Genomic DNA, 55,208 nt, shown 5'->3' with positions numbered 1-55,208 from the left:
GAACGCTCCGGCACATCGGCAAAGCCATCCAGTTCCAGCACCCAGCGGCGCAGGTCGGTGAATCGCACCGACATGGGATCCACATCGGGATACTTGTCGTACAGGGCTGCCGCGATGTCGTAGGTATCGGTCCACTTCATGGGGTTATTCTCCGCTGAGGTCTGCCGGGCCGCTCAGTGGCCTTCCTTGGCGTGGTTGATGGTGTACTTCGGGATCTCGATGGTCAGGTCTTCCTCATCGACGATGGCCTGGCACGACAGCCGCGAATTCGGCTCCAGCCCCCAGGCCTTGTCGAGCAGGTCTTCTTCCTTCTCTTCAGCCTCGTTGAGCGAGTTGAAACCCTCGCGCACGATCACGTGGCAGGTGGTGCAGGCGCACGATTTCTCGCACGCATGCTCGATCGCGATGCCGTGCGAGAGCAGCGCATCGCAGACGCTGACACCCGTCTCGGCTTCAATCACCGTCCCATCCGGGCAGTATTCGACGTGGGGCAAAACTATGATCTGTGGCATCTCGTGTCCTGGTATCTGTAATGCGGTGCAGGCGTGGTGATCAGCCCAGCTCCTGCACCTTGCGCCCCGCCAGCGCGCTCTTGATCGAGCGGTCCATGCGGCGGGCAGCGAATTCGTCGGTGCCGTGCGACAGCTTTTCCACCGCGGCGTGGATGGCGTGGTGGTCGTCGCCGGTGGCGATCTCGCGCACCGTGGCCATCAGCGCTTCCACCGCAGTGCGCTCCTCGGCGGACAACAGGTCGCCATCGGTTTCCAGCGCGCGCTGCGTGGCCTCGACCAGCCGGTCGGCTTCCACGCGCTCTTCGGCCAGCGCGCGGCTCTTCATGTCGTGCTCGGCCTCGCGGAAGCTGTCCTGCAGCATGCGCGCGATATCGTCGTCGGCCAAGCCGTACGACGGCTTGACCGTGACCGAGGCTTCCACGCCCGAATGGGTCTCGCGCGCGGTCACGGACAGCAGGCCGTCGGCGTCGACCTGGTAGGTCACGCGGATGCGCGCCGCGCCCGCCACCATCGGCGGGATGCCGCGCAGCTCGAAGCGCGCCAGCGAGCGGCAGTCGCTGGCCAGCTCGCGCTCGCCCTGCAGCACGTGGATCGCCATCGCGGTCTGGCCGTCCTTGAAGGTGGTGAATTCCTGCGCGCGCGCCACCGGGATGGTGCTGTTGCGCGGGATGATCTTCTCGACCAGGCCGCCCATGGTCTCGACGCCCAGCGACAGCGGGATCACGTCGAGCAGCAGCCAGTCTTCGCCAGGGGCATGGTTGCCGGCCAGCAGGTTGGCCTGCATCGCGGCGCCCAGCGCCACCACGCGGTCCGGGTCCAGGTTGGTCAGCGGGGTCTGGCCGAAGTAGTCGCCCACGGCCTTGCGGATCGATGGCATGCGCGTGGCGCCGCCCACCAGCACCACGCCCTTGACGTCATCGGGGGTCACACCGGCGTCGCGCAGCGCCTTGCGCACCGGCGCCAGCGTTTTCTGCACCAGGTGTGCGGTGATCTGTTCAAAGGTTTCGTCGGTCAGAGCCAGGTGAACGATCTCGCCGGAATCGAGCACGGCATCGATCACGGTACTGTCCGCTTCCGACAGCGCTTCCTTGGCCGCGCGCGCGCGCACCATCAGCAGGCGCATGTCCTGCGCCGACAGCGGCTGCAGGCCGGCCTGCTCGACGATCCAGCACAGCACGCGCTGGTCGAAATCGTCGCCGCCGAGCGCCGAGTCGCCGCCCGTGGCCATCACTTCGAACACGCCCTGCGTCAGCTTGAGCACCGAGATATCGAAGGTACCGCCGCCCAGGTCGTAGACCGCGTAAATGCCTTCCGACGCATTGTCCAGCCCGTAGGCAATAGCCGCCGCGGTCGGTTCGTTCAGCAGGCGCAGCACTTCCAGGCCGGCCAGGCGCGCGGCGTCCTTGGTCGCCTGGCGCTGGGCCTCGTCGAAGTACGCCGGCACGGTGATGACCGCGCCGACCAGGTCGTCGCCGAGCGTGTCCTCGGCGCGCTGGCGCAGCGTGGCGAGGATCTCGGCCGAGATCTCGACCGGGCTCTTCACGCCGGCCGCGGTCTTGATCTGCAACATGCCGGGCGCGTCGACGAAGTCGTATGGGCTGTGCTCGATATTGGCGATGTCGCGCAGGCCGCGGCCCATGAAGCGCTTGACCGAGACGATGGTGTTCTTGGGGTCGCGCACCGCTTCATCCTGGGCCCGGTAGCCGATATGCGTGGTGCGGTCCGGCAGGTAGCGCACGACCGACGGCAGCAGCGCGCGGCCGCGTTCGTCGCCCAGCACTTCGGGAATGCTGCTGCGTACCGCGGCCACCAGCGAGTTGGTGGTGCCGAGGTCGATGCCGACGGCCAGGCGGCGTTGGTGGGGCGCCGGCGACATGCCGGGTTCGGAAATCTGGAGCAGTGCCATGGTAATTCTTCGCTGTCTTGTGCGGCAGGGGAAGCCGCCATGCGGGCGGATCTCGCGCCGGGCGCCATTTTGTCACGGGCCCGGCAAACGTGCCGGTCAGTCTTCCAGCCGGTCGATGGCCTCGCTGGTATCGTGTTCGATCTTCTCGATAAACATCAGTTGCCGCACCGCGCCGCCGGCCGCCTCGTTGTCGCCGGAATCCAGCAGCGCGCCCAGTGTTTCGTGGCGCTCGCGCTTTTCCTGGCGCAACTCGCGCAGCAGCGCATCGAGCCGGTCCACTGCGCGCTCTTCCACCGCTTCCTGCAGCGCTTCGCGCCATTCCATCTGCTGCATCAGGAAGGCCGGCGTCATGACCGTGTTGTTCTCGGCCTGCACATCGACGCCGCGCAGCTTCAGCAGGTAGGTCGCGCGCCGCAACGGCTGCCGCAGCGTACGGTAGGCTTCATTGGCATGCGCGGCCCACTGCATGGCCACGCGACGCTCGGCGTCGCCCGCCTTGGCAAAGCGGTCCGGATGTGCCTGCGACTGCACGGTGCGGTATGCCGCATCCAGCGCGGCCTCGTCGACACCGTACTGCGCCGGCAGGCCGAACAGCGCAAAAAAATCGTCTTTCAACTGCTTCCCCAAGAAAAAGGAGCGGCCGCGCCGCCCCTTTGTCCATTGCCGCCACGGTGCCGCTCAGGCGGGCTTGCGTGCCCACTCGGCCGGCGGTTCGTTGCGGTCGCACTTCAGGCAGTTCACCCGCATGCCGATCATGCCGGCGCGGCCCTGCTCGCTTTGCGTCCATGGCCGCGACTGCCACGGCGGGTCGTGCCGCATATGCTGGCCGTGCCCGCATTCGAGTTCGGCCACCCAGTGGCCTTCCTCGTCCCGGCGGAACCCGACGATGCTGCGCTCCACCGGGGCTTGCTTGCGCTGGCTTGCTCAGACCGTGAAAGACTCGCCGCAGCCGCACTCGTCCTTGACGTTGGGGTTGTTGAAGCGGAAACCTTCGTTCAACCCTTCACGTGCGTAGTCGAGTTCGGTGCCGTCGATATACGGCAGGCTCTTGGCGTCGACGATGACCTTGATGCCGTGCGATTCGAACACCGCGTCTTCCGGCAGCAGCTCGTCCACGTATTCCAGCTTGTAGGCCAGGCCCGAGCAGCCGGTGGTCTTCACGCCCAGGCGCAGGCCCACGCCCTTGCCGCGGCGTTCCAGGTAGCGGGCCACATGCTTGGCCGCCTTCTCGGTCATGGTGATCATCGTTGCGTCTTCCTTCGTCGATGCCGTGGTCAGTGCGACAGAATCAGGCAGCCTTCTGCTCGGCGCCGTGCTTCTTCTTGTAGTCTTCGACGGCGGCCTTGATCGCGTCTTCGGCCAGGATCGAGCAGTGGATCTTCACCGGCGGCAGCGCCAGTTCTTCGGCGATCTGGGTGTTCTTGATCTCCAGCGCCTGATCCACGGTCTTGCCCTTGACCCACTCGGTCACGAGCGAGGACGAGGCAATGGCCGAGCCGCAGCCGTAGGTCTTGAACTTGGCGTCTTCGATCACGCCAGCCTCGTTGACCTTGATCTGCAGCTTCATCACGTCGCCGCAGGCCGGCGCGCCGACCATGCCGGTGCCGACCGCATCGTCGTTCTTGTCGAACGAACCGACGTTGCGGGGGTTTTCATAGTGGTCGAGAACCTTGGTGCTGTATGACATTTTGCTTACCTCTTGCGTATCTTTGCGGGGGTATTGCTTTTTGTACTGATGATCTGTGGCGGGCGCGTCAGTGCGCGGCCCACTGGATCGAATTCAGGTCGACGCCGTCCTTGAACATCTCCCACAGCGGCGACAGGTCGCGCAGCTTGCCGATCTTGCTCTTGAGCAGTTCGATGGTGTAGTCGATTTCCTGCTCGGTGGTGAAGCGGCCCACCGTGAAGCGGATCGAGCTGTGGGCCAGTTCATCGTTGCGGCCCAGCGCGCGCAGCACATACGACGGCTCCAGCGAGGCCGAGGTGCAGGCCGAACCCGACGACACCGCCACGTCCTTGATCGCCATGATCAGCGATTCGCCCTCGACGAAGTTGAAGCTGACATTCAGGTTGTGCGGCACGCGTTGTTCCAGGTCGCCGTTCAGGTAGACCTCTTCCATGTCCGACAGGCCGTTCCACAGGCGGTCGCGCAGCATGCGGATGCGTTCGTTTTCGGTCGCCATCTCTTCGCGGGCGATGCGGAAGGCTTCGCCCATGCCGACGATCTGGTGTGTGGCCAGCGTGCCCGAGCGCATGCCGCGCTCATGGCCGCCGCCGTGCATCTGCGCCTCGATGCGCACGCGCGGCTTGCGGCGCACGTACAACGCGCCGATGCCCTTGGGGCCGTAGGTCTTGTGGGCCGAGAATGACATCAGGTCGCACTTCAGCTTGTTCAGGTCGATCGCCACCTTGCCGGTCGCCTGCGCGGCGTCGCAGTGGAAGATGATGCCCTTCTCGCGGCAGATCTCGCCGATCTGCTCGACGTCCTGGATCACGCCGATCTCGTTGTTGACCAGCATCACCGAGACCAGGATCGTGTCCGGGCGCAGTGCCTGCTTGAACACTTCCATGTCGAGCAGGCCGTTTTCCTTCACGTCCAGGTAGGTCACTTCAAAGCCCTGGCGCTCCAACTCGCGCGTGGTGTCGAGCACGGCCTTGTGCTCGGTCTTCAGGGTGATGAGATGCTTGCCCTTGCCCGAATAGAAGTTCGCGGCACCCTTGATCGCCAGGTTGTTCGATTCGGTCGCGCCCGACGTCCACACGATCTCGCGCGGGTCGGCGCCGACCAGTGCGGCCACCTGCTCACGCGCTTCTTCCACCGCGCGCTCTGCTTCCCAGCCGTACGCATGGCTGCGCGAGGCGGGGTTGCCGAACTGCTCGCGCAGGTACGGAATCATCTTGTCCGCCACGCGCGGGTCCACCGGCGTGGTGGCCGAGTAATCCATGTAGATGGGGAAATGTGGGGTGCTCATCGTTATGACTGCCTTGTTAGGGACCGCTGATCGCTGTTTTGCTGTCGTTGCCTGGGCACGCTCAGGACTGCGCCAGGCTGAAAACTGAATTCACCATTCTGGCCCGGACCGGCTTTTCCTGCTTGTCGGCCTTGCCGCGCGCAGCGGTCGCGACCGGCTGCGCGGCGTCTTCGCGCATGTCGTGCAGCACGGCAGGCTGGCGCTCGCGCTGCTGGTCCACCAGGTTCTTGAGGGAAACGGAGTCGAGGTACTCGACCATCTTCTGGTTCAGCGTGGCCCACAGTTCGTGGGTCATGCAGCGCCCGGAGCCGTCATCTCCGTTACAATTGCCCTTGCCGCCGCATTGGGTGGCATCCAGGGGCTCGTCCACGGCGATGATGATGTCCGCCACGGTGACGTCTTCGGCCTTGCGCGCCAGACTGTAGCCGCCGCCCGGGCCGCGCACGCTTTCAACGATCTCGTGCCGGCGCAGCTTGCCAAACAGCTGCTCCAGATAGGACAACGAGATCTTTTGCCGCTGGCTGATGCCGGCGAGCGTGACCGGTCCCTGGTCCTGGCGCATGGCCAGGTCGATCATCGCAGTGACCGCGAAGCGGCCTTTGGTGGTCAGTCTCATGGTGCAGGGCTCTGGGGGTGATGCCAATACTTGATCGTTTCCGTCAAGTATAAAGGTACCCGACTAATTCAGTCAACTACCCTGCCGCACCGCACCACGTCCCCATCACGCTTCGCGCCCGCCTGCGGCCGTCTCCGGGCCTGCCACGCGCGGCGGCATCACCAGCGACAGCGGGTGCGTCAGGATGCGCCGCCGCACGGCCGCGCTCAGTTCGGCGCGGTCCACGCGCCGCAGGTTGCGTGACCGCAGCGCCATATTGAACGCCAGCGCGAAGCTCACCGCCACGTTCAGCATCCCCATCAGCGCAATGCCCGCCACCGCCAGCCACAGCGACGGCATGCGCAGCGCATCCATCCCCAGCACGCCGATGGCCGCGCCGACCGAGCCGGTCGACAGCGTCACATGACGCACTTCCATATGCGGCCCGAAGAAGCTCAGGATTTCCGGCCCCAACCCCAGCAGCAAGCCCAGCGACACATTGGCGACAATGCCCGACAGGTTACGCTTCCAGAAATCCGCCAGCCGGGTGGCGCCGCGTGCACCCAGCACGTAGCGCAGGCGCCGGTTGTAGGCCATCACGTCATGCACGCGGTGCAGCGCGAACCAGTTGTCGGCCCAGCCCGCAATCAGGCTGGACAGCCACAGCAGCACGCCGGTGAAGGCGGCGTAGAGCGGTGTCGGGCCCAGGATCGAGAACGATTCGATGGTGGCAATCGCCTTGGCCGGCGTGATCAGGTTGGCGCCCAGCAGCTTGTGCGCCAGCCACTGGATCCCCAGCGCCACCGGGAACACCACCGCCAGGTTGCCGACAATCGCCGCCGCGTTGGAACGGATCATGGCGATGGTGTCGTCGACGAATATCTCGCGCCCTTCCGGCCGCCCTGCCCCGTCCAGCCGGTGCGCCAGCGCGGGGCCGGTCATGGCCGGCTGCTTGGTCGCCAGCGTGAAGTGCGCAAAGTGGATGGCCAGGAAGCTGCCGGCGTAGTTGAGCGAGGCCAGCAACCCCTCACTGAACTTGTCCAGGTGCAGGCCGTAGATCAGGAACTTCAGGTACACCGTGGCGACCGAGACCAGGCCGCCGCCGGCTGCGGCGCGCACCAGTTCGGCGTATTCCTTGCGGTCGCGCGTGATGTAGTGCTCGCCGGTCTCGGCCGAGCGCTCCACCACCTTGCGCGCCAGCTGCGCGAACGAGGTGCCGGCCAGGTGCGAGATGCTGCGCCGGGCCTGGGTCGATCGGATCAGTTCCGCCACCAGGTGCGCATGCATGCCGGGCCGGTGGGGCTCGACCCAGGCCGCCAGCAGCAGCTCGATGCGGCTGAGCTGCACCTTCATGCGCTCGATCTGGAACACCACCTCGATCGATACGCCGTTTTCTTCCAGGTCTTCATACACATGGCGGATCGCGGCATGGCAGCCGTCCAGCAGCGCGCGGAAATAGTTCAGGCGATGGCCGAAGCTGTTGTCGTCATGGCGCAGGCCCTCTTCACGCAAGGCCTGGACGGCCTCGTCCAGGCGGAAGAACGGCGTCTCGTCCACGCGCCCGGCCAGGCGCGAACGGATCGCCTGGCTCAGGCCGGTGGCGCGCACCTGGCTGACCAGCACCGCGATGCTGGTGGCCAGCGTCTGGCCCAGCGCATCGCGATAGTGCGCCATACCCGCCGCTTCGCCCTTGGCGCTGCCGGCCTGCAGCACGCGCGCCAGCCGGGCCAGCAGCTCATCGTCGACGGCCTCGACCCACTCCGCGTCTTTATCACCGACGAACACCAGCGCAAACAGCCCCGCCATGTCGCTGCGGTTGGGCGGCGGCGGCAGGAAGCGGTTCTGCAGCCGGCCCACCATCTCGCTGACGAAGCCCGGGTGCAGGGCCACGCCGGTATCGCAGAACAGTCCGGTCGGGTCGTTCTCGCGCACCAGGCTGCGCACGGTCAGGGCAAAACGTTCGGCCCAGTCGGGATGCCGCTCCAGCACCTGCAGCAGGTAGCGCAGCCGCACATGCTCGGGGTGGCTGCGGTCCGTGCCGGGTTCCTGGCTGCCGGCATCGGCGCCCAGCCCGCCATCGCGGCGGATCCAGAAGCCCAGCTCGATCAGCCAGCCGTTGCGCTCGGCCAGCGGGGCCTCAGGATCGGCCGCGGCCAGGATGGCGTCGAGCTGCAGGCTGGCATTGCGCGATTCGCGCCATTTGCGGAACAGTTTGCGAAGCATGGATTCTCGTGGGATCGGGCCGCCGGCCGCGGCGCTCGTGGCGTCGCGGCGCGGGCCGCAGAAAAGGCGACGGGGCGGGTGCCCGGATCAGCCGGCGTTGCCTTGCAGGCGCTGGCGCAGCTCGGCCACCAGGCCCTCGCAGGCATCTTCGATGTAGTCGAGCACGCGCTCGAAGCCATCGCCTTCGCCGTAGTACGGGTCCGGCACCTCGTCGGCGTCGTGGCGGGTGGCGAAGCTCATCAGCAGGCGCAGCTTTTCGCCGGCATCGGGGCGCAGCCGCGCCAGGCCGGCCAGGTTCTCGCGGTCCATCGCCAGGATCAGGTCGAAGCGATCGAAGTCCGGCAGCCCGACCTTGCGCGCGCGCAGCGCGGACAGGTCATAGCCGCGCTGCAGCGCGTGGCGCTGGGTGCGGGGATCGGGCGCGCGGCCGAGGTGGTATTCATGCGTGCCCGCCGAATCCAGCTCCACCAGCGCGTCCAGCCCGGCCTCCGCCAGCTTGGCGCGCAGCACGCCCTCCGCCGTCGGGGAACGGCAGATGTTTCCCATGCAACACATCAGGATGGCGTATGTCTTCATCGGATCACAACTTGGCGGGAGTGGAATGGCAGGCGCACCGGCCCTCGGCAGGGCCGCCGGCCGGACAGCCCGCAATTCTACCCGCAGCCCTTCAGGCCAGTTGCTTGGCCAGCCGCTCGCCGTGCGCAAACCCGGCCACTTCCGCGGCTTCGCGCGATTTATAGTGCTCGGTGATGCGCGAGGTCTCGGTCAGCGTGCCAGCGGCGCGGATATTGGTGCCGGGGCGGCAGACGCGCACGGTGTAGGACCATTCGCTCTGTGAGCGCTGCCTGACCTGGACCTGCACTTCGTGGGTTTCATAGACCTTCTTCTTCCATTCACCGATTTCGGTCATTGTGGTTCTCCACGGAAAATGGGGGTGCCTGGCTAGTTGACCTCGCCGGCGTCGATCGCCCGCATGGCGCCGGCCTCCGCCAGCGCGATGGCCCCTTCGGGCGTGGGCGCATCGCCCGCAATCGCCTCGAAGCTGGGGCCGGAAGGCTCGCCGAAGGCATCGGCGATGCGCATCTGCGCCGCAAACCCGCCGGCGGCATTCGGGACCGCGCTGACCACGACCGCGTAGCCGCCGTATTCAAACTGGCGTTCCATCGTAGCTCCTTGTCGTTCGCCATCAAGGCAGCTTGGCCGCCACCACCTCCAGCTTCTGGATCGGCGGCGTCCCCATGAACAGCTCCGGCGCCCTGGCCATCAGCGCCGCGGCAACCTTGCCGCCGAGGTGCGCCTCGCGCGCTGACTCATCGGGGAAGGCATCAAAGATGCCGAACATCGACGGGCCCAGCCGCAGCGCGAACCAGGCCGTGGTGCCGGCCTCCTGCTCCACCAGCGCGAGCCCGTCGCGCAGGAACTGCTCAACCTCCTGCTCCTTGCCCGGCCTGGCCTCCAGCGGTACCCACAGTCCAAGTTTTACCATGATGCGCCTCCCGGATCAGGTGTGACGCATTTCACTATAGGCCAGCCGGAGCCGGCACCACGCGTATCAGGCGGGCGGCAGCGCGCCATCTCCGCTGGCGCCGAACACCTGTGCCTTGAGCTTGGCCAGCTGGTCGCGCACCTGCGCCGCCTGCTCGAATTCCAGGTTGCGGGCATGGTCAAGCATAAGCTTCTCCAGGCGCTTGATTTCCTTGGAGACCTGCTTCTCGCTCATGTCCTCGTAGCGGGCCTGCTCCTGCGCCGCCAGCAGCTCGGCCTTGGCATCGCTGACGCTGTAGACGCCGTCGATGATGTCCTTGATGCGCTTGACCACACCGCGCGGCGTGATGCCGTTGGCCTCGTTGAAGGCGATCTGCTTGGCGCGGCGGCGCTCGGTCTCGCCAATGGCCTTCTTCATCGACTCGGTCATGCGGTCCGCGTACAGGATGGCGGTACCGTTGACGTTGCGCGCGGCGCGGCCGATGGTCTGGATCAGCGAGCGCTCGGCGCGCAGGAAGCCTTCCTTGTCCGCATCGAGGATTGCCACCAGCGACACCTCGGGAATATCCAGGCCCTCGCGCAGCAGGTTGATGCCCACCAGCACGTCGAAGGTGCCCAGGCGCAGGTCGCGGATGATCTCCACGCGCTCGACGGTGTCGATGTCCGAGTGCAGGTAGCGCACCTTGACCCCGTTCTCGGACAGGAACTCAGTCAGCTGCTCGGCCATGCGCTTGGTCAGCGTGGTCACCAGCACGCGTTCGCCGGCCTCGACGCGGGCGTGGATCTCGGACACCAGGTCGTCCACCTGCGTGGTCGCCGGGCGCACCAGGATGATGGGATCGACCAGCCCGGTCGGACGCACCACCTGCTCCACCACCTGCCCGGCATTCTCCTGCTCGAACTGCGCCGGCGTGGCCGAGACAAACATCACCTGGCGCATCTTGCGCTCGAATTCGTCGAACTTCAGCGGCCGGTTGTCCAGCGCCGACGGGAGCCGGAAGCCGTACTCCACCAGCGTGGTCTTGCGCGCGCGGTCGCCGTTGTACATGCCGTTGAGCTGGCCGATCAGCACGTGCGACTCGTCCAGGAACATCAGCGCATCCGGCGGCAGGTAGTCGACCAGCGTCGGCGGCGGATCGCCGGGGCGTGCACCGGACAGGTGCCGCGAATAGTTCTCGATGCCCTTGCAGAAGCCCAGCTCGGACAGCATTTCCAGGTCGAAGCGGGTGCGCTGCTCCAGCCGCTGCGCCTCCACCAGCCGGTTTTCCTTGTGGAAGAACTCGAGGCGCGCGCGCAGCTCCGACTTGATCGCCTCGATCGCGCGCAGCACGGTCTCGCGTGGGGTCACATAGTGGCTCGACGGGTAGACCGTGAAGCGCGGGAGCTTCTGGCGCACGCGGCCCGTGAGCGGGTCGAAGAAATGCAGCGACTCGACTTCGTCATCGAACATCTCCAGCCGCACCGCCATCTCGGCATGCTCGGCCGGGAAGATATCGATGGTGTCGCCACGCACGCGGAAGGTGCCGCGCTGGAAGTCGGTCTCGTTGCGGGTGTACTGCATCGCGATCAGGCGCGCGATCACGTCGCGCTGGCTGATCTTGTCGCCGGCCCGCAAGGTGAGAATCATCTGGTGGTATTCGGTCGGGTTGCCGATACCATAGATCGCCGAGACGGTTGCCACGATGATGGTGTCGCGGCGCTCCAGCAGGCTCTTGGTCGCAGACAGCCGCATCTGCTCGATATGCTCGTTGATCGACGAGTCCTTCTCGATAAACAGGTCGCGCTGCGGGACGTAGGCCTCGGGCTGGTAGTAGTCGTAGTAGCTGACGAAGTACTCGACGGCGTTGCGCGGGAAGAATTCACGGAATTCCGCATAGAGCTGCGCCGCCAGCGTCTTGTTCGGGGCAAACACGATGGCCGGCCGCCCCATGCGGGCAATCACGTTGGCCATGGTGAAGGTCTTGCCCGAGCCCGTGACGCCCAGCAGCGTCTGGAACGACAGGCCGTCGTCCACGCCCTCCACCAGCTGCCGGATGGCCTCCGGCTGGTCGCCGGCGGGCGGGAACGGCTGGTACAGCTGGAACGGGGAGCCGGGAAATGTGACGAATTTGTCTTCGTCCAGGGCCGGCGCGGCTTCGGCAAGGTTCGACATAAGGGGCGTGGTGGCTGGAGAGGTAGCGGTACGAGTAAGGAAAGAAATAACGAAAGAAGGCGCGGCGAGATTAGGGAAAAACCTCAGGAAAACGGGCGGATACGCTAGAATCTTGGGGTTGACAGCCCCCGCTTCAAGCCACTTCCCGCCGGAAGGGAACGGGGCCTGCCAGCCGCCAGCGCAGTCCGAAGCATTCTACGCCTTCCCGTTTTCATTCATTGCCGACCACGAGATTCCAAATGAGTTTGTTTTCTGCCGTCGAGATGGCCCCGCGCGACCCGATCCTGGGCCTCAACGAAGCCTTCAATGCCGATACCCGCCCGACCAAGGTCAACCTGGGCGTTGGCGTGTACTTCACCGACGAAGGGAAAATCCCCCTGCTGCGCGCCGTCCAGGAGGCAGAAAAGGCCCGTCTGACCACCGCCACCCCGCGTGGCTACCTGCCGATCGAAGGTATCGCCGCCTATGACCAGGCCGTGCAGACGCTGCTGTTCGGCAAGGAATCGCCGCTGATCACCGAAGGCCGCGTAGTGACGGCACAGGCACTCGGCGGCACCGGCGCGCTGAAGATCGGCGCCGACTTCCTGAAGCGCCTGTACCCGGACGCCAAGGTCGCCATCAGCGACCCGAGCTGGGAAAACCACCGCGCACTGTTCGAATCCGCCGGCTTCCCGGTGGTCAACTATGCCTACTACGACGCCCCCAGCCACGGCCTGAACTTTGCCGGCATGGTGGAATCGCTCAAGTCGTTCCCGGCCAACACCATCGTCGTGCTGCACGCCTGCTGCCACAACCCGACCGGCGTGGACCTGTCGCCCGAGCAGTGGAAGCAGGTGGTGGAACTGGTCAAGGAACGCAACCTGATCCCGTTCCTGGACATGGCCTACCAGGGCTTTGCCGACGGCATCGACCCGGACGGCGCCGCCGTGCGCCTGTTCGCGGACTCCGGCCTGCCCTTCTTCGTGTCGAGCTCGTTCTCGAAGAGCTTCTCGCTGTACGGCGAGCGCGTGGGCGCGCTGTCGATCGTCACCACCAGCAAGGAAGAAGCGCAGCGCGTGATGTCGCAGGTCAAGCGCGTGATCCGCACCAACTATTCCAATCCGCCGACGCACGGCGGCACCGTGGTCGCCAGCGTGCTGAACAGCCCGGAACTGCGCGCCATGTGGGAAGAAGAACTGGCCGAGATGCGCGACCGCATCAAGCTGATGCGCCATGCGCTGGTGGACAAGCTGGCCGCCAAGGGCGTGCCGGGCGACTTCTCCTTCGTCAAGGCGCAGCGCGGCATGTTCTCGTACTCGGGCCTGACCTCGGCCCAGGTGGATCGCCTGCGCAATGAGCACGGCATCTACGCCGTCGGCACCGGCCGCATCTGCGTGGCCGCGCTGAACAGCCGCAACATCGACGCCGTCGTCGATGCAATCGCAGCTGTGATGTAAAAGCCCTTTGAAATCGCCACACCGCAACAAGTGGCGACTGGCGCAAGCGTCACAAAGCAATGCACAAAAAGCGGCTTCGGCCGCTTTTTGCATTTGTTTGCAATTTTTCAGCCAAATGTCATCCAGAAATCAGCCTTTTACCTTATTGTTTTCCGCAGCAATGGATGTACTTTAAGGTATATGCTGCAGAGCAAGATCGTTAGCACGGTCGTTCGGTTAAGGGCATAATCGGCGCCACGATCCACGGTGTATTGTCAGTACATTAGTACCTGGTAGTACGTACCTCATAGCTAGACCCCAGGCAGAAAAGGCATGCTCTACCAATTGCATGAGTTCCAGCGTTCGATCCTGCACCCGCTGACCGCGTGGGCCCAGGCGACGGCCAAGACCTTCACCAACCCCCTCAGCCCGCTCTCGCTGGTTCCCGGCGCACCCCGCCTGGCTGCCGGCTATGAACTGCTGTACCGGCTCGGCAAGGAATACGAAAAACCGGCATTCGACATCAAGTCGGTGCGCTCCAACGGGCGCGACATCCCCATCGTCGAGCAGACCGTGCTCGAGAAGCCCTTCTGCAAGCTGGTGCGCTTCAAGCGCTATGCCGACGACCCGGATACCATCAAGCTGCTCAAGGATGAGCCGGTGGTGCTGGTGGCCGCGCCGCTGTCGGGCCACCATGCCACGCTGCTGCGCGACACGGTGCGCACGCTGCTGCAGGACCACAAGGTCTATGTGACCGACTGGATCGACGCACGCATGGTGCCGGTGGAGGATGGCACGTTCCGCCTGTCCGACTACATCTACTACATCCAGGAATTCATCCGCCACATCGGCGCCGAGAACCTGCATGTGATCTCGGTGTGCCAGCCCACGGTACCGGTGCTGGCCGCGATCTCGCTGATGGCCTCGGCCGGCGAGAAGACGCCGCGCACCATGACGATGATGGGCGGCCCGATCGACGCCCGCAAGAGCCCCACCGCGGTCAACTCGCTGGCGACCAACAAGTCGTTCGAGTGGTTCGAGAACAACGTCATCTACACCGTGCCGGCCAACTACCCCGGCCACGGGCGCCGCGTCTACCCGGGCTTTTTGCAGCATGCCGGTTTCGTGGCGATGAACCCGGACCGGCACCTTTCCTCGCACTATGACTTCTACCTGAGCCTGGTCGAGGGCGATGCGGACGACGCCGACGCCCACGTGCGCTTCTACGACGAATACAACGCGGTGCTCGACATGGCCGCCGAGTATTACCTCGACACCATCCGCGAGGTGTTCCAGGAGTTCCGCCTGGCCAACGGCACCTGGGCCATCGACGGCAATCCGGTGCGGCCGCAGGACATCAAGAGCACCGCGCTGATGACCGTCGAGGGCGAGTTGGACGACATCTCCGGCGCGGGCCAGACCGCTGCGGCGCACGACCTGTGCGCCGGCATCCCGAAAGCCCGCAAGCAGCATCTGAATGCGGAACACTGCGGCCACTACGGCATCTTCTCGGGCCGGCGCTGGCGCGAGGAGATCTACCCGCAGCTGCGCGACTTTATCCGCAAGTACCACCAGGCCTCGGCCACCAAGTAAAAAAACGCCCGCGATCGCGGGCGTTTCTTCTTGCGGGGCCGGGCCGGGAGGTTCAGTGCTTCTTCAGGTAGCTGAGCAGCATTTCCGAGTGCAGCTCGGCAAAGCGCTCATGCTCCTGCTGCGAGGCCACGTCGCGGCCGATCACGGCACTGATGGTGTAGCGGTTGGACAGCACGTAGTAGCCCAGCGCGGAAATCGTCAGGTAGAACTGCGGCACGTCGATATTGTCGCGGAACACGCCTTGTTCCTGCCCGCGCCGGATCACGTCGGCCAGCACATCCACCACCGGGTTGATCAGCTGCTGCAGCTGCGCCGACTTCTTCAGGTGCCGGGCCTCGTGCAGGTTCTCGCTGTTGACCAGGCGGATGAACTCCGGATGCTCGTAATACCAGTCCCAGACGAAGCGCGCCAGCGTGCGCACGCCCTGGACCGGGTCTTCGTCAACGAGGTGCAACTGCTCCTCGTCAGCGCGGAAATTGGCGTATTGCTTCTCGAGCACCGCCAGGAAGAGGCCTTCCTTGCTGCCGTAGTAGTAGTACAGCATGCGTTCGTTAGTCTCCGCACGCCGGGCAATCTGGTCGACGCGGGCGCCGGCCAGACCCCCCTTGGCGAATTCCTCGGTGGCCGCAGCGAGGATGCGTCGGCGCGTCCCTTCCGGGTCGCGTTTGGTCTTGGGCTCAGTTGACATGGGGTGGCTGGTCGATCGTTGCGCGGATTATGGCATAGGCCGGAATGCGGCAATCCGGCGGTGCGCGCATCATCGCCGTTTCTGCCCGCCGGCGAAATCGGGGATAATCCTTGCGGCGCGATGGCTCGCAGGGGTTCACAGAGATCCCGGTGCCGCAGGGTCGCTGGCCTATTGTCCGCCGCAGGGTTCGGCTGTTATGTCGCCAAACCCTCACAGTGCCCCGCAAATTTCGTGTCTTGACCGTTCTGATCCGGCCTTGGTCCCTGTTTTGTCCCCTGATTTCCTGCCCGTAGTCGTGAATCCCGCCGTCAAGTCCCTCGCCGACCGCATCGAAGCGCTGCTGCCCCAGACCCAGTGCACCAAATGCGGCTTCAACGGCTGCCGCCCCTACGCTGAAGCCATGGCCAACGGCGAAGCCGCCTGCAACCGCTGCCCGCCCGGCGGCGCGGAAGGCATCGTGCGCCTGGCCGCGGTGCTGGGCACCGAACCGCTGCCGCTGGACCCGGAACGCGGCAGCGAACAGCCGCGCGCGGTGGCCCGCATCGACGAGAGCCTTTGCATCGGCTGCACGCTTTGCATCCAGGCCTGCCCGGTCGATGCGATTGCCGGCGCCGCCAAGCAGATGCATACGGTGATCCCTGACTGGTGCACCGGCTGCGACCTGTGCGTGGCGCCCTGCCCGGTCGACTGCATCGACATGGTCCCGGTCACCGGCGAACGCACCGGCTGGGCCGCGTGGTCGCAGGCGCAGGCCGATGCCGCGCACGCGCGCTACCTGGCGCGCAATGCGCGGCTGGTGCGCGAGCGCGAGGAAAACGACGCGCGCCTGGCCGCCAAGGCCGCCGCCAAGCTGGCCGCGGTGCAGGCCGAAGCGCCGGAGAACGATGCCGAGCGCGCCGCGCAGGAACGCAAGCGCGCCATCATCCAGGCCGCGATCGAACGCGCCCGGCAGAAGCAGCAGGCCGCGCAACCGCGCAACACGGAAAATGTCTCGGCTGCGGTGCAGGCCCAGATCGACGCCGCCGAAGCACGGCGCGCGCGCGCAGGGCTTACCAGGCCTGGATCCGACCAGAACGCCAATACCGACCCAGAAGAAAAATGAACGCCGCCAAGTGCCGTGCCATCTTTGAGACGCTGCGCGAAACCAACCCTGCCCCGGCCACCGAACTGGAATACAGCTCGCCGTTCGAGCTGCTGATCGCCGTGCTGCTGTCGGCGCAGGCGACCGACGTCGGCGTCAACAAGGCCACGCGGCGGCTGTTCCCGGTGGCGCATACCCCGCGGCAGATGCTGGACCTGGGCGAAGCCGGCCTCAGCGAGTACATCAAAACCATCGGGCTGTACAAGACCAAGGCGAAGCACGTGATCGAAACCTGCCGCATCCTGGTCGAGCGCCACGGCGGCAAGGTCCCGCCCGAGCGCGAAGCGCTGGAGGCACTGCCGGGCGTGGGCCGCAAGACCGCCAACGTGGTGCTCAACACCGCGTTCGGCGAGCCCACCATCGCGGTGGACACGCACATCTTCCGGGTAGCGAACCGCACCGGGCTGGCGCCGGGCAAGACTGTGCAGATCGTCGAGCAAAAGCTACTCAAGTGCGTGCCGCATGAGTTCCTGCACGATGCCCACCACTGGCTGATCCTGCACGGCCGCTACGTCTGCAAGGCGCGCAAGCCCGAGTGCTGGCACTGCGTGATCGAGCCGCTATGCGAGTTCAGGGAAAAGACGCCGGCGCCGCAGTTGTGACCCGAGGCTAGTCCGGCTCGTGCGCCAACACCAAGGCCAGCTGTAGCGCCGTGCGCGCGACCACCTCCACATCGGGCGCGTAGCCGTGCGTGATCCAGCGCAGGGCGATGTGGACCACCCCGCCCGCCACCCCCGCCGTCAGCAACGGATCCAGCTTGCGTCCCGGCGGCAGCAGCGCTTGCGCCAGCAGCCCGCCGAATTCATCCAGCGACTCCGCCAACGCCCCGTCGACCAGCTTGCTGACGCCGCGGATTTCCACCAGGAACACCCGCGCTGAACGCGGCTCGCGCTGCAGCGCCCCGAAATAGGCGCGCAGCATGGCCAGCGCGCGTTGCTGGCCATCGCCTCCGCCCCCCTCGCCCGCCAGGGCGAGGGTGTGCAGCAAGCGGTGGGTCACTGTTTGAAACGATGCCAGCAGCAAGGCCTCGCTGTTGGCGAACGACTCATAGAAATACCGTTCGGTCAGGCCCGCGGCCTCGCACACGGCCTTGACGGTGGCGTTCTGGTAGCCGCGCTCGCCGTAGACCTGCACGGCCGCGGCAATCAGCTGCACACGGCGCTGGGCACGTCGTTCTTCGGCTTCGGCGCCGCGGTAGCGGCGCGCGGGGGTGAGCTCGGTCGTCATGTGCGCCATTATGACATTCCCTATTGTCAGATTACTTGCCGGATCGCTTCTGACAATCTATGTTGTCAGAAGTGCCACTCGTCCGGATCCGCCATGACCGCCCCAAGTTCCGATGACGCAGTCCTCGATGTCCTGATCGTAGGCGCCGGCCTGTCCGGCATTGGCGCCGCGCGCCAGCTGCAAATGCGCTCCCCCGGCAAGCGCTACGCCATCCTGGAGGCGCGCGAGGCCATGGGCGGTACCTGGGACCTGTTCCGCTACCCCGGCATCCGCTCGGATTCGGACATGTACACGCTGGGCTACCGCTTCAAGCCCTGGCGCGGCGCCAAGGCCATCGCCGACGGGCCGTCGATTCGCGCCTATATCCGCGAAACCGCCGAAGAGGCCGGCATCACGTCACATATCCGCTTTGGCCATCGGGTCGTCAGCGCGGCATGGGACAGCGCCGCAGCCTGCTGGACGGTCGAAGCCAAACGCACGGCGGACCACAGCCGGCTGCGCCTGCGCGCACGCTTGCTCTATGTGTGCGCGGGCTATTACAGCTATGCCGAGGGCCACCGGCCCGAATTTGCAGGCGAAGAACAATTCCGCGGCAGCATGGTGCATCCGCAGTTCTGGGACGAATCGCTCGACTACGCCGGCAAGCGCGTGGTGGTGATCGGCAGCGGCGCCACGGCGGTCACGCTGGTGCCGGCCATGGCGAAGAGCGCCGCGCACGTGACGATGCTGCAGCGCTCTCCCACCTATATCGTGACGCGCCCCGGCGAGGACGCCATCGCCCACAAGCTGCGCCGCATCCTGCCGGAGCGGCTGGCCTACGCCGCCACGCGCTGGAAGAACGTGCTGCTGGGCATGATGTTCTTCCAGCTGGCGCGGCGCCGGCCGGATCGCGTCAGGCAGCGCCTGATCGGCATGGCGGCAGCGCAACTGACGCCAGGCTATGACGTCGGCACCCACTTCACGCCCCGCTACAGGCCGTGGGACCAGCGCCTGTGCCTGGTGCCGGACGGCGACCTGTTCCGCGCGATCCGCGACGGGCACGCATCGGTGGTGACCGACACCATCGACCGGTTTACCGAAGACGGCATCGTGCTGGCCAGCGGCAAGACGCTGGCCGCGGATGTCGTGGTGGTGGCCACCGGCCTGAAGCTGAACATGCTGGGCGACATTGCGCTCACTGTAGACGGCCAGCCGCGCCGCCCCGCCGAATGCCTGGCCTACAAGGGGATGATGCTGAGCGATGTGCCCAACCTGGTGCTGGCCTTCGGGTACACCAATGCCTCGTGGACGCTCAAGGCCGACCTCACAGCCGAGTACGTCTGCCGCCTGCTGCGTCATATGGATCGCCACGCCCACCGCATTGCCGTGCCGCGCGCCCCCGCTGACGTTGAGCCGACCCCGTTCCTGGATTTCACCTCCGGCTACGTGCAGCGTGCCGCCACCGTGCTGCCCCGGCAAGGGCATCGCAAGCCATGGCGCGTGCACCAGAACTACCTGAAGGACCTGCTGACGATTCGGCACGGGCGCGTCGCAGACGGCGTGTTGCAGTTCGATGTCCCGCCTCCCTCTCCCCTGGCACACCGGGCGCACCGGGACAGCCAGGACACCACGAACAAAAACACGGTGCCGGCCGTTGCCGCCAGCGAGGTGCAATCATGACCATCGTCCTGACCGTCTTCGCGGTGCTGATCGGGCTGATCCTGGTGCTGGGCGCGTCGCTGTATCTGTACACGTGGCGCACCGCCCGGCGCATCGAAGCCGCTATGCCGCCGCCCGGCCGCTTTGTCGACGTGCCCGGCGCGCGGCTGCATGTGGTGGAGCGCGGCCAGGGCCCGGCGGTGCTGCTGGTGCATGGCTTGTCTGGCCAGCTTGAGAATTTTGGCTACGGCATGATCGGGCCGCTTGCCGAGCACTTCCGCGTGATCGCCGTCGACCGCCCCGGCGCGGGCCACTCCACACGCACGCCGGGCAGCGCCGCGGACCTGCCGGCACAGGCCGCGGCGCTCGCCGCGCTGTGCGACAAGCTTGGCCTGGAGCGTCCGCTGGTGGTGGGCCATTCGCTGGGCGGTGCCATTGCGCTGGCGCTGGCCATCCACCACCCCGAACGCGTGGGCGGGCTGGCACTGATCGCGCCGCTCACGCACCCGCCCAAGGCGATCTCGCCGGTGTTCCAGGCCATGGCCGTGCACAGCGCGTGGCTGCGCCGGCTGATGGCATGGACGCTGGTGGTGCCGATGTCGATACGGCGCCGCGAAGCCGTGATGGACATCGTATTCGGCCCGGACCCGGTGCCGGACGACTTCCCGACGCGCGGAGGCGGCCTGCTGGCGCTGCGGCCCTGCCACTTCCTGGCCGCGTCCGAAGACCTGATCGGTGCCGCGCATAGCCTGCCGGCGCTGCTGCACCGCTATGGCACGCTGCGCGTGCCGGTCAGTGTCCTCTACGGCCGCGAAGACCGCATCCTGGACTTTGCCGAGCATGGCGAAGCGCTTGTCGCCAAGGTCCCCGGCGCCACGCTGACATTGGTCAGCGGCGGGCATATGCTGCCGGTGACCGCCGTCGATACCAGCGTCGATTTCGTCCGCGACACCGCCGCCCGGCTGCATGTACCCGCGCCGGCCGAGGCGCAAGTCGCCTGATCCACGGAGCCCCGCCCATGGCCACCACCACCGGTTCCAACCCCTACAAGCAGGATGTCTTCACCGCGTTCCAGGCCGTTCGCAAGCTGATGGCGAATGGCAACGACACGGAGCAGGTGTTCCGCATCATGCGCGCACTCAACGGGCCGTCCATGCCCCGCAACTTCAGCCGCCTGCTGAGCACACCGGACGGGCGGCGCATGGTCTACCAGCGCGTCGAGCTGGCGGAGCGCCTGTCCGATCCCGCCTACGTGGCCAGGTTCGCACCGGGCACGGTGGGCGCGGCCTATCGCGCCTTCCTGGAACAGACCGGCTACAGCGCTGACGGGCTGGCCAAGGTCTCGAACCTGGACCAGGAGCCCGTGGTCGAGGACGCCTACATGTGGTTCGGCCGGCGTACCCGCGACATCCACGACATCTGGCATGTGCTTACCGGCTACCGGGCCGATGAGAGCCTTGGCGAAGCCGCACTGGTGGCATTCAGCTATGCCCAGACCGGCGGCAAGGGCTGGGCCTTCATCGCCATCGCGGCGTCGCTGAAGAGCCTGCGCGTGAGCGGCAGCCTGGCCTTTGCGCGGGCCGTGCTGGAGGGCTACCGGCTGGGCCGCCGCGCCCAATGGCTGTTGGGCGAGGACTACGAGAGGCTGCTGCATGAACCCATCGACGCGGCCCGCGCGCGGCTTGGCATTGCCGAACCCCAGCGCTACCTGGCCTGCAATCCCGTGCAGGAGTGGACGGCCTGAAGCCGCCGCCGCGCGCCAGACAAAAAAAAGCGACCACGGCGGGTCGCTTTTTTGTCTGGCACCGTTGGTGCGCAGCGCGTTCAGACGATGCGGCAGGCTTCGTCGAACGACAGGCGCGGGCCGCGCGGGAACAGCTTGTCGGCCTCACCGTAGCCCAGGTTGCACAGGAAGTTGACCTGCCACTTGCCGTCAGGGAAGAAGGCCGCGTTGACCTTGTCGGCATCGAAGCCGCCCATCGGGCCGCAGTCCAGGCCCAGCGCGCGCGCCGCCAGGATGAAGTAGCCGCCTTGCAGCGAGCTGTTCATCAGCGCGTCGCGGGCGATCTTCTCGGCGTTGCCGGCGTACCAGGAACGGGCGTCGGCATGCGGAAACAGCTTGGGCAGCTGGTCGTGGAAGGCGGTGTCGAAGGCGATGATGGCCGTCACCGGCGCCGAACGGGTCTTGTCGACGTTGCCGGCCGACACGCAGTCCACCAGGCGCGCCTTCTCGGCAGCGCTCTTGACAAACACGATGCGCGCCGGGCTGCTGTTGGCAGCGGTCGGGCCGAACTTCATCGCTTCATAGATCTGGTGCAGCACGGCGTCGTCCACGTGGCGGTCCTGCCACACGTTGTGCGTGCGGGCTTCGGTGAACAGCTGCGCCAGCGCGGCGTTGTCGATCTGGGACATGCGCTTCTTTCCTGTACGAGATTTAAGAGAAGGCGCGATTGTACCCAACGCCTTGTGCGCCCCACGACAGCGCCTTTGAGCAACCCGTTCAATTCCCTTGCATATCGGCGCGGGCCGGCGCCGGCGCACTGCCCCGGCGGGTCAGCCACAGCACGCCGGCCAGGATCAGCCCGCCGCCCACGGCCTGCGCCGCGCCGATATGCTCGCCCAGCAGCAGCGCCGCCAGCAGCACCGTGACCACCGGCTCCAGCGTCGACAGCATCGACGCCTGCGCCGCGCCCAGCCGCTGCAGGCCGGCGAAGAAGGTCAGGATCGCCAGCACCGTCGACAACAGCGCGATGGCTGCCAGCGCCAGCCAGCCGCCGGCAGTGGCCGGGAACTGCGGCGGCGCGCCCGCCCCCATCCGCAGCAGGCCGACGGCGCCGTAGACCAGCGCCGCCGCGGTGCAGATCACCGTGGTGGTGGCGATCGGGTTGACGCCGGCAGTCACGCGCGCGCCGACGATGATATAGACCGAATAGATCACCGCCGCCGCCAGCCCCAGCGCGATCCCCAGCGGTGAGCCCTCGCCGCCGCCGACGGTCAGGCCGGCGCCCACCGAACACAACACCAGCGCGATCACCGCGGCAGTGGTCAGCCGCTCCTTCAGGAAGACCGCCGCCAGGATCGTCACGAACAGCGGATACAGGTACAGCAACAGCGCCACCAGGCTGGCCTGCGCATGGTTGAGCGCGCTGAAGAAGCAGAACGACTGGCCGACATAGCCGATGCCGCCCATCGCCGCCAGCGCCAGCACGCGGCGCCACGGCGGCAAGGCGATGCCGCGCGTGCGCATCACCCAGGCCAATGCCGCGGCGGCCAGCATGAAGCGCACCAGCAGCAGCCCGTAGACATCCGCGCCGGCCGCGTAGGCAAAGCGCGCGAAGATCGCCATGGCGCCAAAGGCGCTGGCCGACAGCGCGATCAGCAGCACGCCGGCCAGCTTGTCGCGGGCGTGGTCCGGGGCGGTTTGGGCGGAAGCGGTCATCGAGCGGGCGGAAAGTCGGCGATCCCGCATTCTACTTGGCGCCGCTTGCAACAAGCGGCGCCGCCAGCGCGGGCCGCGGCCCTCGTTTACAATGTCGCCACCATGTTTAATCCCTCCCGAGAAGAAGTCCGCCGGTTCTTCTGCGATGCCTGGCAGAAGCAGCTCACAGGCGGCGTGCTGACCCCGCTGGAAGCCATCGCAATCGACTGGATCGGCGAGCACCCCGAGTACCACGGCCTGCTGCGCGACAGTGAAGGTGCGCTGTCGCAGGACTACACTCCCGAGCAAGGCCAGACCAACCCCTTCCTGCACCTGTCGATGCACCTGTCGATCTCCGAGCAGGTCTCGGTCGACCAGCCGCGCGGCATTCGCCAGGCCTATGAGGCGCTGGCGCGCCGGCTGGATTCCCCGCACGAAGCCCAGCACCAGGTGATGGAATGCCTGGGCGAAATGCTGTGGCAGGCACAACGCACCGGCCAGCCGCCCGACGGCGACCACTACGTCGATTGCGTGAAGCGCCGCGCCAACCGCTAAGTCCGGTACGCGAGACGCATCAAGTGCTGCGTACAATTCGTCACAACCCTCCGATGGGTGCGTGGTAGGCTTTGGGGTCCGCATTTCCCTAGCCGCGTTGCCGTCATATGGCGGCGCGGTGCCCGCAAACCATGCCCCGTATTGCCCTCCCCCGCCGGCGCCGGCTCGCGCCCGCCGGCCGCGCCGTTGCCCCGCTCTGCCTGTCGCTGATGCTGGCCTGGCCGCTGGCCGGCCACGCCGGGGTGGCGCTGCTGCAGCCGCCGCGCGTGATCGACGGCAACCAGCCGCTGACGCTGACGCTGGTGGTCAGCGCCGACGACGCCACGCGCCGCTACCGGATTCCCGACACGCTCGAAGTGACCGCCTCGGGCGACCTGCAGGCGCCGGTGCGGCTGGTGCTGTGGCGCGAAGTCTCGGGCCCGGCCGTGGTCAACCTGCGCCGCGGTGAGCACCGCGCGATCCGCTACACGGTGGCGCTGCCCCCGGCCCTGCGCGGCCAGGTGCGGCTGGATGCCACCGGCATCGACGCCGCTCCGGTACTGGTGACGCTGAACCGCCTGCCGCAGCCCGGCGAACCCGCCACCGCCGCTCCACCGGTCGCCGGCAAGGCACCGGCAGCGAACGGCACCGAGCCGGCCACCGACGCCACAGAGCCGGCGACCGCTACCGCAGCCGTGCCGGTCTCCCCGGTCACCACGGCGGGCGCCGCCGCACCCGCGCCGGCCGACCTGCGCGACAGCGCCCGGCTGTCGTTCCATGACCCGATGTATTTCATGGTCGGCGCGCATGACGGCGCCAACGCCAAGTTCCAGCTGAGTTTCAAGTACCGCCTGTTTCAGGGCGAGGACCCGGCGTCGAAGCGCCTGTTCGACAACCTGTACGTGGGCTACACGCAGTTTTCGCTGTGGGACCTGTCCGAGCAGTCCAAGCCGTTCCGCGACACCAACTACCGGCCCAGCCTGTTCTATTACCTGTCGGATACCGGCGTGCGCAACAACGTCATCAGCCGGCTGTCGCTGGCGGCCGGCCTGGAGCATGAATCCAATGGCCGCAGCGGCGACGAATCGCGCAGCATCAATACGGTCTTCGTCAAGCCGACCTTCTACTTCGGCGACCAGAACGACTGGCACTGGCGCGTCGCGCCCAAGCTCTATGCCTATGTGGAAAAGGGCGACAACCCCGACATCGCCCACTACCGCGGCTTCATGGACCTGGGCATTGCCTACGGGCGCCCGGACTCATGGGAGTTCTCCGCCACGCTGCGCAAGGGCACGCGCAAGTGGTACGGCAGCGTCGACGCCCAGCTGACCTACCCGATGGCGCGGCTGATCCCCGGCACCGCGGGCTACCTGATGGCGGGCTACTTCGTCGGCTATGGCGAGAGCCTGCTGGACTACAACCACAAGCTGCCGTGGCAGTTCCGCATCGGCTACGCGCTGTCCCGCTGAACCCGCTGAACGGCCAGACCGCTCAGCCGGCCAGCGGCTTGCCGCTGGCCTTGAGCCGCGCATTGGCCACCGCGGCGGCAAACTGGCCGTGGCCATGCCAGCCAGTGGCGCAGCCCAGTTTCTTGCCGTTCTGAAAGAACATGAACACCGGGATGCCATGCAGGCCAAAGCGCCGGCCCAGCCCGGGATGCGCGTAGACGTTGGCATGCAGCCAGTGCAGCGCCAGCGCGCGGACCGGTTCGGGGTTGGCCAGCATGGCCTTCTTGGCCATCTCGCAGTTGAAGCAGTCCACCCCCCAGAAGAACACGCACACCAGCGCGTCGCCGGCCCCGGCTATGGCGGCGTCGATGATGCCGTCATCGACCTCGCGCATGCCGAACGCCTCGAAGGCGCGGTGGTCGAGGTGGGGGGCCGGGGACGACTGCGCCGAGCCGGCGCCTGGTTCAGTGGTCATGCTCGCTCCAGAATGACAAACGCCCGGGCCAGCCGGCACCGGGCGTCAGGTCGCAATCCAGGATGGCACGCCGCCGTCCCGGGCCGGCTTACTTCGGTGCCGCCACCGTCACCAGCGCCGGCCGCAGCACGCGCTCGGCAATGGTGTAGCCGCGCTGGAGCACGGTCACCACGGTATTGGGTTCCTGGTCCGCCGGCACCATCGAGATGGCCTGGTGGCGGTGCGGGTCGAATTTCTCGCCCACCGGGTTGAGTTCAACGATCTTGCCGCGCTCAAAGGCGGCCGCCAGCTGGCGCGCGGTCAGTTCGACGCCTTCGCGCAGCTTGGCGATATCGCCCGAGCCGTCGGCCAGCGCGGCCTGCAGGCTGTCCATCACCGGCAGCAGGTTGTCGGCGAAGTTCTCGATGGCGAACTTGTGCGCCTTGGCGACATCGTCCTGCGCCCGGCGGCGGATGTTCTCGCCTTCGGCAACGGCGCGCATATACAGGTCGTAATGCTCGCGCGCCTTGGCTTCCAGGGCGGCCAGCTGGGCCGCCACGTCATCCACGGCAGCGGTTTCCGGCGCACCGGTTTCCTGGCTGGCGTTGGCCGCCTCTTCGCCCGCGGGCGTAGGCGTCTGGGTGGTTGGCGTCTGCTTCTGTTCTTCCATGTCGATCCGTATCAATGCATTGTCGCGGCCCGCCGTGGGCCTGGCCGCGGGTGGTAAATCGGCGCGTGTTCCGTGCAGGTGGTGGCAAGGCGCAGGTTTTCAAGAGTGGCGCTGGCGTGACGCGGAAACACACGGTTACAAAGGCCACCCATATGCAATCGACGCCTTATTGCTTTGCTGCATCGCACTCACTAAGATTCTCAGTAAGAAAAATGACAAAAATGTCGGGGGTCCTGGAGATGGTTCAACTTTGTGCCTCTTCCGAAAGGTTGGCCATGCATAAGCTGCCAGTCGTGACGCTCTGCCTTGTGGCCGCCTTGGCGGTCATGACCGTCTTTATCTGCCTTTCCGGCGCATTCACCTCGCGCGATACGGAGTATGGCAGCGGCAAGGCGGTGTTCAAGCACTACATCGTCCCTATCGTCAGTCAGGAAGTCACGCAGGAATAAGCGCCACCTGACCCTGTGCCCACTGCGCGGCGGCACCGGAGCTTCCCGGTGCCGCCGCGTTGTCATTTCAGCTCTTTAGGTGGTCGATGCGGCGCCGGTCCCGCTTGGTCGGGCGCCCCTGGATCTGCGCGGACGGCTCCGGCTGCAGGCGCCGGCGTTCGGCATCGGCCAGCCGGCGGGACTGGCTTTCGGCACTTTCCTCGTACAGCGTCTGCGCCACCGGCGCCGGCCCGCGCGCCGGGGCGATGCCCATCACCACCAGTTCCCAGCGCTGCTGGTGCGCTTCCAGCACCACCATGTCGCCGGGCTTCACCTCGCGCGAGTTCTTGCATGGCTGGCCGTTCACGGTCACCTTGCCGCGCTCCACCGCTTCGGCCGCCAGCGAGCGCGTCTTGAAGAAGCGCGCGCACCACAGCCATTTGTCAATGCGCTGGCGCGCATCCGGCGCAAAGTCGACATTCATGCCGCCGCTCCCCGGGTCTGGGCGCGCGTGCGCCGTGCTTCCAGTTCGTGCGGATGCGGCGTGGCCAGCGGCCAGCCCTGCAGGTGCTGCAGCGCGATCTCGGCCATGGCCGCGACCCACGGATCGGCATCATTCAGGCACGGGATGAAGTGGAAATCCTTGCCGCCCGCGACCTTGAACTCGGTCTGCCCTTCCATGGCGATTTCCTCCAGGGTCTCGATGCAGTCGGCCGGAAAGCCCGGGCAGAAGACGTCGACCCGGCCCGCGCCGACCTTGCCCAGCTCGGCCAGCGTCGGCGCGGTGTACGGCTGCAGCCATTCCGCCTTGCCAAAACGGGACTGGAACGTCACCTGATACTGGCCCGGCTGCAGGCCCAGCGCCTCGCCCAGCAGCCGGCCGGTCTTCAGGCATTCGCAGTGATAGGGGTCGCCCAGCTCCAGCGTGCGCCGCGGCACGCCGTGGAACGACAGGATCAGCTTGTCGCCGCGGGCAAAGTCCGGCATGCCGTGCCGCGCCCAATAGGCGCCGACCTGCTGGTGCAGCGCCGAGATATAGGCCGGGTGGTCATGGAAATGCTTGACCAGCCGCAGCTCGGGCTGGTTGCGCCACTGGCCCAGCACCCGGAACACCTCGTCGAAGGCCGTGGCCGTGGTGGTGCCCGAGTACTGCGGATACATCGGCAGCACCAGCACCTGCTCGCAGCCCTGCCGGCGCAGCGCCTCCAGCACCGAGGCGATCGACGGGTTGCCGTAGCGCATTGCGCACGCGACCGTCACTTCATGGCCATGCTGGTTCAGCAGCCGCTGCAGCGCATGGGCCTGGCGCTCGCTGTAGACCAGCAGCGGCGAGCCCGTCATATGGGCCTCGCGCAGCCAGATCGATTCATACTTCAGCGCCGAGGCGCGCGATCGCAGCGGCAGGATCACCCCATGCAACAGCGGCAGCCAGGCCACGCGCGGGATCTCGACCACGCGCGGGTCGGACAGGAATTCCTTCAGGTAGCGCCCCACCTCCTTGGGCGTGGGTGCGTCCGGGGTGCCCAGGTTGACCAGCAGGATCGCCGTGCGCGGCGCGTGGCCGTGCTGGTAGGCCGGTTCGGGAGAAAACGTCATGTCGCTTCCGGGTTGGCACGGTGCCGGGATGGCGCCGGTGCGGCGCACCGGCGATTGCCGCGCTCGGTAGGAATGGAACTGCTTGTCAGACCAGCCAGTCTTTGCACTAGTTCTGGCTCAGGGCGCTGGACAGCAAGCGCGCGGTGATGTCGACGATGGGGATCACGCGCTCATACGCCATGCGCGTGGGGCCGATCACGCCAAGCGTGCCGACGATCTGGCCGTCAACCTCGTACGGGGCGGTGATGACCGCCATGTCTTCGATCGGCACCAGCCGGCTTTCGCCGCCGATAAAGATCTGCACGCCCTGCGCATGGCTGGACACGTCCAGCAGCTGCAACAGGCTGGTCTTGTGCTCAAACACGTCGAACAGGCGCCGCAGCTTGTCCATGCTGGAGGCCAGGTCTTCCACTTCCAGCAGCTTGCGCTCGCCGCTGATAAAGACGTGGTCGTCGTCCTCGTCCTCGGCGACGCTGCCGGCCTCGACCGCGGCCTGCATCAGCTGCGACATGTCGCGGCGCAGGTCCTGCAGTTCCACCCGCAGGTGGCCGCGCACCGTGTCGAAGCTCATGCCGGCATAGTGCGAGTTGAAGAAGTTGGCCGCCTCGATCAGCTGGGCCGGCGTGTATGACAGCTCGGTCTGGATGATGCGGTTCTGCACGTCGCCCTCGGGGCTGACGATGATCAGCAGGATGCGCTTGTCCGACAGCCGCATGAATTCGATCTGCCGGAACGCCTGCGCGCGGCGCGGCGTCATCACCACGCCGGCGAAGTGCGACAGGTTGGACAGCGTGCGCGCCGCCGCCGTGATCATGCGCTGCGGCCCCAGTTGCTGGCCGCCGAGCTGGTCCTGGATCTGGCCGGTCAGCTCGGCCAGGTCGGCGTTGCGCTCCAGCGGCTTGGCCGTCAGCATCGAATCGACGAACAGCCGGTAGCCGCGCGGGGTCGGGATACGGCCGGCCGAGGTGTGCGGGCTGGCAATAAAGCCCATTTCCTCCAGATCGGACATCACATTGCGAATCGTCGCAGGCGACAGGTCCAGCCCCGAGTACTTCGACAGGGTGCGGGAACCGACCGGCTGCCCTTCGGCAATATAGCGCTCGATCAGGGTCTTGAGCAGCGTTTTGGAGCGTTCATCCATGATGCCCCGATTTTACGCAAGTTTTGGACCTTCTGGCGGGCGGCCCGGGCCGCCCGCCCGCGCCTGCTGACAACCGTCATGGCGGTATGGTCTAATCCACGCATGTCCGCCCCCCCGAAAGCCAGCGCCGTGCGCACTTCGTTCAAGACCGTCGCCCTGGTGGGCCGGTACTCCACTGCCGGCATCGAAGGGCCGCTGGAGGAGATCGCCTCTTATATCCTGCGCAACGGGCAGGACGTGGTGTTCGAGCGCGAAACCGCGCTGGCCACCGGGCTAACCGGCTACCCTGCCCTGTCCGCCGAGGAGATCGGCCGGCAGGCCGACGTGGCCGTGGTGCTGGGCGGCGACGGCACGCTGCTGGGCATCGCCCGCCAGCTGGCCGGCTACGACGTGCCGCTGATCGGCGTCAACCACGGGCGGCTGGGCTTCATGACCGACATCGCGCTGGAAGACGCGCACACCGTGCTGCCCGACATGCTCGACGGCCGGTACGAGGCCGAGACCCGCCTGCTGCTGGAATCGCGCGTGGTGCGCGACGACATGGACATCTTCTCCGCGCTGGCCCTGAACGACGTGGTGGTGAACCGCTCGGGCATCTCCGGCATGGTCGAGCTGGCGGTGTCGGTGGACGGCCATTTCATGTACAACCAGCGCTCGGACGGGCTGATCGTGTCGACCACCACCGGGTCCACCGCCTACGCGCTGTCCGCCGGCGGCCCGATCCTGCATCCGACGCTGTCGGGCGTGGTGCTGGTGCCGATCGCCCCGCACGCGCTGTCCAACCGCCCGATCGTGCTGCCGCACGACGCCGAGGTCACCATCGAGGTGGCCAGCGCGCGCGACGCCAGCGTCAACTTCGACATGCAGTCGCTGACCTCGCTGCTGCCGGGCGACCGCATCGTGGTGCGGCGCTCCGAAAAATCCATCAACCTGCTGCACCCGGTCGGCTACAACTACTACGCCACGCTGCGCAAGAAGCTGCACTGGCACGAGTATCCTTCCGAAGACAATCGCCTCTGAGCCAGTATCAAGCCGCCCCTCAAGCCTGAGCCCGAACCCATCGGACCGACTACCTTCCACGCCACGATGCTGCGCAGCCTGTCCATCCGCGATTTCGTCATCGTCGATACGCTCGACCTGGACTTCACCACTGGCTTCACCGTCTTCACCGGCGAGACCGGCGCCGGCAAATCCATCCTGATCGATGCCCTGGCGCTGGTGCTGGGCGAACGCGCCGATGCCGGCGTGGTGCGCGAAGGCGCCCCGCGCGCCAGCGTCAGCGCCACCTTCTCGACCCACCCGGCACTGGATGCCTGGCTGGCCGAGCGCGAGCTCAACAGCGAAGCGGAAGACGGCGTGCATACCGTGCTGCTGCGCCGCACGGTCGATGCCGGCGGCCGCAGCAAGGCCTTTATTAACGGCGCCGCCGCCACCCTGGCGCAGCTGCGCGAAGTCGGCGACCAGCTGGTCGACATCCACGGCCAGCACGCGCACCAGCTGCTGCTGCGCCCCGACGCGCAGCGGCTGCTGTTCGACGCCCACGCCGGCCTCACCCAGCAGGCCGGCGCCGTGGCCGAGGCCTGGCGCGCCTGGCGTGCCTGCGTGCGCCAGCGCGAGGCGGTAGAACACCAGTCGCGCGAGATGCAGCTCGAACGAGAACGGCTGGAATGGCAGGTCGGCGAACTGGACAAGCTCAACCCGCAGCCGGGCGAATGGGAAGAGATCCAGTCCGAGTACAACCGGCTGTCGCATGCCGCCGGCCTGATCGACGGCAGCCGCGCCGCGCTCGACGCACTGTCCGAGGCCGACGGCTCGGTGCTGTCGGCGCTGAATACCATCGTGCACAAGCTGCAGCAGCTTGCCGATGTCGATCCCGCGCTGCGCGACGTGCTGGCCGCGCTCGAGCCTGCGCAGATGCAGGCCGAGGAAGCCGCGCACTCGCTCATGCGCTATGTCGACCGGCTCGAACTCGATCCCGAGCGGCTGCAGGCCGTGGACGAACGCATGCAGGCGCTGCACGCCACCGCGCGCAAGTACCGCCTGCCGCCCGAGCAACTGCCCGACGAGCTGGTGGCCCGCCGCCAGCAGCTGGACGACCTGCAGGCCGCGCAGGACCTGAACAAGGTGATGGCGCGCGAGGCCGCGGCCAAGGCCGCCTACCTGACCCTGGCACAGCATCTCAGCCACGCCCGCAAGCAGGCCGCGCAGGCGCTGTCCGCCGCGGTCACCGACGCCATGCAGGGCCTGTCGATGGCCGGCGGCAGCTTTGTCGCCGCACTCAATGCGCTCGACGAAGGCCAGAGCCATGGACTGGAGCAGGTCGAATTCCTGGTCGCCGGCCATGCCGGCGTGAGCCCGCGGCCACTGGCCCGGGTGGCCTCGGGCGGCGAACTGGCGCGTATCAGCCTGGCGATCTCGGTGATCACCAGCGAGGCCTCGCCCACGCCCACGCTGATCTTCGACGAGGTCGATACCGGCATCGGCGGTGCGGTGGCCGAAGTGGTCGGCCGGCGCCTGCAGGAGCTCGGCCGCGCGCGCCAGGTGCTGTGCGTGACGCACCTGCCGCAAGTGGCGGCGCAGGCCGGCACCCACCTGCTGGTCAGCAAGGAAACCACCGATGCAGGCGACGGCTCGGTCACACGCTCGCGCATCCGGGTGCTGGACCCCGCCGGGCGCGTGGTCGAGACCGCCCGCATGCTGGGCGGCGCCACTGTCACCGCCACCACGCTGCAACATGCGGAAGAAATGCTGGCGCAAGGCATGGCCGGCGGCCAGGGCAGCCAGCCCGCACGCGGCACGGGCGGCAAGGATGGCCGGCGCAGCCGCCGCGCCGCCGGCTGAAAGCCGCCCCCGCACGTGCGCCAATCCATATACTGACAGGAGCTTCACCATGACCCGCCAAGCGCAAGCCGGCCTCCGGCAACGCCCGCGCGCATCGCTGCGCGCCGTGCTGGCCATCGCCACCGCCGCATCGGCCGCACTGCTGGCGCTGTCCGCCTGCCAGGCCCAGCCTAAGTCCTCGGCCCCGCCGCCGGGCAGCATCAGCGACGACCGTTCCCTGGGCGACATCATGGTGCGCTTCAAGCCGCCCGCGGTGAACCTGTCGGAGGACGCCGGCAAGCTGCTGGCCGAGATCAAGGGCCCGATCCGCTACGTGGTCAAGCGCCCGATGTCCGGCGGCGTCTGGCTGGTCACCGCGATCTCGCCGTCGGCGGATGCCACCCTCGACCAGGCGGTCGAGACCCTGCGCGCCACGCCCCGCATCGAGACCGCCGAGCCCGACCGCGTGCTCAAGCCCAACCGCAACATTCCCACCAGCCGCGACATGCCGCAGAGCTGAGCCCGGATGCACGACAGGACTTAAGCCTTCGGTTGCCCTTGCGCAACCACGCTGGATCGTATTCGCTACATAACAAGCCCCTCGCGCGCTACGCCCCAGGAGGAATACATGCCGCAACCCGCGCAGTCCGACTTCCGTAGCAGCCCCGTGACCCGCCGTTGGCGGGCCATTGTCTTCGCCGCCGCTGTGTGCGGCGTGATGCCGGCCAGCGCGGCACTGGCTGCCGGCGCCCATGCCGCACCCGCCTACACTGGCCAGATCATCGTGCGCTGGCGTGACGGCGCCAATGGCACCGCCAGCGATGGCAGCAGCAAGACGCCTGCAGCCGCGGCGGATGCGCTCAAGCAGCTGAGCGAGCGCACCGGCATTGCCGTCACGGCGCGCCGCGCCATGGGCGGCAACCTGCACCTGCTGCAGGTGCCCGACGCACTCGCTGCCGACCCGGAAGCCGCGGCGGCCCGGCTGCGCCAGGACCCACGCATCGCCGATGCCGTGCCCGACCGCTGGCTGAAGCTGCACGACACCGTGCCCAACGATCCCGAGTTCATCTCGCGCCAGCCTTACCTGATGGGTACCGGCACGGCGGTGGGCGGCGTCAACCTGCCGCGCGCGTGGGACCGCAGCCGCGGCAGCAGCGGCGTGGTGATCGCGGTGGTGGACACCGGCATCCTGCCGCACCCCGACCTGGCGGCGCGCGTGTTGCCGGGCTACGACTTCATCAGCAGCAGCACCATTTCCAATGACGGCGACGGCCGCGACGCCGATGCCACCGACGCCGGCGACAATGTCCCGGCCAACTTCACCTGCCCGGGCAGTTCAACGCCCACGCAGACGGCGACCAACAACAGCTGGCACGGCACGCGCGTGGCGAGCGTGCTGGGCGCGCAGACCAACAATGCGCAGGACATCGCGGGCGTCGACTGGAACGCGCGCATCCTGCCCGTGCGCGTCTCGGGCCGCTGCGGCGCGCTGCTGTCCGATACCGTCGACGCCATGCGCTGGGCCGGCGGCTTGTCGGTACCCAACGTGCCGGCCAATGCGACGCCGGCGCGCGTGGTCAATATCAGCCTCGGCGGCGGCACCTGCAGCAGCATTGAGCAACAGGCCGTCAACGACCTGAACGCGCGCGGCGTGGTGGTGGTGGCCGCCGCCGGCAATGAGCGCGGCGCGGTGGAAGCGCCGGGCGACTGCAGCGGCGTGATCGCGGTCACGGCGCATGCCAACGACGGCGAGAATGCCAGCTATGCCAACGTCGGCCCGCAGGTCGCGATCAGCGCGCCGGGCGGCGGATGCGGCAACTCGCAGGTAGTCAATGGGCAGTGCACGACCACGCCCTCGGTCATTCGCACCTTGAACAACGATGGCAAGACTGGCCTTGGCAACTATGTCGTGACGTCATCCGCGGGCACCAGCTTCGCCGCGCCGATGGTTTCGGGCGTGGTGGCCATGATGTTCGCGGTCAATGGTTCGCTGACTCCGGCCCAGGTCACCGCAGCGCTGAAGGCTTCGGCACGCCCGCATCCGTCCGGCACCTATTGCACCACCAATCCGGGCGTCTGCGGCGCCGGCCTGCTCGATGCCGACGGCGCACTGGCGGCCGCGGCGGGCACACCACCGGCGCAGGCTGCGCCGGCACCGGGCAATGGTGGTGGCGGTGGCGGCGGCGCCATTGCGCCCTGGACCGCGATACTGCTGGCGCTGTCCGGCCTGCTGGCCTTCGCGCTGCGGCGTCGCCTGTAACCCCGGCGCCCGGCCGGCTCAGGCGTCGTCGCCGCGGGCCGGGCGACGCGCCAGCCACCACTCCTGCAAGACCCAGCACAGCAGGCCGGCCACGGCGCCGGCCGCGTGCGCGAGGCGCACCACGCCAAATCCCCAGGCCGGTTCGAACACCACCGGCGCCAGCCACGACTGTTCCACCCAGACCTTGGCCAGCACGCCCAGGCATAGCAGCACGCCGGTGACGCGCGCCAGGCCCGATGCCCGCAACAGCGCGAGCGCGCCCCACAGGGCCAGCCCGTGCAAGGCGCCGGAGAGCCCGCCATACCATGCAATCGCCGGCGCGCGCAGCAGCACCACCTGCACGCCGATGCCGCAGGCAACCAGCACCAGCAACAGGGTGTGCGCACGCGCCGCGCGCGCGGCGATGGCCAGCACGCCGGTGGCCGCCAGCGCGTCGGCCAGCCAGTGGTGTCCATCCAGGTGCACCCACATGGCGGTGGCCAGGCGCCACCACTGGCCGTCCAGCCGCACGGCATCGCGCAGGTAGAGGCCATGCGCATGCCACCATGGCATGAAGGTGAACCAGGCCGACAGCGCCCACACCAGCGCGATCGCCGCCAGCAACCCCGGCCACGATGCCCCGGCCGGTGCCGGCGGAACTGCCGCGTCAGGCCTCACCGAACACGGCCTGCCACAGCGCGCGCACCTGTCCGGTCTGCTGCGCCACCGACGCGGGCGCGACGCGCGCATGCGCCTGCCCCTCGAGCCGCAGCTGGTGCTGGCGCGCGCGGAACAGCCGGTAGGCATCGCCCACCGCCAGTGCCAGCGTCGCGTCGATCAGGCCCAGCTCGCCCGCTTCGCGCAGCAGCGCGATATTGCCCGCATTGCGCGTGAGCTGCGGGTGCGCCCGGCTGTGCAGCAGCACCAGGTACTGCACCGTGAATTCGATATCGACCATGCCGCCGCGATCGTGCTTCAGGTCGAACAGGTCGGTCGGGTTGGGATGGCCTTCGGCGACCTTGCGGCGCATCTGCACGATCTCGTCGCGCAGCGCGGCGGCATCGCGTTCCTGGCACAGCACCTCGCCGCGCAGCGCCTCGAAGCGGTCACCGATGGCGGCGTCGCCGGCGCAGAAGCGCGCGCGCGTCAGCGCCTGGTGTTCCCACACCCAGGCGGTGTTGTCGCCTTCGCGCAGCTGGTAGCGGCGGAACGCCTCGAAACTGGTCACCAGCAGGCCGGCCGCGCCGTTGGGGCGCAGCCGCGTGTCGACGTCGAACAGCGCACCGGCGGCGGTATGGCTGGTCAGCCAGGTAATCAGCCGGCGCGCATAGGCGGCGTAGACGTCGGGCGCGCGCTCATGGTCGTCGTCGTACAGGAAGATGATGTCCAGGTCCGAGGCATAGCCCAGTTCCTTGCCGCCCAGCCGGCCGTAGGCGATCACCGCGAAGCGCGGCGTGTCGCGGTGGCGCGTGGCCAGCTGGCGCCAGACCGTTGCCAGCGTGGCCTCGAGCATGGCATCGGCCAGGTCGGACAGGCGGTCGGCCACCTGCTCCACCGTCAGCATGCCCTGCAGGTCCTGCAGCAGCACTCGGAAGGTCTCGACATGATGCTCGCGCCGCAGGATGTCCATCTGCTGCTCGATCTGGCCTTCGGCGGCCAGCAGCCGTTCATGCAGGCGCTTGCGGAAGGCGGCCCAGTCGGGCGCGCCGGCCAGCGCATCGCTGTCGAGCAGTTCGTCCAGCAGCTGCGGGTGCCGCGTCAGGTAGGCCGCGGCCCAGCGCGAGGCATGCAGCGTCTGCGCGACGCGGTCCATCGCCTGCGGATACTCGGACAGCAACGACAGGTAGGAGGCGCGGCGGCTGATCGCCTCGAGGAAGTCGATAAAGCGCGCGATGGTGCTGTCGGCGTCGTCCTGGCGCGCGGCCAGGTCCAGCGCGCGGTTCACCAGCTGATCGAAGCGCGCGCGGCTGGACTCGGACAGCGCGCGGTAGCGCAGCGACGAGGCGATCGCGCGCAGCCGGTCCAGCAGCCCGTTGCAGTCGGTGAAGCCGGCGGCCTGCAGGCGCTGACAGGGCGCGGCGTCATCGTCGCAGGCCGCGTCGTCCTGCTTCTGTTCCAGGTTGTCCTGCGCTTGCGCGGCGTTGTCGTCGAACACGATGCCCGGCCACAGCGCTTCGCACGGGGCGGCATCGGGATCCGAGAAGGTGGCTTCGAACTGCTGCGCCACCGGCTCCTGCAGCGCCGCGAGGCGCGCCAGCAGTTCCTGCCAGTCGGCGCAACCCATCATCCGCGCCACCGCCAGTTGTTCGTCGGGCGAAGTCGGAAGGTGGTGGGTCTGGGCGTCGTCGCGGTACTGCAGCCGGTGTTCGAGCTGGCGCAGGAAACGGTAGGCATCGCCGAGCTGCTCGGCCTGGCCGGCGGGCAACAGCCCGCGATCGACCGCCACCGCCAGCACTTCCAGCGTCGGGCGCACGCGCAGCACCGGGTCCTGGCCGCCGCGGATCAGCTGGAACACCTGCGCCATGAATTCGATCTCGCGGATGCCGCCGCGGCCCAGCTTGATATTGAACGAACGCTGGTTGACGCCGTGCCCCGCCAGCCCGCCGCTGCGCTTGGCGGCCTCGCTGCGGATCTGCGCATGCAGCGAGCGGATGGCGGCGATCACGCCATAGTCCAGGTAGCGACGGAACACGAAGGGCGTGGTCAGCCGCGCCAGCAGGCTGGCGGTGCGCTGCGCGTGCGGCGTGTCGAGCGCCGACACCACGCGGCCCTTGATCCAGGCATAGCGCTCCCACTCGCGCCCCTGCACCACCAGGTATTCCTCCAGCATGCCCAGGCTGCACGCGAGCGGGCCGGCATCGCCGTTGGGGCGCAGCCGCATGTCGACGCGGAACACATAGCCATCGGCGGTCACCTCGGCCAGCAGGTTGATCAGGCGGCGGCCGAGACGAATGAAGTACTCGTGGTTGGACAGGCTGCGCGAGCCGCCCTGGGTCTCGCCGTCCTCGTCATAGAGAAAGATCAGGTCGATGTCGGACGAGACATTGAGCTCGCGCCCGCCCAGCTTGCCCATGCCCACCACCACCAGCTCCTGCACCTCGCCGCTTTGGGCGCCGACCGGGCGCCCGAAGGTGGCGGCCAGGTCGTCGCCCAGCATCGCCAGGCCATGCTGGATCGCCAGCTCGGCCAGGTCGGTCATGGCGCCGGTGACCTCGCCCAGCGTGGCCAGGCCGCGCAAATCGCGCTCGATCACCGCGCACATCACTTCGGCGCGCAGACGGCGCAGGGTGCGTTTGGCGGATTCCTCGGCATCGGCCGAGGGCTCGTGCAGCGCCTGCAGCCGCGCCTGCATCCAGGCGCGCGTCAGCGGCTGGGCGGCCGCGGCGGCCAGGACGGCCGGCAAATCCGGCCGGGCCTGCAGCACGCGGCGCGCGTAGTGCGAATACGCAGCCGAGTACAATACGTGGCCGCCCGCTTGGCCAACCCCGTCAGCCGGCTGCAGCGCCTGCGCCGCGGTGATGGCAAAGGCGCCGGCAGCCATGGTGCCGGGGCCCGGCCCTGGCTGCGCATTCGCTGGATTGGCCGGATCCGGTGTGGCGCGCGCGCCATGTTGGTCAGCAGCGTCGCCAGCGGCGGAACTCGTCGGTTCAGAGGCAGTCATTCCAGTATTTGAAATGCGAGAAAAGGTGCGGCCCGTGGTTCGCCCCGCGGTTCACCCGATGCTCGCGTCCTGTTGTCCGCGCAGCGGGCGCGCCATCGTCGCTATTGTCGCGTTGGGTGCGCGCAGCTTGCGCGTTCTTGTTTCAGCCGGCCGGGCACCAGATTGGAGAGCGGCTAGTATTGTCGGATAATCTGCGCATGTCCAGCCGCGCCCCACCACCCGCTGATGGTTCCCCCCCCAATTGCGGCGCGGGCGGGCCGGAGGCCGCCTCCACCCTGGCCCCGCCACACGCCGTGAATCCCCCGGCCAACGATGCCGCCAGCGCCCGGCGCAGCGGTTCCGCCCGCGCACGCGCGGGCACGTTCCTGCGCGCCTGCGCGCGCGGCGTGGCGGCAGCCGTGCGCCACCCGTTCTGGCGCGGGCTGGGCCGCGCGCTGGTGCGGCTGGCACTGGTGCTGGCCGCGCTGGCGCTGGTGGCGGGCCTGCTGATCCGCTTCGTGCTGTGGCCACAGGCATCCACCGCGCGCCAGTGGCTGGAAGAGCGCGGCTCGGTGGCGCTCTCGGCCAAGGTCAGCATCGGCGCGCTCGATACCTACTGGGACGGCTGGCACCCAGCCTTCCGCGCCCGCGGCCTGCGCGCCGTGGACCCCGAACGGCGCGTGCTGCTTGCGGCCGCCACGCTCGACGGCAAGCTGTCGTGGCGTTCGCTGTTCAGTATGAACCTGCAGTTCGTCAGCCTAGGCGCGACCAGCACCGACATCCTGGTGCGGCGCACGCCCGAGGGCAGGCTGCTGGTGGGCGGCATGGTGGTGGACGCGACCGGCGGCCAGCAGGACGACGACCGCTTCCTGGGCTGGCTGATGTCGCAGGGGCGCGTGGCGCTGTCCGACGGCAAGCTGCGCTGGCTGGACGAAAAGGCAGGCCTGCCGCAGCTCGATATCGGCGAGATCCGCCTCGATACCCGCCGCGATGGCGTGCGCCATACGCTGGAACTGGAAGCGCGCTCGCCGGCGCTGGGGCCGAGCCCCCTGGTAGTGCAGTCCACCTTCCGCAACGACTACCTGCACAGCGCCGGCAACTGGCGCTACTGGACCGGGCAGGCCAGCTGGGACCTCGGCCAGCTGCAGTTGCCGGTGCTGCAGCGCTACCTGGCGATGTTCGAGCGCGTCGCCAGCGGCACCTTCAGCACCGACGGCAGCATTGAATTCCGCCAGGGCCGCATCGTGCGCAGCCAGACCCGGCTGCGCGCCAGCGGCGTCGACCTGCAGCTGGCCGGCGCCTCCGCCCCGCTGCGCCTGGCCAATGCGCAGGCCTTCCTGCTGCACCGGACCGAGCGTGACGGCAGCAACCTGCTGACCGTCGACACCCTGCTCTGGCAACCCCTGCCCGCCAGCGACGATGAGGGCACCCCCGCCGACAGCACCTGGCGCGAAGGCATGCGCAAGGTCACCCTCGGCTGGGCCACCGCCAATGACGGCACCCTGCGCAAGTTCTCGCTGAAGGCGCCCACGCTGGACCTGAACACGGTGCGCGCGGTGTCCAGCTCGATGCCGCTGGACACCGCGGTGCTGCGCCGGCTGCGCGCGCTGCAGCCGGCGGGCCACATCGACAACCTGAACGTGACCTGGAGCCGCGATCGCGCCGGCATGCTCGAGCGCGGCGGCGGCAAGCCGCTCTACAGCGTGCAGGGCACGCTGCGCGACGTCTCGGTCAATGGCCAGCCGGCCGTGCCCGCGATGGACGCCAGCGGTCACCCGCGGCTGGGCACGCCCGGCTTCTCGCACCTGTCCGGCACCTTCTCCTTCGATGACCAGCAGGGCAATGCCCGCTTCGAAGGCAATGACGCGGCACTGGTGCTGCCCGGCCTGTTCGAGGAGCCGCGGCTGCCGTTCGACCAGATCGGCGGCGAAGTGCACTGGACCCACACCGGCGGCAAGCTCGCGGTCACGCTGGACGGCGTGCGCTTTGCCAATGCCGATGCGGCCGGCTCGGTGCGCGGCACCTGGCGCGCAGGCGGCGACGGTGTATCCGGCATCGCCAACCTGACCGGTGACATGACCCGCGCCCAGGTGGCGCGCGTGCCGCGTTACCTGCCGCTGAGCATTCCGGCCGGCACCCGGCACTACCTGGCCGGCGCGCTGGCGGGCGGCGAAGCGGCCGGCGTGAGCTTCGTGCTGCGCGGCGACCTGGCGCATTTCCCGTTCCGTGCCCCGCACGAGAAGGCCGGCGAGTTCCGCGTCGAGGTGCCGATCGAACACGTCAGCTACCAGATCGCCCCGCATGAGACCGCGAGCGGCACCACCGCCGGCGTACAGGCGTGGCCCACGTTCACCGACATTGCCGGGCGGGTCGTGTTCGACCGCGGCGGCATGACGTTCCTGGCGAGCCGGGCCACGGTCCAAGATATCCCCGGCGTCACGCTACAGGACGTCAAGGGCCGCATCGACGACCTTGGCCCGCACGGCAAGCTGGTGATCGACGGCGGCGCCAGCGGACCGGTGCAGGGCTTCCTGCGCTACATCAACGCTTCGCCGGTGCGCGAATGGACCGCGCACGTGGCCGATGCGGCGCAGGCCAACGGCAACGGCGAGCTCAGGCTCAAGCTCGACATGCCGCTGGAACACGCCAATGCCGCCAAGGTGGACGGCCGCTTCCGCTTCCCCGGCAACGAAGTCGTGCTCAGCCCGCAGTTGCCGCAACTGGGCCATGCCAACGGCACCATCACGTTCAACGAACACGGTTTCGGGCTGGAGAACATGCGCGCCCGCTTCCTCGGTGGCGAGATCCGGCTCGGCGGCGGCACCCAGCCGGACGGCGCCACGCACGTCACCGCCAGCGGCAGCGTCTCGGCCGCGGGGCTACGCGAGGCTGCCGCGGGCTCGGCGCTGGCGCCGGTGGCCGCGCGGCTCGAAGGCAGCACCAGCTACAGCGCCGTGATCGCCACGCGCGAGCGCCAGCTGCAGGTGCAGCTGAGCTCCGAACTGAATGGCATGGCGAGCGGCCTGCCCGCGCCCCTGGCCAAGGCCGCGGCGCAAGACCTGGCGCTGCGCGTGGACCTGCGCCCGGCCAGCGCCCCGGGCCGCGCCGGCGCCAGCGAACTGGTGGTGCAGCTGGGCCATGCGCTGAACGCGCGCTACCTGCTGCGCCGCGACCAGGGCGGCGGCATCGACGTGCTCGCCGGCGGCATCGGCGTGCAGCAGGCGGCGCCGCTGCCTGCGGCCGGTGTCAGCGCCGCGGCCACCTTCGACCAGCTCGATATCGATGCGTGGCGGGCGGCCTTCGGTGGCGGTGCCGGCACCGCGGGCCCCGCTGAGGCGCCCTCGCCCTTCCTGCCTGGCCGCATTGCGCTGCGCGCGCGAGCGCTGCACGCCATGGGCCGCACGCTGGATGAGGTGGTGCTCGACGCCAACCGCGAGGCCGGTGGCTGGAACGCTAAGATCGACTCGCGCCAGGTGGCCGGCGCGGTGCAGTGGCGTCCGGCCGGGCCCTCGGCCACCGGGTCGCTGCAACTGCGCCTGGCGCGCCTGAACGTGCCCGATGCCAGCGACGAGCACAACGTGGTGGACGCGCTTGCCAGCAGCATCGACGAGCTGCCCGCGATCGACCTGGTGGCCGATCAGTTCATGCTGCGCGGGCATGACTTCGGCAAGCTTGAGGTCAAGGCCCATACCGGCACCAGCGCTGCCGACCCGGTCTGGACCCTGGACAAGCTGCAGATCGAGCAGCCCGGCGCCACCCTGACCGGCAGCGGCAGCTGGCGCGTGCCGCGCCGGCTGCGCGCCGACGCCAATGCCGAGCGCCGCACCCTGTTGTCCTTCACCATCGACGTGCGCGATGCCGGCGCCACGCTGGACCGGCTGGGCCTGGCACACACGCTGAGCGACGGCAAGGGCAAGCTCGAAGGCCGCGTGGCCTGGCGCGGCTCGCCGCTGTCGATCGACTACCCGACGCTGTCGGGCAAGCTGTCGCTGGACCTGGAGAATGGCCAGATCCTGAGCGTGGACCCCGGCGCGGCGCGGCTGCTGGGCGTGCTCAGCCTGCAGGGCCTGCTGCGCTTTGCCACGCTGGACTTCCGCACCCTGTCGGGCCGCGGGCTGGTGTTCGACCGCATTGCCGGCACCGGCACGATCGAGAACGGCGTCGGCACGATCCAGGACTTCGAGCTCAGGAGCCCGCAGATCATGGCCAGCATGAGCGGCACCGCCAACCTGCTGCGCGAGACCCAGGACCTGCGCGTGGAGGTGGTGCCGCGCATCAACGCCACCTCCACCTCGATCGCGGCCGCCTTCATCAACCCGGTGCTGGGCATCGGCACGCTGGCCGCGCAACTGCTGTTTGCCGACGAGTTCTCCAAGGTGTTCACCCAGCACTACCGCATCAGCGGTAGCTGGGCTAACCCGCAGATCGGCAAACTGGAGGACAATAAGGCGCAAGCCCCGACCTTCCAGAACCGCGCCGACCCCGCCTTCCCGCGCTGAGGAAAACAACGCCCGCCCCGCCTATGACTGCACCCGCCGCCCCCGCCCCGTTCCGCGTTGCCGCCATCCAGACCGTGACAGGCACCTCGCTCGATGCCAACCTGGCGCGCGCCGGCGCGCTGATCGCCGAGGCCGCCGCCGGCGGCGCCGCGCTGGTGCTGCTGCCCGAATACTTCTGCATGATGGGCCGCTCCGAATCGGACAAGGTGGCGGTGCGCGAGCATGACGGCGACGGCCCGGTGCAGCAGTTCCTGGCCGATACGGCACGCCGCCACGGCATCTGGCTGGTCGGCGGCACGCTGCCGATGTGGTGCGACGACCCGGCGCGCGTGTACAACACCTCGCTCGCCTTCAACCCGCGCGGCGAGCGCGTGGCGCGCTACGACAAGATCCACCTGTTCGGCTTTACCCGCGGCACTGAAAGCTACGACGAGTCGCGCACCATCCTGGCCGGGCGCACGCCGGTCAGCTTCGATGCGCCCTGCGGCCGGGTGGCGATGTCGGTGTGCTACGACCTGCGCTTCCCCGAGCTTTACCGCGGACTGGCCGCCGGCGACGGCACCAGCTTGATTCTGATGCCGGCCGCCTTCACCTACACCACGGGGCAGGCGCACTGGGAGATCCTGCTGCGCGCCCGCGCCATTGAAAACCAATGCTATGTGCTGGCCGCGGCACAGGGCGGCAAGCATGAGAACGGCCGGCGCACCTGGGGCCATTCGATGCTGGTCGATCCGTGGGGCGAGGTCCTGGCAACGCTGCCTGAAGGCGAAGGCGTGGTCGGCGGCGTGATCGACCCCGCGCGCCTGGCAGAGGTCCGGCAGAACCTGCCGGCACTGCGACACCGGGTGCTGTAGCATGTACGCAACCGCGGGGGCCGCCACCGGCGCCCGCCCAGAGAATTTTTTGCCGCGCCGGCCGCAAGCCGGCGCGTTCCCAGGAAGAAAGGACATCTCATGAACGCCGGCGATCTCGGAATCCGCAACCTGGCCACCGCGCAGCAACTGCTGCTGACACCGTACGGCCTGGACGAGGCTAAGCTCCAGCGCGTGCTGGCCGATATCTTCACGCACAAGGTCGACTATGCCGACCTGTACTTCCAGTACACCCGCAACGAGGCCTGGAGCCTGGAAGAAGGCATCGTCAAGTCGGGCAGCTTCAGCATCGACCAGGGCGTGGGCGTGCGCGCGGTCTCGGGCGACCGCACCGCCTTCGCCTATTCGGACGACATCAGCCTGGCGGCGCTGTCGCAGGCCGCGGCGGCCACGCGCACCATCGGCCGTGCCGGCAGCGGCCGCGTCAAGGTGGCCGGCGAGCTGGCCACGCACGCCGGGCGCAACCTGTACACGCCCAACGACCCGCTCGACTCCATGAGCGCGGCCGAGAAGGTGGCGCTGCTGGAGCGCGTCGAGCGCATGGCGCGCGCCAAGGATCCGCGCGTGGTGCAAGTGATGGCAGGCCTGGCCGGCGAATACGACGTGGTGCTGGTGGCGCGCAGCGACGGCGTGATCGCCGCCGACGTGCGTCCGCTGGTGCGGGTCTCGGTCACGGTGATCGCCGAACACGGCGGGCGCCGCGAGGTCGGCTCTTCCGGCGGCGGCGGCCGCTATGCCTATGGCTACTTCACCGACGAGCTGCTGCAGAAGTATGTGGACGAGGCCGTCTCTTCGGCCCTGGTCAACCTGGACGCGCGCCCGGCCCCGGCCGGCGCGATGACCGTGGTGCTGGGCCCGGGCTGGCCTGGCGTGCTGCTGCATGAAGCCGTCGGCCACGGCCTGGAGGGCGACTTCAACCGCAAGGGCTCGTCGGCCTTTGCCGGCCGCATGGGCGAACGCGTCGCGGCCAAGGGCGTGACCGTGGTCGACGACGGCACGCTGGCCAACCGCCGCGGCTCGCTCAACCTGGACGACGAAGGCAACCCGACCCAGTGCACCACGCTGATCGAGGACGGCATCCTGCGCGGCTATATCCAGGACACGCTCAACGCGCGCCTGATGAAGATGCCGGTCACCGGCAACGCGCGCCGCGAAAGCTATGCCGCGCTGCCGATGCCGCGCATGACCAACACCTACATGCTCAACGGCGACAGGGATCCGCAGGAAATCATCGCCAGCGTCAAGCGCGGCCTGTATGCGGTCAACTTCGGCGGCGGCCAGGTGGACATCACCAACGGCAAGTTCGTGTTCTCGGCCAGCGAGGCCTACATGATCGAGGATGGCAAGATCACCTATCCGGTCAAGGGCGCGACGCTGGTCGGCAACGGCCCGGAATCGCTGAAGGACGTCACCATGATCGGCAACGACATGCGCCTGGACTCGGGCGTCGGCGTCTGCGGCAAGGAGGGCCAGAGCGTGCCGGTGGGCGTGGGCCAGCCGACGCTGCGCATCGAGAACATGACGGTGGGCGGCACCGCCTGAGCGGTCCGGCGATGACGAAGACGGGACCCCGCGGGGTCCCGTTTTTCATGGGATCGTCCCAGCCTTACGGCCGCACTTCATACACCAAATTGAACGGCGTCTGCGCCGCGCGGCGAAAACTGCGGAAGCCGGCCTGCTCAACCACCGCGCGCATGCGCGTCTCGCCCGCCTGCGCGCCCAGGCACAGGCCAACTTCCTGCGCGCGCGACGCCGGCGTGCAGATGAAGGTGGACGCGGAATAGAACACCCGGCCGACCGGGTTGAGGTTCTGCTCCAGCGTGTCGTTGGCAAACGGCTCCACGATCATCCAGGCGCCATCGGCACGCAGGGTCTCGCGCACGTGGCGCGCCGCGCCGACCGGATCGCCCATGTCGTGCAGGCAGTCGAACACCGCCACCAGGTCATAGTCCTTGCCGCCGTAGTCCTTGGCGGTGGCCACTTCGAAGCGCACGCGCTCGGCCACGCCGGCGCGGCGCGCGGCTTCGGCGGCATGGCGCACCGAAGGCTCGTGGTAGTCGAAACCGACAAAGCGCGAGGCCGGATACGCCTGCGCCATGATGATGGTCGACGCGCCGTGGCCGCAGCCCACGTCCGCCACCGACGCGCCCGCCTTGAGCCGCGCCTCCACGCCGTCCAGCGCGGGAATCCATTCGGAGACCAGGTGCGCCGCGTAGCCGGGCCGGAAGAAGCGCTCGGTGCCGTGGAACAGCGCGGGATCGTGCTCGTGCCAGCCCAGCCCGCGGCCGTTGCGGAAGATATCGATCATCTTCGGGATGGCGCGGAACTGCGCCACCGCGATCTGGAACGCGCCCGGGATAAATGCGAGGCTGCCCTCCTGCGCCAGCGCATAGGCCTGCTCTTCGTTCAGGCTGAACTGCCCGGTTGCCGGGTCATAGTCGACATAGCCGCTGGCCGCCTGAGCCGACAGCCATTCGCGCAGGTAGCGCACGTCGGTATGGGTTTTTGCCGCCAGCACTTCTGCGGTCATGGCTTTTTCCGCCATCGCCTTGTACAGGCCGAGTTCATCGCCCACGACCACGGTCGCGGCATGCATCACCGCGCCGATATCGTTGATGAATTTTTCCATGAAGGCATTCAGCCTCGCTTCATCGACGCTCATGATGCACCTCCCCGTGCTCACCGCTCCCCGGTTCCAATATAGCCCCCGGTTATGTTGGGAAAAGCCGAAAAGCGGCGGCGGGACAAGGCTTGCGCGGCAAGGCTGCAAGCCGCCGGAGATCGGTGCGCCAGCGCACCGCATGGCCTCGTCGACACTTGCCAACCCTGGCAAAAGGCGCTATAAAGATGCTTCGCCGCGCGATAAGCAACGGACGCACGCCGAAAATTGACCGACCGGCGCGCAATTTCCTGCCTTTCTGCTACGCAGTGCAGCATAAATTCGGCGCCCACGACGATAATCGATTCAAGCTGACCCAAGCCAACGCCTTTTTCCGCCATGTCCGCCAAGTTTTACTTTTACTTTTTTAGCGATCTCACACCGCTGGCGGATAGGGAGGGACGGCTGTAAGCAGCGCCCCGAATACAAAAAAGACCGCCAGCGACCCTGGCGGTTTTTTTATACCTGTTTGTTACCCCACACACTCACGACCTCACAAGATTCCTGGAGCCATCATGCTGAAGAACACCGACGACCTGCGCATTCGCGAACTCAAGGAACTGCTGCCGCCCGCGCACCTGATCCGCGAGTTCGGCTGCTCCGAACAGGCTTCGGACGTGATCTACGGCGCGCGCCAGGCCATGCACCGCATCCTGCACGGCATGGATGACCGCCTGATCGTCATCATCGGCCCGTGCTCGATCCACGATACCCGCGCCGCGCTGGACTACGCCAAGCTGCTCAAGGTCCAGCGCGACCGCTTCGCCGGCGAGCTGGAGGTGGTGATGCGCGTGTACTTCGAGAAGCCGCGCACCACGGTGGGCTGGAAGGGGCTGATCAACGATCCGCACATGGATGGCAGCTTCAAGATCAACGATGGCCTGCGCACCGCGCGCGAGCTGCTGCTGAACATCAGCGAGATGGGCGTGCCCACCGGCACCGAGTACCTCGACATGATCAGCCCGCAATACATCGCCGACCTGGTCAGCTGGGGCGCGATCGGCGCCCGCACCACCGAGTCGCAGGTGCACCGCGAACTCGCTTCCGGGCTGTCGTGCCCGGTGGGCTTCAAGAACGGCACCGACGGCAACGTCAAGATCGCGGTCGATGCGATCAAGGCCGCGTCGCAGCCGCACCATTTCCTGTCGGTGACCAAGGGCGGCCACTCGGCAATCGTGTCGACCTCGGGCAACGAGGACTGCCACGTGATCCTGCGCGGCGGCAAGGCGCCCAACTACGACGCAGCCAGCGTGCAGGAAGCGTGCGACGCCATCGCCAAGGCCGGCCTGGCCTCGCGCCTGATGGTCGATGCCTCGCACGCCAACAGCAGCAAGCGGCATGAGAACCAGATCCCGGTGTGCGAGGACATCGGCCGCCAGATCGCCGGCGGCGACCAGCGCATCATCGGCGTGATGGTGGAATCGCACCTGGTGGCGGGCCGCCAGGACCACGTGCAGGGCCAGCCGGTCGAGGAACTGACCTACGGCCAGTCCGTGACCGATGCCTGCATCGGCTGGGACGACTCGGTCAAGGTGCTCGAGGGCCTGGCCGAGTCGGTGCGCCAGCGCCGGCTGGCCTCGGGCAGCGGCAACTGATGCCGCGGCGGGGCCCGGGCCCCGCGCTGCCGCACACAACAAAAAGCCGCTTCCAGGGAAGCGGCTTTTTGGCATCGGCACGGCAGCCGCCGCGCGTTCTTACTTCTTGAGCACCAGGTCGCCAGGCAGCGACTCGATGTAGGCGGCGATGTCCTTCAGCTCCTTGCGGGTGAACGGGCGCGGCTTGCCGTCCTTGTCGGTCACGGCCGGATTGGCGTTGACCTGACCGGCCATGATGGCGTTGGAGCGGCCCACCAGGGCGTTGCCCGACACCTGGTACGACGCCAGCGCGTGGTACAGGTAGTCGGCGTGCTGACCCGCCAGCTTGGGGTAGTCCGGCGAGATCGGGGCGTTCAGGCCCGCGCCATGGCAGGCCACGCAGGCGCCCTTTTCCACCAGCGCCTTGCCGGCGGCAAGGTCGGCGGCCGAGGCCGGCATCGCGGCAGCACCCAGCACGAGTGCGCCGAGCGCGAACGAAAGCGTCTTGAGCGTATTCATGAGGGTCTCTTACTTGAGGGAATTGTTCTGCGTACCGGCCTTCTGCTGCGAGTAGTAGGCCGCCACGTTGGCGATGTCCTGCTCGGTCAGCGTCGCGGCGATGCTGCGCATGGTCGGGTGCTTGCGCTCGCCCTTCTGGTAGGCCTTGAGCGCGTTCTCGATGTACTTGGCGCTCTGGCCGCCCAGCATCGGCACTTCATAGATTTCGGGGAATGACGCACGGTAGCCCGGAATGCCGTGGCATCCGATGCACATTGCAACCTTGTCCTTGGCAGCGTCTCCATTGCCCTTGACTTCCTGTGCCTGCGCAGCCGTTGCAGCCGCGCCCAGCACCACCATCGTGAGGAGCTTTTTCATTGTCTTTGCGGATTGGAAGTTAAACCGTGTGACCTGCCCTGCCGGGCGGAGACGGTTTCAGAATGCTTCTGCGGGGAAAACCAGGGCAGCCGGACGGATTGCCGAGGTGCAACCCGCCAGACATGTCGCATCCGCTCTGTTGCAGGGATGTGGAACACCATTCTGGAACCACCTCTCGCAATCGCCGCGACCCGGAAGGGCCGCTGGGACTTCTGAACGCGGACTGCCGGATGCTGGAGAACTGGACGTGGGGGCGCGTCAAACCGCCGCATTGTACCGCAGCCGGCACCTGCCAGTCCAGCAACCGGCCCGGACCACCGACGGCCTGTCAGCGTGCCCCAACACGAACCGCAAAGGTCTTTTATACTGGCTGATCCCGGGAATCTGCACGACCGTTCGCGAATGCTGCCGCCAGCAGCTTGCGGGCGCCCTGCACCGGACCCTGTTTCCATAATGAAAGCGCGCATGACAGCGCGAAGAGACCGCGCCAAGCACGCCAACCCGGCCCTCGATCCGAGGCCGTCACCTCAGGTTGCCTCATGTCAAACACCGCCAACGCTTCCACCCAAGCTTCCATCGCCCAGCAGGCCCGTTTCGAGGGCAGCGACCAGTATGTCGCCACCGACGACCTCAAGCTGGCCGTCAATGCCGCGCGCACGCTGCAGCGCCCGCTGCTGATCAAGGGCGAGCCCGGCACCGGCAAGACCATGCTGGCCGAGGAAGTCGCCGCCGCGCTGGGCATGCCGCTGCTGCAGTGGCATATCAAGTCGACCACCAAGGCGCAGCAGGGCCTGTATGAGTACGACGCGGTGTCGCGCCTGCGCGACTCGCAACTGGGCGATGACCGAGTCCACGACATCCGCAACTACATCGTCAAGGGCGTGCTGTGGCAGGCCTTTGATGGCGACGAGCAGGTCGTGCTGCTGATCGACGAGATCGACAAGGCCGACATCGAATTCCCCAACGACCTGCTGCGCGAACTCGACCGCATGGAGTTCTATGTCTACGAGACGCGCGAACTGGTCAAGGCGAAGCATCGCCCGCTGGTGATCATCACCTCGAACAACGAGAAGGAGCTGCCCGACGCCTTCCTGCGCCGCTGCTTCTTCCACTACATCAAGTTCCCCGATGCCGAGACGATGCAGCAGATCGTCGACGTGCACTACCCCGGCATCAAGCGCGAGCTGGTAGCTGCCGCGCTGGAATCGTTCTACGAGATGCGCAACCTGCCGGGCCTGAAGAAGAAGCCGTCCACCTCCGAACTGATCGACTGGCTCAAGCTGCTGATGTCCGAGGACATCCCGCCCGAGGCGCTGAAGAGCCCGGACAAGAAGGCCGCGATTCCGCCGCTGCATGGCGCGCTGCTGAAGAACGAGCAGGACGTGCACCTGTTCGAGCGCCTGGTGTTCATGAACCGCGCCAACCGCTGAGGCACCGCCCGCCATGACTGCGTTCGTCAAACCCGTCACGCTGGTGGGCCGGCACGTCACGCTGGAGCCGCTGCGCGCCGAGCATGCGGATGGCCTGCGCAGCGCCTGCGCCGACGGCGAGCTGTGGAAGCTCTGGTACACCAGCGTGCCCGCGCCCGAGCGGATCGAAACCGAGATCCCGCGGCGCCTGGCGCTGCAGGAACAGGGCTCGATGCTGCCGTTCGCGGTGCGCGACGCCGCCGGCGAGCTGGCGGGCATGACCACCTACATGAATGTCGACGCGACCCACCGGCGCGTGGAGATCGGCTCCACCTGGTATGCGCGCCGCGTCCAGCGCACGCCGCTGAACACGGAATGCAAGCTGATGCTGCTGGGCCATGCCTTCGAGCATCTCGACTGCATCGCCGTGGAATTCCGCACGCACTGGATGAACCAGCAGAGCCGCGCCGCCATCGCGCGCCTGGGCGCCAAGCAGGACGGCGTGCTGCGCAACCACCAGCGCATGCCGGACGGCTCCTTGCGCGACACCGTGGTGTTCTCGATCATCGCCAGCGAATGGCCGGCGGTGCGGCAACACCTGCAATTCCAGCTCGACCGTCCGCGCTGAAGCGGCCGCCGACTGAAAGCGAGGCATCATGCTGATCGATTTCTTCTTCTCGCTGCGCCACGCCAAGCTGCCGGTCTCGGTCAAGGAATACCTGACCATGCTGGAAGCACTCAAGGCGCAGGTCATCTCGCCGTCGATCGACGAGTTCTACTACCTGTCGCGCATGACGCTGGTCAAGGACGAGAAGCACTTCGACAAGTTCGACCAGACCTTCGCCGCCTACTTCAAGGGGGTCGAGAGCCTGGTCGACTGGAAGTCCGACATCCCGCTCGACTGGCTGCAGAAGACGCTGGAGCGCGAACTCTCGCCCGAGGAAAAAGCCAAGATCGAGGCCATGGGCGGCCTCGACAAGCTGATGGAGCGCCTCAAGCAGCTGCTGGAGGAGCAAAAGGAAAAGCACGAGGGCGGCAACAAGTGGATCGGCACGGGCGGCACCTCGCCCTTCGGCCACGGCGGCTACAACCCCGAGGGCATCCGCATCGGCGGCCCGTCCAAGGGCAACCGCACCGCCATCAAGGTGTGGGAGGCGCGCGCCTACAAGGACTATGACGACCAGGTCGAACTGGGCACGCGCAATATCAAGGTGGCGCTGCGCCGGCTGCGCCGCTTCGCCCGCGAAGGCGCCGACACCGAGCTGGACCTGGACGACACCATCCACTCCACCGCGGCCAACGCCGGCCTGCTCGACATCAAGCTGCGGCCCGAGCGCCACAACAAGGTCAAGGTGCTGATGCTGATGGACGTGGGCGGCTCGATGGACGACCACATCAAGCGCGTGGAAGAGCTGTTCTCGGCCACCAAGACCGAGTTCAAGCACCTGGAGTACTACTACTTCCACAACTGCCTGTACGACTACGTGTGGAAGAACAACCGCCGCCGCCACGCCGAGAAGCTGGCCACGTGGGACCTGCTGCACAAGTACACGCCCGACTACAAGATCATCTTCGTCGGCGACGCCACCATGAGCCCGTATGAGATCCTGCAGCCGGGCGGCTCGGTGGAGTACAACAACACCGAGGCCGGCGCGGTATGGCTGAACCGGATGACCGAGCAGTTCCCGCACTTCGTCTGGCTCAACCCGGAGCCGGAAGGCCTGTGGCAGTACCGGCAGTCGATCACAGTCATCAACCAGCTGATGAAGGGACGGATGTATCCGGTGACGCTGGCGGGGCTGGAACAGGCGATGAAGGTGCTGTCGAAGTAAGGCGGCGCTGGCTGCTGAAGCGCGCAAAGGGCGGCATCGACATGCCGCCCTTTTTCATGGGTCAGTCCACGGTGATGCCCGCCTGCCGGATGAACCTGCCATAGCGCGCGCGATCCACGTTCTGCCGCTCGGCAAACGCCTGGATGCTCAGCGGCGCCACCGCACCGCCCAGCTTGTTGACGTTGTCCTGCAGCTGCACGCCGGCGAGCGCGCGGTTGATCTCGCGGTTCATGCGCTCGACGATGGCCGGCGGCGTGCCGGCGGGCGCATAGACGCCGAAGGTCGAGTCGCCGTCGACGTCCTGCAGGCCGGCCTCGGCCAGCGTCGGCACGTCCGGGTATTGCGCCGCGCGCTTGGCGCTGGCCACCGCCAGCAGCCTGAGCTTGCCGCTGGCCACGTGCTGCAGGCCGGGGCCGGGATCGAACATGAACTGCACCTGCCCTGCCAGCAGGTCGCTCAGGGCCGGGGCCGCGCCCTTGTACGGCACGTGCACGGCGTCCAGCTTGCCGGCGCGCTTGAACATCTCGGCAGCGATATGCGGCGTGCTGCCGTTGCCGGCCGAGCCGTAGCTGAGCTTGCCCGGATGCTCGCGCACATAGGCGATGAACGCGTCCAGCGTCTTCGCCGGCACCGACGGATGCACCAGCAGGTAGACCCGCACAAGCGCCACCGATGCGACCGGGGTCAGGTCCTTGAGCGGGTCGTATGGCATCTTCTTGTAGAGGAAGGGGTCGATGGCCACCGCGCCGCCCGAGGTCAGCAGGAAGGTATAGCCATCGGCCGGCGCCTTGGCCACGGCATCGCCGCCAACGATGCCGTTGGCGCCCGGGCGGTTGTCGATCACCACCGGACGCTTCAGCGCCTCGGACAGACCGGGCGAGATGCCGCGCGCCAGCGTATCCGCGGCCCCGCCGGCGGGGAAGTTGACGACCAGCCGGATCGGCTTGTCCGGCCACGGCTGCGCGGCGGCCGGCGCGCTCACGCCAGCCAGCAGGCCCGGCGCGCACAGTGCGGCGCAAAGGGCGCGCGCGATACGGTGGGGGAATCGCATAATGGTTGTCTCCTGTCTTATGTTTTGCTACTGCCTGCCGCAGCGCTCCGCGGCGCCACTCAGAACGGATATTGCCGTGGCGTGGTCTGCACCGTGATCCAGCGCAGCTCGGTGAAGGCATCGATCCCGGCCTTGCCACCGAAGCGGCCATAGCCACTCGCCTTGACGCCGCCGAACGGCATCTGCGCCTCGTCTTGCACGGTCGGGCCATTGACGTGGCAGATGCCCGATTCGATGCGGCCGGCCACCCGCATCGCGCGCGCCACATCGCCGCCGAACACGGCCGCCGACAGCCCATAGGCGGAATCATTGGCACAGGCAATGGCCGCTTCCACGCCATCCACGCGCACCACGGCCTTGACCGGCCCGAACGATTCCTCGCGATAGATCTCCATGTCCGGCATCACGTGATCCAGCACCGTGGCCCGCATCAGCGTGTCGGTCGCCTTGCCGCCGCAGACCAGCCGCGCGCCCTTGGCCAGCGCGTCGTCGATCATCACGTTGCAGCGCTCGACGGTGCTCATGTCGACCACGGAGCCCAGAACCGCCGGGCCGGTGCGCGGATCCGCCAGCGGCAAGGCGCCGGCACGCGCGGCAAAGCGTGCCACGAAGGCGTCCGCGATGCTGGCATCCACCACGATGCGCTCGGTGGACATGCAGATCTGGCCCGAGTTGGCGAAGGCGCCGAAGATGGCACCGTCCACCGCGGCGTCCAGGTCCGCATCGTCGAGCACCACCAGCGGCGCCTTGCCGCCCAGCTCCAGCACCACGGGCTTCAGGTGGCGCGCGCAGGTCTGCGCGATCAGACGCCCCACGCGCGTGGAGCCGGTGAAGTTGATGCGGCGCACGGCCGGGTGGGCGATGATGGTCTCGACCACCGCGGCGGCATCGGCCGGGGCGTTGGTGACAAAGTTGACCACGCCCGCCGGGAAGCCCGCCTCCGCCAGCGCATCGACGATCAGGCCATGCGTGGCCGGACAGATCTCCGAACCCTTCAGGATGACCGTATTGCCGCACGCCAGCGCCGTGGCCACAGCGCGCACGCCCAGGATCACCGGTGCGTTCCACGGCGCGATGCCCAGCACCACGCCCGCGCCCTGCCGCACCGCCATCGCCAGGCTGCCCGGCACGTCGGAGGGGATCACCTCGCCGTTGATCTGCGTGGTCAGCGCGGCGGCCTCCTGCAGCATGCCGACGGCAAGGTGCACATTGAAGCCGGCCCACATCGCCGACGCACCGGTCTCCGCCGCCATCGCGGCGGTGAGTGCCCCGGCCTTGCCTTCGAGTGCCTGCGCCGCGCGCATGAGCAAGGCGCGCCGTTCGCCCGGACCGGTGTCGCGCCAGGCCGGGAAGGCGCGCGCGGCAGCGTCGGCCGCGGCCAGCGCATCGGCGCTCGTGGCTGCCGGCGCCCGCGTGGCCACGCTGTGGTCAAGCGGGTTGCGGCGCTCGAAGGTGGCACCGTTGGCGGCCTGCGTGCGCTCGCCGTTGATCAGCATGGTGATGTTTTGCATCCTGGAGTCTCCTGGAAGGGGTACTTCGTCTGTCGTCTGGCGCTGCGGCTCAGGCCACCTCGATCTCCACCACGGTCGGCACACGCATGCGCAGGGCTGTCGCCAGCGCTTCGCGCAATGCAGCAGGATGAGTCACCCGTGATGCCTCGCAACCATGCCCGAGCGCAATCGACACGAAATCCAGATCGGGCAATGCCGTGCCGACCAGCGGATCATCGCTGCCAAAGCCGAAGGTCGGCGCAAACTCCTGCAGGGCGGCATAGCGCCGGTTGTTGAGCACGATGAACGTGATCGGCAGGCCCAGTTGCGCGGCGCTCCACAGCGCCTGGATCGAATACATGCTGGAGCCGTCGCCGACCAGGCCGATCACCTTGCGCCCCGGCTTGCCCAGCGCGACGCCCACTGCCGCGGGCAGGCCGTAGCCAAGCCCGCCGCTGCACATCGTATAGAAGGTCTCGCTGCGCAGGATGGGCAGGTAGCGATGCATCACCGGGCGCGCGCTGGGCGCTTCCTCGACCACGATGGAATCGGGGTCGCGCAGCTCCGCCAGCGTCTGCAGGACATAGGCGACGGTCATCGGCGTGCCGGGCTCGGCGCGCGGTGCCGGCACGCGCGGGCGCGGGGCTTCGCGCCGCGGCGGCGCCGGGCGCGCCAGCAGGTCGGCCACGCCCTGGCGGATGCTGCCGACTGCGGCAGTGCCCACCGGCGCCCATGCGGCGATATTCGGATCGTCGATCAGCTGCACCACCTGCGCCCCGGGCGGCGCATGGGGGCCAAACCCCTCGACGTGATAGGTGAAGGCCGCCGCGCCCAGCGCGAAAACAAGGTCGTGGCCCGTGAGCAGCCCGACGATCTTCTCGCGCATCGCCGGCAGAAAGCCGGCAAACAGCGGATGGTCTTCCGGAAAGCCGCAGCGCCCCGACATCGGCGCCACCCACACCGCCGCCTGGTGCCGTTCCGCCAGCCGCACCACGTCGTCCCAGGCGCCAT

At 67.8% G+C, this 55,208-nt stretch carries 54 protein-coding genes (2 of these 54 only partly in view); 22 read left to right on the top strand and 32 right to left on the bottom strand.

Annotation, left to right across the window (positions count from 1 at the left end; genetic code table 11):
* From iscX to uvrB, 15 genes are all read right to left on the bottom strand, one after another.
* On the bottom strand, positions 1 to 140 hold the 5' portion of the coding sequence (gene iscX, locus AC3WL8_RS14065; RefSeq protein WP_013956121.1) for a Fe-S cluster assembly protein IscX. Its footprint begins 55 nt before the window's first position; the window shows 140 of its 195 coding nt (coding positions 1-140); the start codon lies at positions 138 to 140; its stop codon lies off the left edge, out of view.
* A 33-nt stretch (positions 141 to 173) separates the two neighbouring features.
* The gene (gene fdx / locus AC3WL8_RS14060) at positions 174 to 512 is read right to left on the bottom strand and encodes an ISC system 2Fe-2S type ferredoxin (RefSeq protein ID WP_013956120.1); all 339 of its coding nucleotides are present in this window, start codon (positions 510 to 512) and stop codon (positions 174 to 176) included.
* 40 nt (positions 513 to 552) lie between these two features.
* The gene (hscA, locus tag AC3WL8_RS14055) at positions 553 to 2,418 is read right to left on the bottom strand and encodes a Fe-S protein assembly chaperone HscA (RefSeq protein ID WP_013956119.1); all 1,866 of its coding nucleotides are present in this window, start codon (positions 2,416 to 2,418) and stop codon (positions 553 to 555) included.
* A gap of 96 nt (positions 2,419 to 2,514) precedes the next feature.
* On the bottom strand, positions 2,515 to 3,033 hold the full coding sequence (hscB, locus tag AC3WL8_RS14050) for a Fe-S protein assembly co-chaperone HscB (RefSeq protein WP_153955632.1): 519 nt from the start codon (positions 3,031 to 3,033) through the stop codon (positions 2,515 to 2,517).
* Positions 3,034 to 3,096: 63 nt separating this feature from the next.
* Positions 3,097 to 3,318 (bottom strand): DUF3565 domain-containing protein, encoded by a 222-nt coding sequence (locus tag AC3WL8_RS14045; RefSeq protein ID WP_010809023.1) that lies wholly within the window; start codon positions 3,316 to 3,318, stop codon positions 3,097 to 3,099.
* A gap of 24 nt (positions 3,319 to 3,342) precedes the next feature.
* Positions 3,343 to 3,663: an iron-sulfur cluster assembly protein IscA gene (iscA, locus tag AC3WL8_RS14040; RefSeq protein ID WP_010809024.1), complete on the bottom strand. Its 321-nt coding sequence runs from the start codon at positions 3,661 to 3,663 to the stop codon at positions 3,343 to 3,345.
* A 43-nt stretch (positions 3,664 to 3,706) separates the two neighbouring features.
* The gene (gene iscU, locus AC3WL8_RS14035; RefSeq protein WP_010809025.1) at positions 3,707 to 4,105 is read right to left on the bottom strand and encodes a Fe-S cluster assembly scaffold IscU; all 399 of its coding nucleotides are present in this window, start codon (positions 4,103 to 4,105) and stop codon (positions 3,707 to 3,709) included.
* A gap of 67 nt (positions 4,106 to 4,172) precedes the next feature.
* The gene (locus AC3WL8_RS14030; RefSeq protein WP_269148715.1) at positions 4,173 to 5,396 is read right to left on the bottom strand and encodes an IscS subfamily cysteine desulfurase; all 1,224 of its coding nucleotides are present in this window, start codon (positions 5,394 to 5,396) and stop codon (positions 4,173 to 4,175) included.
* Positions 5,397 to 5,451: 55 nt separating this feature from the next.
* Positions 5,452 to 6,006 carry a Fe-S cluster assembly transcriptional regulator IscR gene (iscR, locus tag AC3WL8_RS14025; protein WP_013956116.1) on the bottom strand — a complete coding sequence of 185 codons (555 nt, stop codon included), beginning with the start codon at positions 6,004 to 6,006 and terminating at the stop codon, positions 5,452 to 5,454.
* 105 nt (positions 6,007 to 6,111) lie between these two features.
* Positions 6,112 to 8,208 carry a site-specific recombinase gene (locus tag AC3WL8_RS14020; protein ID WP_153955631.1) on the bottom strand — a complete coding sequence of 699 codons (2,097 nt, stop codon included), beginning with the start codon at positions 8,206 to 8,208 and terminating at the stop codon, positions 6,112 to 6,114.
* 87 nt (positions 8,209 to 8,295) lie between these two features.
* Positions 8,296 to 8,784 (bottom strand): low molecular weight protein-tyrosine-phosphatase, encoded by a 489-nt coding sequence (locus AC3WL8_RS14015; protein WP_013956114.1) that lies wholly within the window; start codon positions 8,782 to 8,784, stop codon positions 8,296 to 8,298.
* A gap of 91 nt (positions 8,785 to 8,875) precedes the next feature.
* Positions 8,876 to 9,118, bottom strand: a complete 243-nt coding sequence (locus tag AC3WL8_RS14010) for a hypothetical protein (RefSeq protein ID WP_013956113.1) — start codon at positions 9,116 to 9,118, stop codon at positions 8,876 to 8,878.
* A 32-nt stretch (positions 9,119 to 9,150) separates the two neighbouring features.
* Positions 9,151 to 9,372: a hypothetical protein gene (locus AC3WL8_RS14005; protein WP_013956112.1), complete on the bottom strand. Its 222-nt coding sequence runs from the start codon at positions 9,370 to 9,372 to the stop codon at positions 9,151 to 9,153.
* A gap of 22 nt (positions 9,373 to 9,394) precedes the next feature.
* Complete coding sequence (locus tag AC3WL8_RS14000) at positions 9,395 to 9,694, bottom strand: putative quinol monooxygenase (protein ID WP_013956111.1); 300 nt, start codon at positions 9,692 to 9,694, stop codon at positions 9,395 to 9,397.
* A 66-nt stretch (positions 9,695 to 9,760) separates the two neighbouring features.
* A complete protein-coding gene (gene uvrB, locus AC3WL8_RS13995; protein ID WP_492378357.1) occupies positions 9,761 to 11,845 on the bottom strand; it encodes an excinuclease ABC subunit UvrB in 2,085 nt (694 codons plus the stop codon).
* Positions 11,846 to 12,084: 239 nt separating this feature from the next.
* On the opposite strand from uvrB, the gene AC3WL8_RS13990 reads away from it, so the two are divergent.
* The gene (locus tag AC3WL8_RS13990; protein WP_114134620.1) at positions 12,085 to 13,281 is read left to right on the top strand and encodes an amino acid aminotransferase; all 1,197 of its coding nucleotides are present in this window, start codon (positions 12,085 to 12,087) and stop codon (positions 13,279 to 13,281) included.
* 312 nt (positions 13,282 to 13,593) lie between these two features.
* Complete coding sequence (locus tag AC3WL8_RS13985; RefSeq protein ID WP_153955630.1) at positions 13,594 to 14,853, top strand: polyhydroxyalkanoate depolymerase; 1,260 nt, start codon at positions 13,594 to 13,596, stop codon at positions 14,851 to 14,853.
* A gap of 52 nt (positions 14,854 to 14,905) precedes the next feature.
* Here AC3WL8_RS13985 and AC3WL8_RS13980 read toward each other — a convergent pair whose 3' ends face one another.
* On the bottom strand, positions 14,906 to 15,541 hold the full coding sequence (locus AC3WL8_RS13980; RefSeq protein ID WP_013956107.1) for a TetR/AcrR family transcriptional regulator: 636 nt from the start codon (positions 15,539 to 15,541) through the stop codon (positions 14,906 to 14,908).
* Positions 15,542 to 15,836: 295 nt separating this feature from the next.
* On the opposite strand from AC3WL8_RS13980, the gene rsxB reads away from it, so the two are divergent.
* On the top strand, positions 15,837 to 16,643 hold the full coding sequence (gene rsxB, locus AC3WL8_RS13975) for an electron transport complex subunit RsxB (protein ID WP_211982129.1): 807 nt from the start codon (positions 15,837 to 15,839) through the stop codon (positions 16,641 to 16,643).
* The gene (nth, locus tag AC3WL8_RS13970; RefSeq protein WP_011614905.1) at positions 16,640 to 17,284 is read left to right on the top strand and encodes an endonuclease III; all 645 of its coding nucleotides are present in this window, start codon (positions 16,640 to 16,642) and stop codon (positions 17,282 to 17,284) included. Before rsxB ends, nth begins: the two co-directional genes overlap by 4 nt.
* 7 nt (positions 17,285 to 17,291) lie before the next feature.
* On the opposite strand, the gene AC3WL8_RS13965 is transcribed toward nth, so the two are convergent.
* Entirely contained in the window at positions 17,292 to 17,918 is a 627-nt protein-coding gene (locus AC3WL8_RS13965; protein ID WP_153955629.1) for a TetR/AcrR family transcriptional regulator, read from the bottom strand.
* 84 nt (positions 17,919 to 18,002) lie between these two features.
* On the opposite strand from AC3WL8_RS13965, the gene AC3WL8_RS13960 reads away from it, so the two are divergent.
* From AC3WL8_RS13960 to AC3WL8_RS13950, 3 genes are read left to right on the top strand one after another with little or no spacing between them, the layout of a single operon-like run.
* Positions 18,003 to 19,568: a flavin-containing monooxygenase gene (locus AC3WL8_RS13960; protein ID WP_211980879.1), complete on the top strand. Its 1,566-nt coding sequence runs from the start codon at positions 18,003 to 18,005 to the stop codon at positions 19,566 to 19,568.
* On the top strand, positions 19,565 to 20,548 hold the full coding sequence (locus AC3WL8_RS13955) for an alpha/beta fold hydrolase (RefSeq protein ID WP_492378356.1): 984 nt from the start codon (positions 19,565 to 19,567) through the stop codon (positions 20,546 to 20,548). The genes AC3WL8_RS13960 and AC3WL8_RS13955 overlap by 4 nt, the downstream gene beginning before the upstream one ends.
* Before the next feature lie 17 nt (positions 20,549 to 20,565).
* Positions 20,566 to 21,291, top strand: coding sequence for a Coq4 family protein (locus AC3WL8_RS13950; RefSeq protein WP_153955626.1), 726 nt, complete (start codon positions 20,566 to 20,568; stop codon positions 21,289 to 21,291).
* 80 nt (positions 21,292 to 21,371) lie between these two features.
* Here AC3WL8_RS13950 and AC3WL8_RS13945 read toward each other — a convergent pair whose 3' ends face one another.
* Together AC3WL8_RS13945 and AC3WL8_RS13940 are read right to left on the bottom strand one after the other, a co-directional pair.
* Positions 21,372 to 21,959 (bottom strand): malonic semialdehyde reductase, encoded by a 588-nt coding sequence (locus AC3WL8_RS13945; protein WP_013956100.1) that lies wholly within the window; start codon positions 21,957 to 21,959, stop codon positions 21,372 to 21,374.
* Between the two features lie 88 nt (positions 21,960 to 22,047).
* Positions 22,048 to 22,986: a DMT family transporter gene (locus AC3WL8_RS13940; RefSeq protein WP_153955625.1), complete on the bottom strand. Its 939-nt coding sequence runs from the start codon at positions 22,984 to 22,986 to the stop codon at positions 22,048 to 22,050.
* Positions 22,987 to 23,088: 102 nt separating this feature from the next.
* On the opposite strand from AC3WL8_RS13940, the gene AC3WL8_RS13935 reads away from it, so the two are divergent.
* Both AC3WL8_RS13935 and AC3WL8_RS13930 read left to right on the top strand, forming a co-directional pair.
* Positions 23,089 to 23,520, top strand: a complete 432-nt coding sequence (locus AC3WL8_RS13935) for a DUF1841 family protein (RefSeq protein WP_013956098.1) — start codon at positions 23,089 to 23,091, stop codon at positions 23,518 to 23,520.
* 131 nt (positions 23,521 to 23,651) lie between these two features.
* Complete coding sequence (locus tag AC3WL8_RS13930; protein ID WP_211980878.1) at positions 23,652 to 24,968, top strand: phospholipase A; 1,317 nt, start codon at positions 23,652 to 23,654, stop codon at positions 24,966 to 24,968.
* Positions 24,969 to 24,990: 22 nt separating this feature from the next.
* Here AC3WL8_RS13930 and AC3WL8_RS13925 read toward each other — a convergent pair whose 3' ends face one another.
* Both AC3WL8_RS13925 and grpE read right to left on the bottom strand, forming a co-directional pair.
* The gene (locus AC3WL8_RS13925; RefSeq protein WP_211980877.1) at positions 24,991 to 25,422 is read right to left on the bottom strand and encodes a thioredoxin family protein; all 432 of its coding nucleotides are present in this window, start codon (positions 25,420 to 25,422) and stop codon (positions 24,991 to 24,993) included.
* 88 nt (positions 25,423 to 25,510) lie between these two features.
* A complete protein-coding gene (gene grpE, locus AC3WL8_RS13920) occupies positions 25,511 to 26,071 on the bottom strand; it encodes a nucleotide exchange factor GrpE (protein WP_013956095.1) in 561 nt (186 codons plus the stop codon).
* Positions 26,072 to 26,346: 275 nt separating this feature from the next.
* Here grpE and AC3WL8_RS13915 point away from each other — a divergent pair, with 275 nt between their 5' ends.
* A complete protein-coding gene (locus AC3WL8_RS13915; RefSeq protein ID WP_013956094.1) occupies positions 26,347 to 26,520 on the top strand; it encodes a hypothetical protein in 174 nt (57 codons plus the stop codon).
* 67 nt (positions 26,521 to 26,587) lie between these two features.
* Here AC3WL8_RS13915 and AC3WL8_RS13910 read toward each other — a convergent pair whose 3' ends face one another.
* The 3 genes from AC3WL8_RS13910 to hrcA all read right to left on the bottom strand — a co-directional run bounded on the left by AC3WL8_RS13910 (position 26,588) and on the right by hrcA (position 29,236).
* Positions 26,588 to 26,983 (bottom strand): RNA-binding S4 domain-containing protein, encoded by a 396-nt coding sequence (locus AC3WL8_RS13910; protein WP_013956093.1) that lies wholly within the window; start codon positions 26,981 to 26,983, stop codon positions 26,588 to 26,590.
* Complete coding sequence (gene hemH, locus AC3WL8_RS13905; RefSeq protein ID WP_013956092.1) at positions 26,980 to 28,095, bottom strand: ferrochelatase; 1,116 nt, start codon at positions 28,093 to 28,095, stop codon at positions 26,980 to 26,982. The genes AC3WL8_RS13910 and hemH overlap by 4 nt, the downstream gene beginning before the upstream one ends.
* Before the next feature lie 106 nt (positions 28,096 to 28,201).
* Entirely contained in the window at positions 28,202 to 29,236 is a 1,035-nt protein-coding gene (gene hrcA / locus AC3WL8_RS13900) for a heat-inducible transcriptional repressor HrcA (RefSeq protein ID WP_013956091.1), read from the bottom strand.
* Positions 29,237 to 29,338: 102 nt separating this feature from the next.
* On the opposite strand from hrcA, the gene AC3WL8_RS13895 reads away from it, so the two are divergent.
* The 4 genes from AC3WL8_RS13895 to mprA all read left to right on the top strand — a co-directional run bounded on the left by AC3WL8_RS13895 (position 29,339) and on the right by mprA (position 34,316).
* A complete protein-coding gene (locus tag AC3WL8_RS13895; protein WP_013956090.1) occupies positions 29,339 to 30,256 on the top strand; it encodes an NAD kinase in 918 nt (305 codons plus the stop codon).
* A gap of 66 nt (positions 30,257 to 30,322) precedes the next feature.
* Positions 30,323 to 32,077, top strand: coding sequence for a DNA repair protein RecN (gene recN / locus AC3WL8_RS13890; RefSeq protein WP_013956089.1), 1,755 nt, complete (start codon positions 30,323 to 30,325; stop codon positions 32,075 to 32,077).
* Positions 32,078 to 32,126: 49 nt separating this feature from the next.
* Positions 32,127 to 32,576, top strand: a complete 450-nt coding sequence (locus AC3WL8_RS13885) for a hypothetical protein (protein ID WP_013956088.1) — start codon at positions 32,127 to 32,129, stop codon at positions 32,574 to 32,576.
* 108 nt (positions 32,577 to 32,684) lie between these two features.
* Entirely contained in the window at positions 32,685 to 34,316 is a 1,632-nt protein-coding gene (gene mprA / locus AC3WL8_RS13880; protein WP_492378355.1) for an MprA protease, GlyGly-CTERM protein-sorting domain-containing form, read from the top strand.
* Positions 34,317 to 34,334: 18 nt separating this feature from the next.
* Here mprA and rrtA read toward each other — a convergent pair whose 3' ends face one another.
* Together rrtA and glnE are read right to left on the bottom strand one after the other, a co-directional pair.
* Complete coding sequence (gene rrtA, locus AC3WL8_RS13875) at positions 34,335 to 34,973, bottom strand: rhombosortase (protein ID WP_211980875.1); 639 nt, start codon at positions 34,971 to 34,973, stop codon at positions 34,335 to 34,337.
* On the bottom strand, positions 34,963 to 37,836 hold the full coding sequence (glnE, locus tag AC3WL8_RS13870) for a bifunctional [glutamate--ammonia ligase]-adenylyl-L-tyrosine phosphorylase/[glutamate--ammonia-ligase] adenylyltransferase (protein ID WP_492378359.1): 2,874 nt from the start codon (positions 37,834 to 37,836) through the stop codon (positions 34,963 to 34,965). Before glnE ends, rrtA begins: the two co-directional genes overlap by 11 nt.
* 413 nt (positions 37,837 to 38,249) lie before the next feature.
* Between glnE and AC3WL8_RS13865 the strand changes: the two genes are divergently transcribed.
* From AC3WL8_RS13865 to tldD, 3 genes are all read left to right on the top strand, one after another.
* Entirely contained in the window at positions 38,250 to 42,434 is a 4,185-nt protein-coding gene (locus tag AC3WL8_RS13865; RefSeq protein ID WP_211980873.1) for a YhdP family protein, read from the top strand.
* Between the two features lie 23 nt (positions 42,435 to 42,457).
* Entirely contained in the window at positions 42,458 to 43,288 is an 831-nt protein-coding gene (locus AC3WL8_RS13860; protein WP_013956084.1) for a carbon-nitrogen hydrolase family protein, read from the top strand.
* Between the two features lie 99 nt (positions 43,289 to 43,387).
* Positions 43,388 to 44,848 (top strand): metalloprotease TldD, encoded by a 1,461-nt coding sequence (gene tldD / locus AC3WL8_RS13855; RefSeq protein WP_211980872.1) that lies wholly within the window; start codon positions 43,388 to 43,390, stop codon positions 44,846 to 44,848.
* A gap of 64 nt (positions 44,849 to 44,912) precedes the next feature.
* On the opposite strand, the gene AC3WL8_RS13850 is transcribed toward tldD, so the two are convergent.
* Positions 44,913 to 45,968: a class I SAM-dependent methyltransferase gene (locus AC3WL8_RS13850; RefSeq protein WP_013956082.1), complete on the bottom strand. Its 1,056-nt coding sequence runs from the start codon at positions 45,966 to 45,968 to the stop codon at positions 44,913 to 44,915.
* 122 nt (positions 45,969 to 46,090) lie between these two features.
* On the opposite strand from AC3WL8_RS13850, the gene AC3WL8_RS13845 reads away from it, so the two are divergent.
* Positions 46,091 to 46,336, top strand: a complete 246-nt coding sequence (locus tag AC3WL8_RS13845) for a hypothetical protein (protein ID WP_148271560.1) — start codon at positions 46,091 to 46,093, stop codon at positions 46,334 to 46,336.
* A gap of 144 nt (positions 46,337 to 46,480) precedes the next feature.
* On the top strand, positions 46,481 to 47,560 hold the full coding sequence (gene aroG / locus AC3WL8_RS13840; protein ID WP_013956081.1) for a 3-deoxy-7-phosphoheptulonate synthase AroG: 1,080 nt from the start codon (positions 46,481 to 46,483) through the stop codon (positions 47,558 to 47,560).
* 99 nt (positions 47,561 to 47,659) lie between these two features.
* Here the strand turns inward: aroG and AC3WL8_RS13835 are convergent, their stop codons facing one another.
* Together AC3WL8_RS13835 and AC3WL8_RS13830 are read right to left on the bottom strand one after the other, a co-directional pair.
* Positions 47,660 to 48,058 carry a c-type cytochrome gene (locus tag AC3WL8_RS13835; protein WP_013956080.1) on the bottom strand — a complete coding sequence of 133 codons (399 nt, stop codon included), beginning with the start codon at positions 48,056 to 48,058 and terminating at the stop codon, positions 47,660 to 47,662.
* Positions 48,059 to 48,067: 9 nt separating this feature from the next.
* Positions 48,068 to 48,415 (bottom strand): c-type cytochrome, encoded by a 348-nt coding sequence (locus AC3WL8_RS13830; RefSeq protein WP_013956079.1) that lies wholly within the window; start codon positions 48,413 to 48,415, stop codon positions 48,068 to 48,070.
* Positions 48,416 to 48,954: 539 nt separating this feature from the next.
* Between AC3WL8_RS13830 and AC3WL8_RS13825 the strand changes: the two genes are divergently transcribed.
* From AC3WL8_RS13825 to AC3WL8_RS13815, 3 genes are read left to right on the top strand one after another with little or no spacing between them, the layout of a single operon-like run.
* Complete coding sequence (locus AC3WL8_RS13825; protein WP_211980871.1) at positions 48,955 to 49,845, top strand: AAA family ATPase; 891 nt, start codon at positions 48,955 to 48,957, stop codon at positions 49,843 to 49,845.
* Positions 49,846 to 49,858: 13 nt separating this feature from the next.
* Positions 49,859 to 50,452, top strand: a complete 594-nt coding sequence (locus AC3WL8_RS13820) for a GNAT family N-acetyltransferase (RefSeq protein WP_492378354.1) — start codon at positions 49,859 to 49,861, stop codon at positions 50,450 to 50,452.
* A 28-nt stretch (positions 50,453 to 50,480) separates the two neighbouring features.
* Positions 50,481 to 51,656 (top strand): vWA domain-containing protein, encoded by a 1,176-nt coding sequence (locus AC3WL8_RS13815; RefSeq protein ID WP_013956076.1) that lies wholly within the window; start codon positions 50,481 to 50,483, stop codon positions 51,654 to 51,656.
* A gap of 61 nt (positions 51,657 to 51,717) precedes the next feature.
* Here the strand turns inward: AC3WL8_RS13815 and AC3WL8_RS13810 are convergent, their stop codons facing one another.
* The 3 genes in view from AC3WL8_RS13810 to mdlC are tightly spaced (at most 59 nt apart) and all read right to left on the bottom strand, a layout consistent with a single transcriptional unit that may run on beyond the window.
* Positions 51,718 to 52,707 carry a Bug family tripartite tricarboxylate transporter substrate binding protein gene (locus tag AC3WL8_RS13810; protein ID WP_013956075.1) on the bottom strand — a complete coding sequence of 330 codons (990 nt, stop codon included), beginning with the start codon at positions 52,705 to 52,707 and terminating at the stop codon, positions 51,718 to 51,720.
* Positions 52,708 to 52,766: 59 nt separating this feature from the next.
* A complete protein-coding gene (locus AC3WL8_RS13805) occupies positions 52,767 to 54,218 on the bottom strand; it encodes an aldehyde dehydrogenase (RefSeq protein ID WP_013956074.1) in 1,452 nt (483 codons plus the stop codon).
* 49 nt (positions 54,219 to 54,267) lie between these two features.
* A protein-coding gene (gene mdlC / locus AC3WL8_RS13800; RefSeq protein WP_013956073.1) for a benzoylformate decarboxylase crosses the window boundary here: on the bottom strand, positions 54,268 to 55,208 show its 3' portion. 664 nt of this gene lie beyond the right edge of the window; only the last 941 of its 1,605 coding nucleotides appear in the window; its start codon lies beyond the right edge, outside the window; it ends in the stop codon at positions 54,268 to 54,270.

Source organism: Cupriavidus sp. FW305-F7 (genome assembly GCF_058782875.1).
The sequence above is the reverse complement of the archived record's forward strand: the minus strand, read 5'-3'. Positions and strand labels throughout refer to the sequence as shown.

What these genes read in the sequence shown, in the direction of transcription:
- fdx (WP_013956120.1), bottom strand. Translation starts at nt 512, where the DNA reads ATGCCACAGATCATAGTTTTGCCCCACGTCGAATACTGCCCGGATGGG.
- hscA (WP_013956119.1), bottom strand. Translation starts at nt 2,418, where the DNA reads ATGGCACTGCTCCAGATTTCCGAACCCGGCATGTCGCCGGCGCCCCAC.
- iscA (WP_010809024.1), bottom strand. Translation starts at nt 3,663, where the DNA reads ATGATCACCATGACCGAGAAGGCGGCCAAGCATGTGGCCCGCTACCTG.
- iscU (WP_010809025.1), bottom strand. Translation starts at nt 4,105, where the DNA reads ATGTCATACAGCACCAAGGTTCTCGACCACTATGAAAACCCCCGCAAC.
- iscR (WP_013956116.1), bottom strand. Translation starts at nt 6,006, where the DNA reads ATGAGACTGACCACCAAAGGCCGCTTCGCGGTCACTGCGATGATCGAC.
- AC3WL8_RS14020 (WP_153955631.1), bottom strand. Translation starts at nt 8,208, where the DNA reads ATGCTTCGCAAACTGTTCCGCAAATGGCGCGAATCGCGCAATGCCAGC.
- AC3WL8_RS14015 (WP_013956114.1), bottom strand. Translation starts at nt 8,784, where the DNA reads ATGAAGACATACGCCATCCTGATGTGTTGCATGGGAAACATCTGCCGT.
- AC3WL8_RS14010 (WP_013956113.1), bottom strand. Translation starts at nt 9,118, where the DNA reads ATGACCGAAATCGGTGAATGGAAGAAGAAGGTCTATGAAACCCACGAA.
- AC3WL8_RS14005 (WP_013956112.1), bottom strand. Translation starts at nt 9,372, where the DNA reads ATGGAACGCCAGTTTGAATACGGCGGCTACGCGGTCGTGGTCAGCGCG.
- AC3WL8_RS14000 (WP_013956111.1), bottom strand. Translation starts at nt 9,694, where the DNA reads ATGGTAAAACTTGGACTGTGGGTACCGCTGGAGGCCAGGCCGGGCAAG.
- uvrB (WP_492378357.1), bottom strand. Translation starts at nt 11,845, where the DNA reads ATGTCGAACCTTGCCGAAGCCGCGCCGGCCCTGGACGAAGACAAATTC.
- AC3WL8_RS13990 (WP_114134620.1), top strand. Translation starts at nt 12,085, where the DNA reads ATGAGTTTGTTTTCTGCCGTCGAGATGGCCCCGCGCGACCCGATCCTG.
- AC3WL8_RS13985 (WP_153955630.1), top strand. Translation starts at nt 13,594, where the DNA reads ATGCTCTACCAATTGCATGAGTTCCAGCGTTCGATCCTGCACCCGCTG.
- AC3WL8_RS13980 (WP_013956107.1), bottom strand. Translation starts at nt 15,541, where the DNA reads ATGTCAACTGAGCCCAAGACCAAACGCGACCCGGAAGGGACGCGCCGA.
- nth (WP_011614905.1), top strand. Translation starts at nt 16,640, where the DNA reads ATGAACGCCGCCAAGTGCCGTGCCATCTTTGAGACGCTGCGCGAAACC.
- AC3WL8_RS13965 (WP_153955629.1), bottom strand. Translation starts at nt 17,918, where the DNA reads ATGGCGCACATGACGACCGAGCTCACCCCCGCGCGCCGCTACCGCGGC.
- AC3WL8_RS13960 (WP_211980879.1), top strand. Translation starts at nt 18,003, where the DNA reads ATGACCGCCCCAAGTTCCGATGACGCAGTCCTCGATGTCCTGATCGTA.
- AC3WL8_RS13955 (WP_492378356.1), top strand. Translation starts at nt 19,565, where the DNA reads ATGACCATCGTCCTGACCGTCTTCGCGGTGCTGATCGGGCTGATCCTG.
- AC3WL8_RS13950 (WP_153955626.1), top strand. Translation starts at nt 20,566, where the DNA reads ATGGCCACCACCACCGGTTCCAACCCCTACAAGCAGGATGTCTTCACC.
- AC3WL8_RS13945 (WP_013956100.1), bottom strand. Translation starts at nt 21,959, where the DNA reads ATGTCCCAGATCGACAACGCCGCGCTGGCGCAGCTGTTCACCGAAGCC.
- AC3WL8_RS13940 (WP_153955625.1), bottom strand. Translation starts at nt 22,986, where the DNA reads ATGACCGCTTCCGCCCAAACCGCCCCGGACCACGCCCGCGACAAGCTG.
- AC3WL8_RS13935 (WP_013956098.1), top strand. Translation starts at nt 23,089, where the DNA reads ATGTTTAATCCCTCCCGAGAAGAAGTCCGCCGGTTCTTCTGCGATGCC.
- AC3WL8_RS13930 (WP_211980878.1), top strand. Translation starts at nt 23,652, where the DNA reads ATGCCCCGTATTGCCCTCCCCCGCCGGCGCCGGCTCGCGCCCGCCGGC.
- AC3WL8_RS13925 (WP_211980877.1), bottom strand. Translation starts at nt 25,422, where the DNA reads ATGACCACTGAACCAGGCGCCGGCTCGGCGCAGTCGTCCCCGGCCCCC.
- grpE (WP_013956095.1), bottom strand. Translation starts at nt 26,071, where the DNA reads ATGGAAGAACAGAAGCAGACGCCAACCACCCAGACGCCTACGCCCGCG.
- AC3WL8_RS13915 (WP_013956094.1), top strand. Translation starts at nt 26,347, where the DNA reads ATGCATAAGCTGCCAGTCGTGACGCTCTGCCTTGTGGCCGCCTTGGCG.
- AC3WL8_RS13910 (WP_013956093.1), bottom strand. Translation starts at nt 26,983, where the DNA reads ATGAATGTCGACTTTGCGCCGGATGCGCGCCAGCGCATTGACAAATGG.
- hemH (WP_013956092.1), bottom strand. Translation starts at nt 28,095, where the DNA reads ATGACGTTTTCTCCCGAACCGGCCTACCAGCACGGCCACGCGCCGCGC.
- hrcA (WP_013956091.1), bottom strand. Translation starts at nt 29,236, where the DNA reads ATGGATGAACGCTCCAAAACGCTGCTCAAGACCCTGATCGAGCGCTAT.
- AC3WL8_RS13895 (WP_013956090.1), top strand. Translation starts at nt 29,339, where the DNA reads ATGTCCGCCCCCCCGAAAGCCAGCGCCGTGCGCACTTCGTTCAAGACC.
- recN (WP_013956089.1), top strand. Translation starts at nt 30,323, where the DNA reads ATGCTGCGCAGCCTGTCCATCCGCGATTTCGTCATCGTCGATACGCTC.
- AC3WL8_RS13885 (WP_013956088.1), top strand. Translation starts at nt 32,127, where the DNA reads ATGACCCGCCAAGCGCAAGCCGGCCTCCGGCAACGCCCGCGCGCATCG.
- mprA (WP_492378355.1), top strand. Translation starts at nt 32,685, where the DNA reads ATGCCGCAACCCGCGCAGTCCGACTTCCGTAGCAGCCCCGTGACCCGC.
- glnE (WP_492378359.1), bottom strand. Translation starts at nt 37,836, where the DNA reads ATGGCTGCCGGCGCCTTTGCCATCACCGCGGCGCAGGCGCTGCAGCCG.
- AC3WL8_RS13860 (WP_013956084.1), top strand. Translation starts at nt 42,458, where the DNA reads ATGACTGCACCCGCCGCCCCCGCCCCGTTCCGCGTTGCCGCCATCCAG.
- tldD (WP_211980872.1), top strand. Translation starts at nt 43,388, where the DNA reads ATGAACGCCGGCGATCTCGGAATCCGCAACCTGGCCACCGCGCAGCAA.
- AC3WL8_RS13850 (WP_013956082.1), bottom strand. Translation starts at nt 45,968, where the DNA reads ATGAGCGTCGATGAAGCGAGGCTGAATGCCTTCATGGAAAAATTCATC.
- aroG (WP_013956081.1), top strand. Translation starts at nt 46,481, where the DNA reads ATGCTGAAGAACACCGACGACCTGCGCATTCGCGAACTCAAGGAACTG.
- AC3WL8_RS13835 (WP_013956080.1), bottom strand. Translation starts at nt 48,058, where the DNA reads ATGAATACGCTCAAGACGCTTTCGTTCGCGCTCGGCGCACTCGTGCTG.
- AC3WL8_RS13830 (WP_013956079.1), bottom strand. Translation starts at nt 48,415, where the DNA reads ATGAAAAAGCTCCTCACGATGGTGGTGCTGGGCGCGGCTGCAACGGCT.
- AC3WL8_RS13825 (WP_211980871.1), top strand. Translation starts at nt 48,955, where the DNA reads ATGTCAAACACCGCCAACGCTTCCACCCAAGCTTCCATCGCCCAGCAG.
- AC3WL8_RS13820 (WP_492378354.1), top strand. Translation starts at nt 49,859, where the DNA reads ATGACTGCGTTCGTCAAACCCGTCACGCTGGTGGGCCGGCACGTCACG.
- AC3WL8_RS13815 (WP_013956076.1), top strand. Translation starts at nt 50,481, where the DNA reads ATGCTGATCGATTTCTTCTTCTCGCTGCGCCACGCCAAGCTGCCGGTC.
- AC3WL8_RS13810 (WP_013956075.1), bottom strand. Translation starts at nt 52,707, where the DNA reads ATGCGATTCCCCCACCGTATCGCGCGCGCCCTTTGCGCCGCACTGTGC.
- AC3WL8_RS13805 (WP_013956074.1), bottom strand. Translation starts at nt 54,218, where the DNA reads ATGCAAAACATCACCATGCTGATCAACGGCGAGCGCACGCAGGCCGCC.